This window comes from Bifidobacterium sp. UTBIF-68 (assembly GCF_006408855.1).
In the GTDB taxonomy this organism is placed as follows: Bacteria; Actinomycetota; Actinomycetes; order Actinomycetales; family Bifidobacteriaceae; genus Bifidobacterium; species Bifidobacterium reuteri.
In genome coordinates this window covers 57,672-115,342 of record NZ_JFAN01000009.1, presented here as the reverse complement: position 1 = coordinate 115,342, position 57,671 = coordinate 57,672, and the positions used below count along the sequence as shown (strand labels likewise).

Here is a 57,671-nt window from a genome sequence, read left to right as displayed (position 1 = left end):
CCGGGCGCTGTGGGCTGGATAAGCGCGTTGCCCACCCATGTGGAGTGCGCGCCCTTGCCATCCAAGGCACCCTTGTACACGACGCGTGACTTGCAGTCGGGATGGTTGTGAACCACCATCGTGCGGTGCTCGATATGCTCGCCGGGATCGACGAAGTAGATGCCGAGCATGTTGAGGTCGCCCTGCTCGCCACCGAAATCCTGGTCCATGCGGATGCGCACGATGTCGCCGCTCAATGTCACCACGGAATGGCGCAGGGACGCGCCCTCGCCTACGTGGATGCGATGGTTGCCCACATGCTTGGCGGTTTTCGCCCATTCCTGAATGAAGGTGGTGGAAACATGGGAATCTTTGCCCGTGGTGATTTCAACGCCTTCGGCCAGACGCGCATCGCCGTCATGCTCGATGACAACATCGGCATGCGCACGGTCGGCCGCGGCGATCACCAGATGGAACGCATCGAGGTCCTCCCCCGCGCCATGCACCTTGACCAGCACCGGCTGGGCGATCTCACCTTCCAATTCAAGAATGGTGGCGGTGGCACCGGATTCCCATTCCACGGCGGAGACTCGGTCATTCGGTTTGGACACCGTGCCGGACAGGCCTTCACCGAGCTTCGTCTGCGTAAGCTTGATGCCTTCGGCCAGCGGCGATCCATCAATCATCGAGACTTCGATCTGTGTTTCGCCTGACGGCTTGAACACGTTGAAGAACTCGCTGATGCGTTCGATGGGCGTGTATCGCCATTCATCCTGCTTGCGGTCGGGTTCAGGGTAGTCGTTCGCGTCGAACGAGCGGACGGCGTGGTCGACCGAGGACGGCATGGCCGCCGGAACCGCATACGGGTCATTGGGATCCGCCACCGGAATGTTGATTTCCTTGACGGGTGTTGTTGTATCGGCCATTGCTATCAGCCCACCGATCCTTCCATCTGAAGTTCCACAAGTCTGTTGAGTTCAAGCGCGTATTCCATCGGCAACTCGCGGCTGATCGGCTCCACGAAGCCGCGTACGATCATGCCCTGCGCCTCCTCTTCGGTGAGTCCTCGACTCATCAGGTAGAAGAGCTGGTCTTCGGAGATCTTCGAAACGGTGGCCTCATGCGCCATGGAGACGTCATCCTCACGCACATCCACATGCGGGTAGGTGTCCGAGCGGGAGAAATCGTCGACGAGCAGTGCGTCACACACCGTGGAGTTGGACGAGCCTTCCGCGCCCTTGACAATCTTGACGAGACCGCGATAGGCGGAGCGACCTCCACCGCGGGAGATGGACTTCGCCACGATGGTGGAACTGGTGTGCGGGGCGAGATGAATCATCTTCGCACCGGTGTCCTGATACTGGCCCTTGCCGGCGAAACCAAGCGACATGGTGGAGGCCTTCGCATACGGCTCGGCGAGGATGCAGGCCGGGTATTTCATGGTGGCCTTGGAGCCGATGTTGCCATCCACCCATTCCATCGTGCCGCCCTCGCGTACATAGGCACGCTGGGTGACGAGGTTGTACACGTTGTTGGACCAGTTCTGCACGGTGGTGTAGCGCACGCGTGCATGCTTCTCGACGATGATCTCGACGATGGCGGCGTGCAATGAATCCTCGGACCAGATCGGTGCGGTGCAGCCTTCCACGTAATGCACGTAGGAGCCTTCATCGGCGATGATCAACGTACGTTCGAACTGGCCCATGGCGGGGGTGTTGATACGGAAGTAGGCCTGCAGCGGGATGTCGACATGCACGCCCTTCGGCACATAGACGAACGAGCCTCCCGACCATGCGGCAGTGTTCAGGGCACCGAACTTGTTGTCCTCCGGAGGTACGACAGTGCCGAAATACTTGCGCACGAGGTCGGGGTATTCGCGCACCGCAGTATCGGTGTCGACGAAGATCACGCCCTTGTTCTTCAGATCCTCCTGGATGGAGTTGTAGATCACCTCGGACTCGTACTGCGCCGCCACGCCTGAGACCAGACGCTTCTTTTCAGCCTCGGGAATGCCGAGACGGTCATATGTGCTGCGGATGTCGTCGGGCAGTTCCTCCCAGGTCTTGGCCTGCTTGTCAATGGGCTTGACGTAGTACTTGAAATCGTCCGCGTTGAAGCCGGACAGATCCACGCCCCACTTGGGCATGGGCTTGTCCAGAAAAGCCTTGAAGCCGCGCAGTCGCATATCGAGCATCCACTGAGGCTCTCCCTTGTCGGCGCTGATGGCTCGGACCACATTCTCGTCGATGCCTCGTTTGGCTGCCTCACCGGCTGCATCGGAATCGTGCCAGCCATAGCTGTAATCGCCGAACTGGCTGATGATCTCGTCGTCCTTTTTGATCTTTTCCTCGTTGACGCGTGAACGGTCGGCCACGTACTGGCTCATCTCCACGTCAGCGGCGGCGTTTGGCGCTGTGTTTTCGCTCACCATCCTGCCTTCCTTGTTGCTCAATATCCTACGTAAACCTAACAGAACCCGTGTCTAAACACCACTGCCCACACTGCATATTGGCTGTGCGCTGACGTGATGTGCGGCACATGACGCGCGAGTATGACAAGGGGCTCGTCATGGACGGACATGACAAGCCCCGTATTCGATGTTCAGAATAGTCAGATCCTTCCAGCTTCCTCTGCGAGACAGCCTTTGCGGAAATGAATTCAGCCGATCACAGTTGCACGTGCACGCTGGTGCCCATCAGACACCAATCGTAGAACCAATCGGACACATCCCATCCGATGCCCACGCAACCGTGGGAGATGTTGTTCATGCCGGCGATGGTGGCGTCGCTGGTGAAGCTTGACTTGGCGATACGGTGGATGGCGCAGCCGTCCTTGGAGAAGTAGTTGACATCGCCCACGCCCTTGACGTTCCAAGTCGAGGTGCTGCCGTCGGAGAGCTTGACGCTGCCGCTCATGTCCTGGGTCGGATACTTGAGCCAGACCTTGAAATCACCGGTAGGGGTGCACAGATCGCCTTCGCACACGCCCGTGGTCGGATTGTTGTCCTCGCCCACAGATGCATGGAAGGTCTTGATCTCCTGATCGTTTTCGTATACATGGACGAGACGGTCGGACAGATCCACAACAACGTGACGTTTGGTCTTCTTGGTCTGCATTGGATCCACAGTGCCCTCGACGCTTACAGAGCCGCTTCCCTTGGCAAGAGCCTCGACCGCATCGTTGCCAACACTGCCATCGGCACCGGTGGTGATGGTGACACCGTCATGGCCTTCCTTGATGACCTTCAGTTCGTCGCCGTCATTGTTGACGATGACCTCACGGTCTTCCCGGCTGGTCTGGAAAGTGGGCTTGATTGACTGATCGTAATACTGCTGAATCTTGTTCGCATCGAACACCACGTATCCGTTGCGGGTCTCCCCGGAAGCGAGCTTGCCGTTCTTGTTGGCATCGACACGCATGGATGCAGCCAACGCCCGTGCATCGACGGAAGCAATCTGATGGTCGCCGATCTTGATAGCCACCGGGTTCTTGATGAGATTGTCAAGTGTGGACTTGGCGTCATTCGCGACGGTGTCGGTGATCTGTGGATCCGTGCTCTTCAATGAGACCTCTACGGTTGGGGAGGAATCATTGCCGAGCGATTTGATCGAAGCCACTGCGGCTTCAGCCACAGGCTTGGCGTCCAGGCCCTTGCCCGGCTGGCCAGGCACCACATCGAAGGCGTTCTTATCCGCGTTGAGATTCACCGAAGCATCGATGGGCTTGACCTCATCGACGCCGAGCTTGGAGTTCAAGGTGGTGCTATTCGCAGCCGAGACGCTAGCAGGAGCTACATCCACGTTCTTCTTGACCCAAAACGCATACTGCTGCCACCATGCACTATCGCGCTTGGCGTTGACCACATCGGAGGCTATCGCATCGGAATCAACACTCAGCCCGAGATCCTTGAGGGAGATTTTGGCGGTCTTGCCTTCATAGGAAGCGGTCACCGTGGTGTTGCTCACCGCATCATCGATCTGTGCGGCGATATGGCTCTTGCTCTGCCCCATGACCGGATTGCCCCACAGGGTGGCGCCGGGAAGAGCGTGCGATTGGAAGAACCAGAACCCACCACCGCATACTGCGCCCAGCACCGCCACGACACCCAGCACAATCCACGGCCAGACGTGGCGCTTCCGCGGCTTGACGCGGATGGCATGCTCCGCAACGCCGTTCACCGGTGGCTGCACGACGTCAAAAGGCGCGAAGACCGCCGTCGTCTCACCATCGCTCACAGACTTGGCGATACCGGGCTGCGATATGCCCACCGGCTGTCCAAAGTTATCGGTCATGTGACTATTACACACTCTCTCGTTGGTTGTTCCCCGTGCTTATGCACTTGACGCCATTATGCCCTATCCCCGTGAACATGCAGAGGCATCGGCCTCTTCTCCACCTTCAGCGCATATGACCTTGCTCACATATATGCAAAAACTCTCGCTGGTGGCACCCAGTGAGAGTTTTTGCAACATAGCGTTACGCCAATGGTGTTCAGCCGTTCAGCTGCGAGCTTCCTTGTGGTCGAGCGCGGCCTTCACCAGACCGGCGAACAACGGATGCGGCTTGGTCGGACGGGACTTGAACTCCGGGTGGGCCTGGGTGGCCACGTAGAACGGATGCACATCCTGCGGAAGCTCGACGAACTCGGTGAGCTCGCCGTCCGGGCTTTGGCCGGAGATGCGCAGGCCGCCTTCGCGCAGCCGGTCCTTGTAGGCCACGTTGACCTCGTAACGGTGACGATGGCGTTCGGTGACGTGCGTTGTACCGTACAACTCAGCGACCAGGGAGCCCTCCTCCAGCTCAGCCGGATAGGAGCCCAGACGCATGGTGTGGCCCATATCACCCTTACCGGCCACAATGTCCTTCTGCTCCTCCATGGTGGCGATTACCGGATTGGCGCAATCAGGCTCGAACTCGGTGGAGTTGGCGTCCTCGATGCCCAGCACGTGGCGGGCGTATTCGATGACCATGGACTGCAGGCCAAGGCACAGACCGAGTGCCGGAAGGCCGTTCTCACGGGCGAACTTCAGCGCTCCGATCTTGCCTTCGATGCCACGGATGCCGAAGCCACCGGGAATCACGATGCCATCGATGTTGTCGAGGGCTGCGGCCGCACCTTCGGTGGTCTCGCAACGGTCTGCGGCGACCCACTTGACGTTGACCTTGGCCCAGTTGGCGAAGCCGCCGGCCTTGATGGCCTCGGTGACCGACAGGTAGGCGTCCGGCAGGTCGATATACTTGCCGACAATGGCGATATTCACCTCATGCTTGGGGTGATGGACGCGCTCGAGCAGGTCGGCCCATTCGTCCCAGTCGACGTCGTGGAACGGCAGACCGAGCTCACGCACCACATACGCATCGAGCCCCTCGTTGAAGAGGATCTTCGGCACATCGTAGATGCTCGGCGCGTCCACGCAGTTGACCACACCTTCCTCGTCCACGTCGCACATCAGGGAGATCTTGTCCTTGATGGACTTGTTGAGCGGACGGTCGGAACGCAGCACCAGCGCGTCCGGGGAGATGCCCAATTGACGCAGCATCATCACGGAGTGCTGGGTCGGCTTGGTCTTGAGCTCATGCGCCGCGGAGATGTAGGGCACCAGGGAGACGTGCACGAACATGCAGTTCTCCGGGCCGAGGTCGCGGCGCACCTCACGGGCCGCCTCCAGGAAGGGCTGGGATTCGATGTCGCCCACAGTGCCGCCGATCTCGGTGATGATCACATCGACGTCATCGGATGCCTGGGCGCGCATGCGGGACTTGATTTCGTTGGTGATGTGCGGGATGACCTGCACGCACTGGCCGAGGTATTCGCCGGCGCGCTCCTTGCGCAGCACCTCCTGATAGATCTGGCCGGTGGTGACGTTCGCCTTCTGACTCAGGAACACATCGAGGAAGCGTTCGTAGTGGCCGATGTCGAGATCGGTCTCCGCACCATCCTCTGTCACGTACACCTCACCGTGCTGGAACGGGTTCATCGTGCCGGGGTCCACATTGATGTACGGATCAAGCTTCTGCTGCAGCACGTGAATGCCACGGCTGCGCAGCAGACGTCCGAGGGAAGATGCGGTCAGGCCCTTGCCGAGGGAGGAAACAACGCCACCGGTAACGAAAATATGCTTGGTAACGTGCTCTTGGGAATTGCCATGTGTTCTTCTAACCATGGAATTTCACTGTATCATCCGCACGTGACCCGGCGTGTTCGCCCCTGGCCGCCCACAAGCCACACACACATGCGCCATCCACAAACCATCGTCCAAGCTCACCAAGGAAGAACAATCGATGCACATGATTCAGCAGACACGCTCACTGACCGATGATGTGAGCGACAGCCTCGAGCGCCAGTTTGTAGCCGTAGAAGCCCATTCCCGTGATGGTGCCGGTGGCGACTGGGGAAATCACGGAACGCTTGCGGAATTCGTCGCGCGCCGAGGGGTTGGAAATGTGGACCTCCATCAATGGCAGACCCGCGTCGCCGACCATGTGGGCTGCGTCGGCGAGCGCGTACGAGTAGTGTGTGAAGGCCGCGGGATTCATCACCACCGGCGTCTTCTCGTCGGCGGCCTGATGCATCCAATGCACCATCTCGGCCTCATTGTCGGTCTGGCGCACCTCGACTTCAAGACCCAGTTCAGCGCCCCACTGCGTGCACAGGCGACGCAGTTCCTCGAGGTCCTGACGGCCATAGACATCGGGCTGACGCACTCCGAGACGTCCGAGATTCGGACCGTTGACGACGATGACCTTGGTGAATTCAGTGGACATGTTATTCTCTCCCTCCGCCCCTTCGGGGCACCTCCCTCGGCAGAGGGAGACAGTACCAATGACATCCCAATGACGCCGATGCCATCAATCAATGATACGAAACGATAATGCGAAACAATGAGGGCGAGGTGCTGATGCGACCATGATATCGACGCATCAGCACCACCACACCGTCAGTGTTGGATGCGACGGAAGGCTTCTTCTACGGCATCGGCGGGCGGATTGTCTAGATGCACTACATGGCCGATGGAATCAAGCACCACAAAGCGCAACTTGTTGCCGCGAGCCTTCTTGTCGCGATGCATCAATGCAAGCACGTCCTCGAACGAGCCGCCATTCCACGAGATCGGCAATCCCAACGCGGAGAGCAACGCACGATGGTAATCGACCAGATCCTGATCGATGTACCCCAGCAGATGAGCCAGCTCCGCGGCATACACCATGCCCACGGCCACGGCATTGCCATGACGCCAGCGGAAGTGCTCCAGCTTTTCGATGGCATGGCCCAGCGTATGCCCATAGTTGAGGAATTCGCGCAGTCCCTTTTCCTTCAAATCGGAGGAGACATGGTAGGCCTTCACCCGAACAGTACGTTCAATGAGCTCCGCCACGGTCTCTTCAAGCGGGGAGCCCAAAAAAGCCTGTCCATCGAAAAGCCGGAGTTCATCCGCATGCCGCTCCAAGATATGAAGAATCTCGGGATCGCGGATGAAACCGGATTTCGCTACCTCGCCGAGTCCTTCAATGAAGATGTCGTTGGGCAGAGAGGACAATGTGGTGGTGTCCGCCAGCACGCCGGCCGGCGTATAGAAGGAACCTACCAGATTCTTGCCCTGCTGCGTATTGATGCCGGTCTTGCCTCCCGTGGAGGCATCGACCATGGCCAGCAGCGAGGTCGGGCAATTGACGTATCGGATGCCGCGCATCCAAGTTGCTGCCACGAAGCCCGCCAAATCAGTGGCTGCACCTCCCCCGAGGCCCACCACGGCATCGGAGCGAGTGAACCCTTCGTCACCCAGCCGTTCCCATATGCCGTTCGCCACTGTGATGGTCTTGCCCGGTTCCGCATCGGGAATCACGATATCCGATACCTCATAGCCGCCTTGACGCAACAGCGTACGCGCCCGATCGGAATGCCGTTGCACAGGTTGCGTGTGGATGAGCGCGATCTTGGCCGGCTTTGGACCCAGCACATCCGCCAATCGGTTCATCGCACCTTCACCGATGACCACATCGTATGGATCGATAGCTGCACCTTCAACATGAACTGCTCGTTGGGAAACCATATCTATCACTTTCTTGGCGGCACCTTGCGGCGTCAGACCATGGGTATGCACATGGACGTTGGATACCTCGCGGAATACCGGGTCACGTTGTGCGTGGAGCTTCTTCCAACGGGCGTTGGCGTCGCCGTTGAGCATCGGCCTGCCGCCACCGCGATTGGCGCGTTCCATGGCCTCACGCGGATCGGCGTCCAAATAGACGACCTTGCCGCCATGTCTGATGTACGAGGCGAGTTCCCGTTGGGTGGATGGCGTCATAGGTGCTCCCCCTCCGAGGGAGAACACACCTTCGAAATCCGCAAGCACGTCGGCGATGACATCCGCTTCGACCTCGCGAAAGGCCGGTTCACCGTATCGGTCGAAATAATCGGGGATCTTCATGCCGACCTCGTGCTCGATCTCGATATCGGCATCGATGAACGGGAGCCGCAGCATATGGGCGACTTCCTTGCCGACACGGGTCTTGCCCGCACCCATCATGCCGATGATCACTGCGTAGGGGCGTGATGACATATTCAGCTCTCCCACGAATCAGCGCATATGCTCAGGCCACGAGGCAAGGTATGCCTCCATGTTGCGACGTGTCTCCTCGACGCTGTCGCCGCCGAACTTATCTAGTGCGTACTGGGCGATGGTCAGACGGACCATCGCCTCTGCGACAACGGCCGCCGCAGGAACCGCGGTGCTGTCGGAACGCTGGTTGATGGCCTTCGCGGCCTCGCCGGTAAGCACGTCCACAGTACGCAAGGCCTTCGGAATGGAGGGGATGGGCTTCATGGCACCGCGTACACGAATCACCTGTCCGTTGGACATGCCGCCTTCGATGCCGCCGGCACGGTTGGACAGACGGCCGATGCGCCCGTCTGCGTTGACGACGATCTCATCATGCGCCTGGGATCCGGGGCGTTCGGCTTCGAGGAAGCCATCGCCAATCTCCACGCCCTTGAACGCCTGAATGCCCATGATCGCACCGGCCAGTGCCGCGTCAAGCCTGCGATCGGATTCCACATAGGTGCCGATACCTGCCGGCACGCCGTAGGCAAGCACTTCCACCACACCGCCGAGCGTATCCGCAGCACGCTTCGCCTCGTCAATGCGTTCGATGATACGGCTTTCCGCGTCCTTGTCGAGGGTACGCACCGGAGACGCATCCAAAGCGGCGACATCATCGGGAGTGGGCAACGGTGCATCGGCATCGACGTGCACGCCACCGAGCGCCACGACATGCGACACCGTGCGGATGCCGAACGCCTGATCAAGGAACTGGCTGGCCACCTCACCCAATGCCACACGAGACGCGGTTTCGCGCGCGCTGGAGCGTTCCAGCACCGGACGCGCGTCATCGAATCCGTACTTGCGCATACCGGTGAGATCGGCATGGCCAGGGCGCGGGCGGCTCAAAGGCGCGTTGCGTCCCTCCCGAGGCAATTCATGATCGAGTGCGTCGGCGCTCATCACTTCGGTCCACTTCGGCCATTCGGTGTTGGCGATCTCGATGGCCACCGGGGAGCCAAGTGTCAATCCATGGCGCACACCCGTCAGGAGACGCACCTTGTCCTGCTCGAATTTCATGCGTGCGCCGCGCCCGTATCCCAGACGCCGACGCGCCAAGGCTGAGACGATATCATCGGTGCTGATACGGATGCCAGCGGGCAGTCCTTCGATCATGGCCACCAGAGCCTCTCCATGAGACTCCCCCGCCGTCTGCCAGCGCAACATAGCAATCCCTCTCGTTCATTGGTCAATAACTAGGGGATAATGGTAAGCCATGCCGTACCTGTTCACTCTTCCCGGTCTGCTATGTGAGCTTGCGTTGTCCATTGTGGACATACGCACGAGACGGGTGCCGTTGCCTTGGGTGGGTGCCGGCTCGCTGCTTCAGATGATTGCCGTATTCGTGTATGGCGTGATGTCCAACGACCTGTTCGTCCTGTTGCAGGCGGTCCTGTTCACCGCCCTGTGCTGCGTGATCCAGCTCGCCCTGGCATTGCTCGTGCCTAAATCACTGGGATTCGGTGACGTGACTGCATTGGTGCCCGCGGGCTTGGCCGTAGGCATGCTCGGACTGCTCCCAGTGGTGGTCTGGTGGCTCGCCATGGGAGTGTTGGGAATCGGCTGGATCATGCTGTGGCTGCGTTTCGACTCTCGACGCTCCGCATCGGATCATGCCGGCAAGGTGCCGTATGTGCCGGTGATCGCGCTCGGGGCCGTTCTGGCGATTGTCGCTCATATGGTCATCGGATAGAAGTCGTCGGGATAGAAAAGAGCATAAGGATTCTCCTCTAACCCACATGCAACGTTATTGGCCGTTTTCGGCTTGCCACTGACGCAGTTCGGCGACGTTCTTGTCATGTTCCTCGGCGGTGACGGCGAACTTGGTCTCGCCGGTGTCAAGGTTCACCGTGCAGAAGTACAGCCAGTCACCTGATTCCGGCTTCAATGCTGCCTGGATGGCGTTGTCGCCGGGATTGCTGATGGGAGTAGGCGGCAAGCCGGCGATTTTGTAGGTGTTATACGGATTCGACCCGTCTTCGAGCATTGTCGTGGTCACATCCGCGGGTTGGACATTGTTGCCGTATGCCACTGTGGAATCCATGCCCAATGACATTCCCTGCGCCAGACGGTTCTCGATGACCCGCGTCACCTTGGCGTAATAGTCGGCCTTGTTCACCTCGGCCTCGGCAATGGATGCGATGATCATCACACGTTCGCGGTCGGTTCCGGAAGGAACACCCAATTCATCGAGTTTGGCGATGCGCTTATCGACCATGGCCTTGAGGATGTCCGATGCGCTGCCCATCGACTTGACGTTGTATGTGCCGGGCTCAAGCCACCCTTCAAAACTGCCGTTCGCCTCCGCCGGCAGAATACCCTCTCCCTTGGCGTTGACAATGGCATCGAAATCGCTCTGCGCGAAGCCGGACAACGTGACGGCATCGGCGATGACCGCGCTGAGCCGCTCGCCCGGCCTGACTTCCAGGAAGCCCGCCGCCTTTGAGGCATCGGTGAGGATGGAAAGCGCCTGCGAGGCGGCCATGTGCTTCTTCAGCGTGAAGGTTCCGGGATACAGTTTGGAATCATTCGCGCTGACCAAACTGGTGAAGGCTTCGGCGGATTTGATGACTTCCGCCTTCAACAGGCCATCGGCAATCTCCACCGCTCCTTGACCTTCTTCAACGGTAAAGGACACTTCCCCATATCCAGGACCAGGATAATCCTCAATGGCGGTATTGGCTTGACTGTTGCTGTCACGGATCTCATGCAGCTTCTCGATGCCGAAATAGAGGCCACATGCCACAAGCGCTATGACGACAACGACCGCGATGATTGTTCCAATGGCCCGATTATGACGCCGACGCCGACGCTTGCGCATCTCACGGCGAGATTTCGGCGGCTGAGGCGGTTCCCCCGCGGGCGCCGCTCCGGTTCCATGTTCAACCCACTGCGTGTTTTCATCAAAGAAATCATGAATGCTGTCTGACATGAAACCGTACCTCATTGTTTCCCGGCACGGTCGAGTGCCGTCTGCAAAATCACCACTGCCGACTGCTGATCGACCAAGGGTCTGTGCTTCTTCGAGGATTTGTTCGCCTCGAATAACTGGCGATGCGCACTGACCGTAGTCAATCGTTCATCAACGAATAGTACTTGAGGAACCTGATACCGCGCCGACGCATCAGGATGCAAGGTCTGCAAGCGCTTTTCCAGATTCGCAGCCCAGCGACGGGCCTTTTTCGCGCTTTTCCCTTCGGTACCGTCCATCTGCAACGGCAATCCCACGACCACATGGGTGACGTGCTCGTCCTCAATCACATCGATCACGTCGTCGATGGCATAGAAATAATCACCGGCAACGTAAATATCGCCGGCCGGGTGTGCAAAGGTCAGCTCCGGGTCGGACAGTGCCAGTCCGACCCGGGCATTACCCAAATCAACGCCTAGCCAAACCACAGGCGTCAGGCTTTCTGCGCCTCGTGCTTCAACGCCTCGAGCGCTTCATCGATCTTGGACGGGTCCGCACCGCCACCCTGGGCGAAGTCCGGCTTGCCGCCGCCGCCACCGCCGAGGATCTTGGATGCGCCGCGCACCAGATCGCCGGCCTTGATGCCGGCCTTACGGGCGGCATCGTTGGTGGCCACAGCGACCATCGGCTTGTCATCCTCATTCACACCGGCGAGGGCCACAATCGCAGGAGCGTCATCACCGAGCTGGGCGCGGATATCCAGCACCGTCTTGCGCAATGCGTCGAACGTGCCGAAATGACCGACGTTCTTGACAGCGGCCTTCACCGGAGCGTTCGAGGCCTTGGCCTCGGCCACCAGAGCCGGTACGGCTGCTGCAAGCTGCCCTTCATACATGGCGGCCAGACGGCGGTCGGATTCCTTGAGCTTGGCGAGCAGCGTGTTGATACGCTCGGCAAGCTCGTCGGGACGCGCATTCAGCTTGTCGGACAGCTGGGAGACCAACGCATGCTCGCGGGCGTTGAAGTCGTAAGCCCCCTGGCCCACGACCGCGTCGACACGACGCACGCCCTGACCGATGGATGCCTCGGAGAGGATGTTGACCATGCCGATCTTGCCGACATGGTCGACGTGGGTGCCGCCGCACAGCTCGCGGCTCCATCCATCCTCGCCGATGGAGACCACGCGCACGATGTCGCCGTACTTCTCACCGAACAGGTGCATCGCGCCGAGCGCGATGGCGTCATCGAACTTCATCTCCTTGGTGGTCACGGCGAGGTTGTCGCGCAGCTTGTCGTTGACACGCTCCTCGACTGCGGAGATCACGGACTTGGCCGGGGCCTTCGACCACTGGAAGTCGAAGCGCAAACGGTTCGGAGCGTCTTCGGAACCGCGCTGGGTGGCCTGCGGGCCAAGTTCCTCGCGCAGCGCCTTGTGCACCATGTGAGTGGCGGTGTGGGAGCGGGCGATGGCGCCACGACGGTTCAGATCGATGTTGGCGTTGACTTCAGCGCCCACGACCAAAGTGCCTTCGGTCAGACGGCACTGGTGGACGATGAGGTCCTTGATCGGCTTCTGCACGTCATCGACCTCGAGCACGGCACCATCGTCGGACAGGATCTCACCCTGATCGGCGAGCTGGCCACCAGCCTCCGCATAGAACGGGGTGCGGTCGAGGATGACCTCGATGTTGGCCGGGCCCGTGACTGCCGGCACGGATCCCTTGCCCTCCTGCATGATGCCGATGACCTTGGCCCGTGCGGACATGTCGGTGTAGCCGAGGAAGTCGATGGGCTTGGCCAGGGTCTTCTTGAAGTCGTCGTAGACCGACAGGTCCACGTTGTGGCGCTTCTTCAGAGCATCGGCGCGGGCGCGGGACTTCTGCTCGGCCATGAGCTCGCGGAACTTGCCCTCATCCACCTTGACGCCCTGTTCGGCGGCCATTTCGAGGGTCAGCTCAATCGGGAAACCGTACGTGTCGTGCAGCTTGAAGGCGTCCTCACCGCTCACTTCAGGCTCGGAGGAACCGCTCTTGGCCTTGTTCACGGCCACGTCGAGGATGGTGGTACCGGTTTCCAGCGTGCGGCGGAACGCGTCTTCCTCACCGTATGCGGATTCGGACACCTCATGGAAGGTGTCGTTGAGCTCGGGGTAGCTGGCCTCCATTGCGGTCTTGGAGGTCGGGAAGAGGGTGGGGAGCACCGGCTGCGTGACGCCGAGCATGCGCATCGAACGCACAGTACGACGCAGCAGGCGGCGCAGCACGTATCCACGGCCCACATTGGACGGGCGTACGCCGTCGGACATGATCATCAGAGCGGAACGCACATGGTCGGCCACGACGCGGAAGCGCACGTCGGCGTCCGCATCCTCACCGTACTTCAGTCCGGAGAGCTGCTCGGCGGCCTCGATGACCGGGAAGACCTCATCGGTCTCATAGATGTTGTTCTTGCCCTGCATCAGGTAGGCCAGACGTTCCAGGCCTGCGCCGGTATCGATGTTCTTGTTCTCAAGCTCGCCGACGATATGCAGGTCGGTCTTGGACTTGACGTTGTCGACCTCGTAGTTCTCGAACACCAAGTCCCAGATCTCGATGTAGCGGTTCTCGTCGGCGATCGGGCCGCCTTCCTTGCCGAACTCGGGGCCACGGTCGACGTAGATCTCGGAGCAGGGGCCGCCGGGGCCGGGACCGCCGGTGGTCCAGAAGTTGTCTTCCATGCCCATCTTCTGGATGTGCTCGGGGTCGACGCCCTCGTTGATCCACAGGGAACGGGCCTCGTCATCGTCGGTGAACGTGGTCATCCACAGCTTTTCCGGGTCGAAACCGTAGCCGCCCTCGCTCTGCGGCGTGGTCAGCAGCTCCCATGCATAGTGGATGGCCTCCTCCTTGAAGTAGTCACCGAAGGAGAAGTTGCCCAGCATCTGGAAGAAGGTGCCGTGACGGGTGGTCTTGCCCACCTCGTCGATGTCGAGGGTGCGCACGCACTTCTGATTGGATGCCATACGATGCTTCGGCGGAGTCTGCTCACCCATCAGATAGGGGATGAACGGCACCATGCCGGCGATGGTGAACAGCGTGGTCGGATTCGGGGAGATCAGCGACGCCGAAGGTACGACGAGATGGTCGTGCTTGGCGAAGTAATCGAGATATCGCTTTGCGATTTCCGCAGTGCGCATGACGGGATGTACTCCTTGTTGGTTGCTGACGCAGGTGCGCCTTGGGTTAAATGGAAAGACCTTGCTTGATAGGTGAAGGATTCGGACCTGTGCGGAACGGCACCGTCGGAAGGATTCACGATGCGATGCCGTTTGAGACCGGTCAGTCGGCCTGCACGTTGTATCGGCTGTTCAACTCAGCCTCACGGGCCCGGCGTGCAGTGTTGAATTCATTGACCAGCCCTTCGAGCGTCCGCATGGGAACATTGCTCTGATCGGGGCCAAGCAGGAACTGCCGGGCCGCATCAGGAGTGTTGGCCTTGACATATGCCTGGGCTTTGGTGACTGCCACGATGCCGATGGCCACACCGACGCCGACCCAGAAGATGCGTTTGAACATCACTCCCCCTTCTGAGTGTTTCCGGTATCACCGGCTTGGGCACCGGCGTGTCCGGCCAGGAAAGACTGGGCGGTGGACTTGAGCGCATACACGGCAGATGCGATCTTGATGACAGGCTTGCCGAGGAACGAACCATACAGATCGGTCAGCGCACCGACGTTGTTGGCCGTGGTGGAGGCGGCCGCGGAAATGCGATTCACGTCCTCCAACGATTTGTTGACCTGCTTGACGGTGGTCACACCTTCATCCAGTGCGGGGATGGCGTGTTCACCGGACTCCTTGACGGTCTGCGCAATCTGATCAAACATCTTGCCAAGTCTGATCAGCGGATAGATCATGAAACCGGCCAGTACTGCGAACGCGATGGCCGCGATCAGGCCAGCGATCTCTCCGACTCCCATTGTTTCCTCCTTGAGGTCACATATACTCGCACAAGGGTAGCACTCATTGCCTATTTCTTCACGCCGCCGCACTCGAGCCCCACATCGGCACCGGGTTTACACCGGTTGTTTCACCGGCTATTTGCCATACGACATTATGGTCACGGCGTCGGCGAATGGCTTGTCGGTGTCATATTCGATCACGGTCACCGAACCGTTGGCCGGCCGTTCGCTCAGATCCAGATCGGGACCGCCGAATCGATGCGCCAGACTGAGCAGGGTGTTGCCATGAGAGATCTGCAGAACGTCGTCGCCGTCGCGAAGATGCGGATTCGTTGCGATCAGGCGGAAGGCGCCTTCCACTCGCTCCCAGTATTCCTGATCCGACTCGGCATCATGGAAGGGGTCCGCCTCTTTGAGGAAATCACGGGACGCGGCAAGGCCGAAACGCTTCACGATCTCGTTGTAGGTCTTGGCGCCATGAGGCGCGCCTGCGGCGTACCATGCCATGGACATGTCGAGGCCTTCGTAATAGCCATAGAATTGTTCACGGAAATGCATGTCCGCAATCAGTTCGGGGCGCGCGTTGCCAGCCTGCTCGTTGATGTCCAGAATCGTCTCGGCGGTCTGCTGCGCGCGTGTGGTATCCGAGCAGTATGCGGCGGCAAAGGTCAGACCCTTGAGCCGTTCTCCGGCCCTTGCGGCATCGGCGATGCCGGATTCGGTCAGCGGCGAGTTGGACCAGCCCTGAAGCCGATTGTATCGGTTGAAATAGGTCTGCCCATGGCGGACCAGATGCAGATGAAGAATCATGATGACCATGCTACGCGCCGGTGCCGCTTGGCTGCAACGATTCAGCCATGTCGTCACCTCCGATGGCGCGGTTGCGCCCTTTGCACCCGCGTTATGGCAGAATCGTTGCGGATAGGTGCCCGAAAACGCAGGAACCCCGCGCTGTTCGGCGCGGGGTTCGAGCGGTATGTCCTGGATTGTTGTTGACCAGAGGGGCCCGGATCAGCGGGCGTAGTATTCGACCACGTACTGGATGTTGACCTGGACCGGGATCTCTTCGACGGCCGGCTTGCGGGTCAGGGTGGCCTTCAGGGATGCCAGGTTCACGTCGAGGTAACCGGGGACCGCAGGCAGCACATCGCGGTGCACGCCTTCGGCAGCGATCTGGAACGGAACCATGGTCTGGCTCTTGGCCTTGACCTGAATGGTCTGGCCGGGCTTGACACGGTAGGACGGGCGATCCACGATGTTGCCGTCAACGAGGATGTGACGGTGGACCACGAACTGACGGGCCTGGGCGGTGGTGCGGGCGAAGCCGGCACGCAGCACCAGGTTGTCAAGACGGGACTCGAGGTCGATCAGCATGGCGTTACCGGTCTGGCCGGCGACGCGGGTGCCCTCTTCGTAAGCGCGGCGAAGCTGCTTCTCGGACACGCCGTACTGGGCGCGCAGACGCTGCTTCTCACGCATACGCACCGCGTAATCGGATTCGGTGCGGCGGCGGTCACGGCCGTGCTCGCCAGGAGCGTACGGACGCTTTTCGAAAATGCGCTGAGCCTTCGGGGTCAGTGCGATGCCGAGGGCGCGGGACAGGCGCACCTGACGGCGAGAACGCTGAACGTTCGTCATTTGGATTGTTCCTTCTGTCGTTATTTGAACGGAACGTCTGGCTTCAGCATGATGCCGGACGCTGAGTCGGGCCTCTCCAACGCTTCGTCGTGATCGCTCACGAGCGACCTTCATTCTCACGAACGCCGGCCGCCGACCCGTTGATGGGCTATGACTCCAGACGGCATCCGCCTTTCGGCAGACACCAAGAAAAAGATTTTACGCGCAGCCCATGGACAATGCGGCCTGCCGCGAAGGGCGCCTATTGAGAAGGTCGCTAGTAGATTGTCTCACTGATAATTGAGTACTGCATCTAGATCTCTCCCCCAGTCAGCTTCGCTGCCAGCCCCCCTCATCAGAGGGGGCCAACAACACTCAGACACATGCAAGACGGAGCGCTAGAGCTTCTCACTGGCTGAGCCGTCAAACGGGCAGCCCAGCGGGCTGACCGTAGGCGAAGTGAGCGGCCTGCCGCGAAGGGCGCCTATTGAGAAGGTCGCTAGAGCTTCTCAATAGGCGCCACACGAAGCATCAGACGTTTGACGCCGGCGGAGCCGAAATCGACGGTGATCACGGATTTGATGCCCTTGTCCTCGAGCGCGGTGACCTTCCCCAGTCCGAACTTGTCATGGCTGATCATGTCCCCCACGGCAAAATCAGCGATAGACAGGCCATTGTCCTTGCCGAGCTTGGATCCGGCACTGCCGCCAGCAGCCGCCGAGGACTTGGGGGCGACACGACGTATGGTGACCTTCCCGCCACGAGATCGTCCAAAGGAATCCGATGAGCCTGACCGGGAGCCGTATGACGATGAGCCAGACCGGGAACGAGAGCCATACGTGGAACCGCCATCACGGGAGCCATGCCACGACGAGCCGCCATAGGAGGACCCATACCGCGACCCGTAGGAGGAAACCGAACCTCGACCGCCGAATGTGGCGGAGCCACCGAATGTCGTGCCACCGAAATCGTCGTCATCCCATCCGCCGAAATCGTCTGCGAAACCGTCGGATTCCCAGCTCGAACGCATCCGTTCCACACCGGCTTCCTTACGCTTCCAGTCAATGAGCTCCTGGGGTATTTCGTCGAGGAACTGACTTGGCATCATGTCCGCGGCCTGTCCCCACTGCGAGCGCACGGCGGCGCGCGTCACATAGAGGCGGCGCTTGGCCCGGGTGATGCCCACATACGCCAGTCGCCGTTCCTCCTGCAGTTCCGTGGTGTCTTCCATCGAGCGCGAATGCGGGAAGGTGCCTTGTTCCATGCCGGTCAGGAACACCACCGGGTATTCGAGACCCTTGGCGGTGTGCAACGTCATCAGCGTCACCTTGCCTGAATCCTCCTGCTCACCGGGCAGCTGGTCGGAGTCGGCTACGAGCGCGGTGGTCTCGAGGAATTGGGAGAGCGTGGCGTCCGGCGTGTTCTGCTCGAATTCCGCGGCGGTGGACTGCAACTGGGACAGGTTTTCCAGTCGCGAGGCATCCTGCGGGTCGACGGATTTCTCCAGTTCGGCGCGAAGCCCCGAGCGTTCAAGGACCTCAGCCACGATTTCACTCGGCTTGGAATCGTGGGCACGGGTGAATTGCGAGAGTGATCCCATCAATTCGCGGAACGATTTGAGCAGGGTGGCGGTCCGGGTGGGTACGTCGTCGATCTGCTCCACATGCATCAACGCGTAGAAGAAACTGGTGCCGTGTTCGCGCGCATAGGAGAGCAGCACGCCTTCCGCACGGTCTCCGAGGCCGCGCTTGGGCACGTTGAGGATACGCCTCAGGTTCACATCGTCGTCCGGGTTCACCAACGCTTGCAGATAGGCCAGGGCATCCTTGATCTCACGACGTTCGTAGAACTTGGTGCCGCCCACCAGCTGGTACGGCAGTCCCGCGTTGATCAGCGCCTCCTCCAACGACCGGGACTGCGCGTTGGCGCGGTACATGATGGCCATGTCCGAGTATGCGATGGATTCCTCGGCATGCAGACGCGCGATTTCCCCGGCCACCCATTGGGCCTCCTGTTGAGCGTTATCCGCCGCATACCCCACGATGGGCTCGCCTTTGCCGAGCGCCGTCCATAGCTTCTTCGGCTTGCGTCCCTCGTTGTTGCTGATCACCGCGTTCGCGGCATCCAGAATGGTTTGCGTGGAGCGATAGTTCTGCTCCAGCATGATGGTCTTGGCGTTGGGGAAATCCTGTTCGAAGTCCTGTATGTTGCGGATGTCGGCACCACGGAACGCGTAGATCGACTGATCGGAATCGCCTACGACCGTAATCCAGGCAGGACCGGTTTTGCCCGCATTCGGCGCTCCCGGCACCGGCCGATCCCCCGAGTCCACGCCCGCAAGCTCGCGTACGAGCACATACTGGGCATGATTGGTGTCCTGATACTCATCCACAAGAATGTAGCGGAACCGATGATGGTAGTACTCGGCGACGGTCGGGTCGGCGCGCAGCAGCTCCACGGTCCGGCCGATCAGATCATCGAAATCAACGGCGTTGGCGAGCGCCAGACGGTGCTCGTATTCCGCATAGATCACCGCATAGATGGCTTCGAGATCGCCCACTGTGCCGAATTGGTAACCGCGCTGTCCGGGGGTGAAGTCCGGGGCGTGCAGCGCCAGATACTCCTTCCATCCAGTCAGATTGTTCTTGAGGTCGGATATATGCCCGAGGATGGAACGCGGGGTGTATCGCTTGATATCCAGATTGAATTCGGTGGCGATGATCTTAATCAGCCGCTCGGAGTCGGCGGAATCATAGATGGAGAAACCGGACTTGAGCCCTATGGATTTGCCGTCGCGTCTCAGAATCCGCACGCATGCGGAGTGGAAGGTGGACACCCACATGCGTTGGGCCACCGGTCCGATGAGCGTGGCGAGACGCTCGCGCATCTCGGCGGCTGCCTTGTTGGTGAAGGTGATGGCGAGCACCTGGCTGGGCCATGCGCCGAACTGACTGAGAATCCATGCGATACGGCGAGTGAGCACACGGGTCTTGCCGGAACCTGCACCGGCGCCGATGAGCAGCGCCTGACCGCGATATTGCACCGCCTCCGACTGCTGAGGATTGAGGTCCCCTACGAGTTCCTGGGCGCTTCGCGCTATGACTTCCGGTTCCTCGAACACCATGTACTCCCCTTTCGTGCGACATTCATATCTACCATATGCGCCGGTCAGCGTAAGCTGGTTTGCCATATCCTTCAGTTATCTGAAAACAGCTATTTCCATCTGACGCCAAGGAGGTAAACCCATTGCAGGAACTCGAGGAGCGAATCCAGGCCGAGGGCACCGTCAAACCCGGCAATGTGCTGAAAGTGGACGCGTTTCTGAACCATCAGTGCGATGTGCGTCTGTTCGACCACATGGGCGCTGAATGGGCCAGGCACTTCGCCGGCAAAACCATCACCAAGATCCTCACCATCGAGGCTTCGGGCATCGGCATCGCCTGTTGCGCGGCACGCCATTTCGGCGATGTGCCCGTGGTGTTCGCCAAGAAAGCCCAGTCCATCAATCTGGATGGCGACCAGTACACCACCACCGTGTACTCCTTCACCAAGCAGAAGGAGTTCCCGGTCATCGTCTCCAAGAAATACCTGAACCCTGGAGACCATGTTCTCCTTATCGATGATTTCCTGGCCAACGGCAAGGCGCTGCGCGGCCTGATCGAGCTGTGCGAGGAGGCCGGCGCGGTCGTCGAAGGCATCGGCATCGCAGTGGAGAAAGGCTTCCAGGGCGGCGGCGACCAGCTGCGCGCCGACGGTTATGACGTGGACTCGCTGGCCATCGTGGAGTCCATGGACCCCGAGACCGGCAAGATTGAGTTCCGCCACTGAGGGCACACGCCGGTTCGCCGGACAGCGGACCGGCGTTCGTTGACATACGAGAGAATCAAGAGAGGATATATGGAAGAGAAGAAGGATGCCGCCAAGTCGGCAGGCATTTCGATGGAGGCGCTGACTTCGCTGGATGCGCCGGTTTCGTTCTGGAAAGGTATTCCATTCGGCCTGCAGCACGTCATGGCCATGTTCGTGGCGAATCTCGCCCCGATTTTCATCGTGGCCTCGGCAGCGAAGATGACGCCGGCTCAGTCGGCCACCGTCATTCAGGCGGGCCTGCTGGTGGCGGGTCTCGGCACATGCCTGCAGCTGTATGGCGCGTGGCGCATCGGCTCCCGCCTGCCGATGGTCACCGGCATCTCCTTCACCTATGTGGCGGCTGCGGTGGCCATTTGCGCCGACAAGGGCTATGGTGCGGTCGTTGGCGCGGTGCTGGTCGGCGGTCTGCTTGAGCTGGTGCTGGGCCTGACCGCACAGTACTGGCGTCGTTTTGTGCCGCCGATCGTCTCGGCGATCGTGGTGACGTCCATCGGCTTCTCCCTGCTCAACGTGGGTGCTACCAGCTTCGGCGGCGGCTCCGGCGCGAAGGACTTCGGTTCGTGGGAGAACCTCACGCTCGGTCTGGTCTCACTGGTGGCGTGCCTGGCGTTCCAGCTGCTGATGAAGGGTACGCTGAAGCAGCTGTCCGTGCTGTTCGGTCTCGTGGTCGGCTACGTGGTGGCCGTATGCATGGGCAAGGTCGATTTCTCGGGCTTCCAGAATCTCGCCATCGTCTCCGTGCCGCAGTTCATGCCGTTCAAGCCGGTGTTCGACCCAGGCGCGATCATCTCCCTTGCATTGCTCTATGTCGTCTCCTCGGTAGAGGTGCTCGGCGACACCGCCGCCCTGACCAAGGTGGGTCTCAACCGTCTGCCCACCGAGAAGGAGACCGCCGGCGCCATCGCTGGCGATGGTCTGATTTCCTCCGTTTCAGGCCTTTTCGGATGTCTGCCGCTCACCTCGTTCGCCCAGAACATCGGTCTGGTGGCCATGACCAAGGTGGTCAACCGCAAGGTCATTCTTTCCGGTGGCCTGATTCTGATTCTGGCGAGCTTCGTGCCGGCCATCGCGGAGATGTTCAACTCGCTGCCGCAGGCGGTGCTCGGCGGTTGCACGATCATGATGTTCGGCAACATCATCCTCTCCGGCTTCCAGATGATCGCCGAGGCGGGCTTCACCCAGCGCAATATCACCATTGCTGCGCTTTCGCTGACCATCGGCATCGGCTTCACGCAGGTGAGCGACATCTTCGCCCACTTCCCGGCCCTGTTCCAGCAGATCTTCGCCTCGAACTGCATCGCCGTGGCCTTCGTGGTCGCCGTGATCCTCAACGCCGTCCTTCCTAGCGAGGAGCATTTCCTCGCTGCTCGCAGCGAGGAACAGTAGGCACAGCCTCGCTGCCCGCAGCGAGGAACAGTAGGCACAGCCTCGCTGCCCGAAGCAAGAAAGCATAAGCACCGACTCCCCGCAAGTCGCAGGACCGTTCCGCGGTTATCACCCGTGATGGCCGCAGAACACACCGTTCTCGACAGCGGGCACAGGCAGCAGTAGACAGATGAGTGATCCCCATTCCCGTCCGAGGGAATGGGGATCACTCATAACACCTCATCATCCTGTTGCGTGGCGCTTCAGGATTCAAGGTCGACATATGGATCTCAGCGCAGGCGGGTCTCCTTCAGCGCGGATTTGACGGCCGCCTTGGTGAGTACGAACTGAATGTAGTAGGTCGCCACTGTCAGGATGGCCACACCCGCCAACGTGATGACCCCGGCGATGGCGTCATCCTTGGAGATGTTCCTGACCGGGCACTTGCCTCCCTTGCCGCATAGGCCTGGGTGGCGCTTCAGTGGGCAATGGGCCGCCTTGGCACAGCCATCCTCCGTTACACCGGGCTGCCCGTCCGCCGTAACATCGTTGACGTCGTTCTCATTGAACGTGAACGTATCGGTTTCATTGGTGTCGCTCATGATCACTCCCCTATCAATGGCATTTGACTGTTCCTGACGGCCACCGCGCCGCCGTATCCTCCATTATATCGACACGCCATAGGGGACGTCTCGTATGAATTCTCGATGAATTGCATGGCGCATGGCAATACTCCGCTCGCATCCACCTCGCCAGCTGCGGCACAATAGTGCCAATACGGGTTCTTCCATGCCAAGGAGGCGCGCCATGACCGACGACATGCATCGTATTGACGGCCCCACCGCGGCCGGAGAGCCGACCGACTATCCGACGGGCATGCCGAATGGCCCGATTCCCCGCACACAGATCCCCGACGCAGTCAGCCAGTCGGCTATTCCTCCAATCGCCTCATCTCTCGCCATATCCGGTGACGACGCCGGCACCGAGCGTCACTCCATCGATGACTACACCGCGAAGATGACCGAGCTCATCGAGCTGATGCGCATGATTGGCAACGACACGCAGCAATGCGAGGTCAAGGAATGCAAGCGTCGCATCTCCTCGACCATCACGGATACGCTGTCCGCATTCTCGAACGGCTCAGGCGGCTGGATCATCCTCGGGCTTTCCGAAAAGTCGGGTTTCGCGCCGGTCGATCATTTCGATGCGCGCGCCATGCAGGAGGCGCTGAGCCAGGCATGCGAGAAGATGACCCCGGTGGTGCGCCCGGTGATTGTCACCTGTCCTTTCGAGGGAGCGAATCTGGTGTTCGCACGCATCGATGAGATGCTGCCACGTGACAAGCCATGCTTCACCACGGCGCTCGGCCCCCATGGCGGTTCGTTCATCCGCACAGGTGACGGCGACCGGCGTATGACCTCCTATGAGGTGGATCGGCTTATCGAAGAGCATCTGCAACCCACCTACGATCTGGATATCGTGCCGGGCGCCACCATCGACGACCTTGACCATGCATTGGTATCGGGCCTGTTGGCGCGTGTCCGCGAGCAGCATCCTCATGTGTTCTCCGGCAGCGACGACGCCCGTATGCTGCTGGATCTGCAAGTGCTCCGGCATGATGATTCCGACGATGCCACGGTCGGAGGCGTGCTGAGGCCCACATTGGCCGGACTATTGGCTCTTGGCCGGTATCCTCAGAAGTATTATCCGCGTCTGTCCATCTCCATCGCCGTGTTTCCGGGCATCGACCGTGATGAGGTGTTCCGCGGCGACGAACGACTGGTCGCCGCGAAGACCATTGTCGGCCCTATTCCGGTGATGATCAATGATGCGGTGGAATCGTTGATGCGCTGGATCGGCGCCAAGAAACCGGATTATCCGCCCGTGGTGCTGCGTGAGGCAATCGCCAACGCGCTGACCCACCGCGACTACTCCCCGGATGCCCGCGGCACACAGGTGCGCATCAATGTGTTCACGAACCGTATAGAAATCACGAATCCGGGTGGCCTGTACGGCACGGTAACGCATGACGTGCTCGCCAACCCGCATCCGGTGACGGGCGTGCCGTTCGTCTCCACACGAAACCAGTTCCTTTTCACGCTTCTGGAGTCCACTCCGTATCCTGACGGCGGGTTCGTCAATCCTGAGGGAGGCGATGGCTATCAGCGCATCGCGGCGAGCCTGCGCGAGGCCGGCGTCGAACCGGCGACCACACGCAATGACATCAACACGTTCACCATGACCATCACCAAGCATCGGACGGCCGCGAACAGCACGCCCAGCGACATCTCGAAGGCGATCATGACCGTGCTGGAGCGTCATTCGGCGATGAGCATCAAGGAGATCATACGCGAACTGCAATTGACTCCGCTGGCCGCCACGTCAGGGATGCGCGAGCTGATCCGGGAAAGGCGCGTCGCCAAGGTGAGGTTGCAGGACGATCCGACCCAGCGCTATCGGCTGAAGAGCAATTGAATCCTGGTTCCTCTTGCCTACATGAAGAGGAACCAGGATGCGGTATCCCACCAGTTCGCCACAGGCATGTTCATCCCCGATGCGAACTGTTTGAAGAAGAGGAATACCAGCGCCGCCACAAGCCCCGCGCACAGCCATCCGAACGTGAGCCTCTGGGTTACGAGTCGCCAATGGGCCGCTTCCATCCGGACGCTATCCCCGCGAGAATCCGTCACGCTTCCGGCCATCGCGGCATCCTGTCGATTCACGACACCATCGACGGCATACAGCAGCACAAGGAACGAAGTCATCAGCATGAACGCAAAATCGATTTCATACCGGATATCCGGACCGGTGATCCGGGCATCGACAATGAAGGCGAGCAGCCAGGACACGAATACGCCAGCCAAAAGTCCACTGGCGCGGATGCCATGCAGCGCGAACCTCCATACGACGATGGTGAACAGAAGCAACGCGAACGGCGCAGCAGTGAGGAACCATCCGCCGAACATGGCATGTTCGGAGCGCCACGTGGTCAACGGCACCCCCGCCGGTTGGATGAAGGGGAAATGCGCGGTGATGTTGGGAGGCTGTATCAGATAGGTGAAGACAAACGAGAAATACTGGGTAAGCGGCGCACGCATATGCGTCATATCGTAGCCGGTCAGATTGTAGGTCGCGCCGAAATCGGTGAATTTGCCGAAGCGGGCCTGATTGTAGGCGAACTGGAGCAGGAAGACCAGCAAATACGGTGCTATCGCGCACGACCAAGTCTTGAGCTCGCGGATGAGCGCCGCCCCTCCGCGCAAACTCTGCCTCCATAATCCGATGATCTCATCGCCGAACAACGGGACGGCAATAAGCGTGGCAAGGATGACCTGAGGCCTGCATGCGATGGTCAATGCCATGCACAACGACCCCGACGCCAACAGGGGCAGATTCAATCCGCGCAGTTTGGCCTCGATCCATAGCGACAATCCCAAAGCGGCGAACAGGATCGCCATCTCCTGAGGTATCTGGTAGAACAACCCCAATTGGATGACGAAAGCGATGCCGTCACCGAACATGAAGGCGACCATGCCGAACAAGGCGGCGCCAAGGGAGACTGCACGGCGACGACCGATCAGACGAGCCAGCTGTATGGCGAGCAGCGCGACGGCGGCGGAAGCCAGAGTCGCCGTGATGATGAGGGCTGTGTTCGTGGCCATGTCCATGCCGGTAATCGCCTTGAATGGCGCGAACAGCAGCAGCGCCGGCAGGACGCCGAAGTATGAATAGTATCGCCCATCATGGAACGCCACATCAAAGAAGATGGGAATGTCGGGATGCGCGAGCGCCGTGGCTATACGCGCTTTCGTATCGTAGGGGTTGCTCATGCCGGCGAGCGCATCGTTCACCGGGTAGTCCAGCCACGTTCGGCCGTGAAGGATGGCGTCGGCGAGCATCTGGTATTGGTTGACTGCGGAGTAGGACTCGAAATAGTTCCAATACGTGGGTTCCGGGCTGTCCTGCGGCGATGCCATAACCAGCAGCGCGATTGGCGTCAGGCTCGTAGCCACCGCACAGATGCCGACCGGTATCAGACTGGAGCTGCGGCGCAACGCGAGCCGGATGCGATAGAGCGGCGAATTCGGACGGAACAGGATGATGAGCAATGCTGCCGCCAGTTCGAGAGCGAGGCGAAGGGCGCTGAAGCGCATAGGCACACGCGGATTGGCCGTAATGGGGCCGTATGGGATCACCGCGCCTTTCTCCATCTGCTGATAGCGGAGTCTGACATGGGTGGAGCCGTCTCCGACCCGCGAATACCGTGACGATTCGGAGGATGGCGAATAGCCGACGTCGGCGTTCGCGTCATACCATCCGCTGTCGGTGGATTTCATGGTGGAGACCCGCCACTTCACCGAGTCGTTCTGGGAGGGCCGCTCAGACGGCACGTGGTCGATGTACAGGTATTCGATGGGCTGGTTGGCGGAGACGTCACGCCAGGCGTGCTCCGGATCGGTGACGACGGCGATCCCGCCTGCCTCGACGCTCAGGCCCGACCCTACCCCGTCATCATGGGTCTGCTGCGGCGTGGAGCCGATGGTCTGCCAGAACGGCAGATTGAAGACGAACAGTTCCAGCACCGTGATGACGACGAATGAGACAAGGATCGGCTTGAGCCATACGCGCGAAGCCGGTCTCCGTGCTCCGGCCGCCGCGGCATCCATGTGCGCTTCTTTCTGGCATGAGGGCCGGCATGACATGCCGCTGCCGAGCACGCTCATCGGGTTGCCTTCCACTCGGCGCATGATTGTTGGGGATCGGCGGCATCCTGATGCTGTGTTCCGCCCCATAACGCACGTGCCGCAGGCGAATACTCGATCTCTTTGACCCGTTCGAGCTGGTCCTCCTGGAGTTTGCGTTGCGTGCGCATCACTTCGGAGATGATGAGCAGCAGCAGCGATATCACCATCCAGATGAACAGCATGACACCGAGCAGCAGCGACTGCATATGCCCCTGCCCTGCCCTGCAAAGAAGAACGTGAGATATCGGATGAAGATGATGGCCGCGAGCAGACCGGGGACGATAGCCGACCAGGTGAACACCGTATGTGCCCGGAACATAAGGAAGCTGCGGATGATGGCGCCCGCCGACTTGCCCATATGCTCGAAAATATTGTGGAAGAGGCGTGAGTTGCGGGTTTTCGGATTCGTGACGATCGGTATGGAGGTGATGGCGATCCGCTTGTAACCGGCCTGGATGATCGTCTCCATGCAGTAGCTGAATTCGGTCAGGATATTGAGCTGTATGAGCGCCCGCTTGGAGTAGGCTCGGAATCCGCTGGCCGCGTCAGGGATATGCGTTCCTCCGGCCGCGGTGTTCACCACCCAGGAACCGAATCGTTGCATGAGCTTCTTGAACGGTCCGAACTCCTTGATGGTGTCGGTCTGTCTGTCGCCGACCACGATATCCGCTTTGCCCTCGATGATAGGACGCACCAGATCGCCGATGCGCTCGCTGGGATACTGGTTGTCGCCGTCCGTATTGACCACGATGTCCGCGCCATGCTTCAACGCGTAATCGACGCCGTCGCGGAAGGCGCGCGCCAGTCCCATCGTGCCGCTGTGATGCACGATATGCCGTATGCCTAGGGCGCGTGCCACCGCTACGGTGTCATCCGTGCAGCCGTCGTCTACGATCATCACATCGAGCCGGTCGACACCGGGAATCGACTTCGGCATCCGCTCCATGACCATCGGCAGTGTCTTCGCCTCGTTGAGGCAGGGGATCTGTACGAACACGTGCATCGTCATCACTCTTTTCTGTTTGTCACAAGCGTTCGAATCATGCGTATATCGATGACGCCGGCCCGCGCGATGACCGCGAGATAGGCCGCATACATCAATGCATAAAGGCACATGAGCACCAGGAAGTTGCTTGTCGGCATCAAGCGCCCTACACCGTATGCAACCGCCCACAACGCCGCGTTGCAGCCGATCGCCGTCCATGTCCTGCAGCACATCACATCCCCCAGCCTGAGTCTGACCTCAGCAAAGGAAATCGTCATGAGGAGGAATGTGCACGTCATGCTGGTGGCCGCGATGGCTGTGATGCCGCCCCATCGTGCGCTGAGGATGAACGCCGTGACGACGACGATCAGCGAGATCAACGACAGCCAATCGGAAAAGCGCGCGTCGCGTTCGGCATTGAGCAGCATGTTGAGCATCACCGTGACGCCCATGAAGAAACTCGACAATGCGAGGAAGGAGAGAGCCGACGCCGCAATCGTGTACTGCGGCGAGTAGAAGGCGGACAGCAGCGTCGTGCTGGTGGCGGAAATCGTCACCGCCATCGGAAGAATCAGCGCGAATGCGAGCAGCAGGAGTTCGCGGGCCTTGCCGATAGCCGCATCGCGCTCCCCCTGTGCGATCAACCGCGAGACGACTGGCAGGATGATGACGGCGAACGCCTGGAGCAGGTAATACGTGGTCTTCCCGAAGTTCATCGCGCCGGTGTAGTAGCCGGCCATCTGCGAAGGCAGTTCGGCTTTGACGACGAGCGTATCGGCGCTCAGTACCAATGAGGCCATGATGAAGAACAAGGAGAAGGAGAGCGTACCGTGAGCGGCGGCGCGCCAGGTGAAGTCGTGGCCCTCCCCTGCGGGCAGCACCCGCCAGATGGGAACGAGCATGGCGAGTCCGATGACGATGGTCACGATCATCGCCGAACAGTAGCCGACTTCAAGGCCGATGACCGGATCATCGGGGAACGCGAGGATGATCAACGGAATGGTGCCAAGCTTGATCATCGGATAGAAGGTGGCAAGGAACGCGCTGCGTCCGAACCGCTGCAATCCGTCGTTGATGCCGAGCATCACGACATACAGGCCGTTGGCTGGCACGAGGAACGCGGCATAACGGAAATAGCGCGCCAAAGCATCGTCGCCGAGCATCACGCCGAACAGCGGCGCGCCCGCGAAGTCGATGAGGAAGAACAGTGCGACGACGGCGAACTGGACCACCAGCGTGCGCACGATCACCTGGCGCCCGTCGTAATGCCGTGAAGCGATGCTGCGGGCCAGGGATTGGCGTGCGCCATTGCTGACGAACAGGTACTCGAAGTCCAGCACGGTGATGATGGTGCCCACCACGCCATAATCGGCTGGCGAGGCGAAACCGCCGAGGAAGTAGTGGATGGCGTATCCGGCGACGAAGAAGGCGACATTGCTGATGAGATTGAATACCAAACCGCGGTTCATGACGTCAGACCCCTTTCTGCCGCCATAACCGTTCAGGGCGTACCGCATCTGCACGCAGCAGGCCGATCAGCAGGGGAACCATGATGAGCGACCACAGCATGTACCGGGTGGCGGTGGGTTTGAGAGGTATCGAAATTGCATTGGGCAGCAGGGAAAGCAGTGACCAGACAAGAGGCACTGCGAACGGGAACCACGAATGCCGTCTGACAGCGCGACCATCGCGCATGCCGGACGCAGCGGACGCGGCGGCACGGCCGAGACGGCAATAGACAAGGAACAGGGGCAGGACGAATGTCCAAACGGAGGTGAACGTCAGTATGCGGATGATTGGGAGGGAGCGCCATGCGTTCCACCACGCGTGGGCGGCGGACTGACCGGCCCGGTTTTCCGCATACGCGGGCATCTGCCGGAACGGCTTGCTGTAGGTGTTGAAGATCTGCAAGTCCATCTGGTTGCCGATGGCCTGGTCGGCGACCCGGTCGAGCGAGGCGAGGCTCACCGCCGGTGCTGTGGAATTCTGTGGCGTGCGCAGGAAAGAGAACCAGCCGGATTCGAGTGAGGCGAACGCGATGAGATAGGAATCCGGATGCCTGAGGCCCATCTGCGCCCAAGCCGTGGCATAGTCGGGCACGCCGTTGGCGTCGCGCAGCGAGTATTGGATGATCGGGTCGGCCAGATAAGGGTTGTACCTCGAGGCCATGTGATCGAACGGCACATGGTTGACCGTGTCGACGGCTTTGCGTTCGTCTGGCGTGATGTCATGGGGATGGTCAAGCGCATACCGTGCAGTCATCTGCATCGGCACGACGAGAATCTGGTTGGAATCCTCCTTGGCCACCTTGAGCGGCCCGGCCACGGCTGCGGGGAATATGACGACGGCGAGCAACGTCACGCCCAGCGCAGCGGCAAGCGCCGTCAGACGCCGACGGCGAGTCGCTGCGACCACTGGCAGTGCCAGCAGGGAGAGCACGGTGATGTACAGCCCGGTCATCGTGGTGAGCGCGCAGCCGAGGGACAGCACGAACAATCCGGCGAGGAAACGTCTCGACGCCAGCGCCTCGAGCCCGGTCCGCACGGTTTCAGCCATCATGATGAGCCATGGGATGAGGAACACCATGTGCAGGCTGTCCTTGACGATGGACATCGTGAAGATCGGGAAGGCCGGGAAGACGGAGAAGAACACCAGCATCATCAGGCCATAGGCGCGGCCGCAGCCGATATGCCGTACATACAGGCATGCGGCTGCAAGTCCGAGGATGGTGGCGGCCACTTGGACGGCGAGATAGGCAATCAGACCGTTCTGGTAGTTTCCGGTCAGCGTATCGCCCAGCCATGCCGCGCCGCCGAAGACAAGCGTGTCGAGCACCGGATGATGCGAGGATATCGCGCCTGCCGGTTGTCCATAGGCGCTGATGCCGAAGAACTGCGCAATCTGGTCCCCCGTGTCGAACCATATGGTGCCGGGAGCCATCATGATGATGACCGGCATCCAGCAGATACCTATGACCGCCCCGTATATCAGCAGTCGTGGGATCAGACCGAGCCGGTCGAATCGTTCGAACAACTCACGGAGCCAACTGGCAGCGGACGCATGCGAGATGCATTGCATGGCCCGTATCACGGCCGGCCTGCATCCGTTGCCCGATGCTACGGAATCCGACTTGGCTGTTCGGACCGGCGACAGGGCAATGAGCCGCTCGCCCGCCATGAACACGATGAGCAGCAGGCCAGCCAAGACGAGCGACTTCGCCCAGAACCGGCCATCATAAGGTCCGAAGACGGCCCGGGTCGCGGCTTGATCGGCGCATGCGATGGTCAAGCCGCCGAGCATACACAGAGCAACCTGCGCCATCCTCGACGGCCTGACCTTTCCGAACATCATGATTTAGACGATAAGTGACCGGATACGTAGTCTGCACGGAATTGGCGTATTGTTCACCGAGCGGTGTCGCTCCGGTAAGACTGACGAGGCGAAGGCTTCATCTAGGCGAGTTGCGTGGTGCTCGTCCCCACCGGGACGGGCCGTGTGCGCCGCCAACGGCCGATGGCAAGCCCGATGCAGACGAATGTCACTGCAAACAGCGCCACAATGCCAATCGAAGAAGCCCATCCCGTCACGCTCACGCCACTGTCCGCAGCGGTGCCGATGCCGAGCGCGTCGTCAATCGCCGCGCAATACCACCATCCGGGCAGCATACGGCCGATGGCGAGCATCGGTGCGGGCATCATGTCGAGCGGGAAGGCAACGCCGGAGGTGAACAGGATGAGCAGGCCGAATACGTTGGCGAACCCGTTGGCCATGGTCTCGCCGGTCCCTCCGCATTCGCCGAGCAGGAAGCCGCAGGCCACGGTCATCAGTGCATAGATGCAGGCCGCCAGGAGCGTCATCGCCGCCCCGGCGGGATCGATCCGGGTCGGGTCGAGACCAGCTCCGGCCATCAGCCCCACTGTGGCCAGAAGGTAGATGACGACCACGATCAGCGCGAACATGCACATGGTGGCCATGCGTTCGACGCCCATCAGCGAGGAGCGTTGCGGGGATGCGAAGAGCCGGCGTCTGGTCTCACCCGCATTGAACACGCCCAATACCAGCGCCGTGCATACGGTCATGGCGACGAACAGCGGGTACAGCATGGTTTTCATCGTGACGCCGAGACCTTTGGCGGCCTCTGTCGCAGCGTCGGGCTGCATGGCGGGGGCGTCGCTGTGATCGACTGCAATCGCATGGTTTGCGGCCTTGTCACGGGAGACGGCTTCGACCCGTTCCGCAGCTTCGGATACATCATTCAGGCCGAGGTCAGCAATCCGTCCTTCAGGCAGCATGTCCAGCGACCCGTTTGACGTCGTCGCCTGTCCGTTGCCGGAATCGGACGATCCTGCATATGCGCCATACAGCGTGGCCCAGTCGGCGGCATCCACCGTCACATTCCCTCCGATCAGCGTCGTGCGCAGCATGGAGAGGAACCCACTGACGCTCATGGAGGCCATTGAACCGGCGCCGGACCTGTAGCTAGTCACCGTTTCGACGGCAGGCGTGTCTTCACCGGATTTCACCGAGGCAAGCATGTCGTCCGCGTAGCCTTGCGGGATGATGACGATGAGATCGACCCAGTTCGACGCGACGGCACGCTGCAATGTCTCCGGCTGGTCTTCGACATCGACCAGTTCATGGTCAGGTGTCAGATAGGCGCGCAACGAGCCTGCGATATACCCTCGGTCGGCGTCGCGGTCCACGACGGCGACCGAAGGCTTGTCCGGGACGAAGGTGTCGCCGGCCTCCGTGCCGGATTTCAGTTGAAAGGCGCTGATGGTGAACATCATGATGCCGATAAGCACCAGATAGATGATGATGTAGAGTCGGTGCGCGATCAGTACGCGAATCGTGGCCTTACAGGTGTTCATAGCGTTGCTCCTTGAGCATGATGACGCCCGCGATGAGGAAGACGGCGCTCATGGCGAGCAGGATGCCGCAGGTGGTGAGGAACGGGCGGTAGCTGTCGAAATAGAGGATGTCGTAGAACAGGTTGGTCACCTGCTGGGCGGGGTTGATGAGTGCAAGCACTGGCGCGTCGCGAGTAATCAATTCGCTCAGGCTCATCGCGAATGCGCCATACAGTCCGGAGAACAGGGACAGGGCGCATGGGATCGCACTGGTAAGTCCCATTTTCACGCTGTGCGTGAGCCCGGGGATCGCTCCTATCATCGTGCCGAACGCACAGGCCATGAACGAGGCCGTGATGACCGCGATGACGGCTGCGGGCTCACGCCCGCCGAGGGCGATGCCGCAGACATACCGGATGTAGGACAGGGCGATGAGCAGGCTCGTCGCGGCGCACAGCCAACTGGCCAGGAATCCGGCCATGAGCTGCCGGCCACGGCCCAATGGCGCGACCGTGCGTCGCAGCCCCAATGCGGACAGGTTCGCCTGGGCCGTGGTCACCGCGGTGATCGAATACCCCATGGCCATCAGGCAGGCCATGCCGAGCAAGGCGTAGAAGTATCGGGCCATTGCGTCCGGCTTGAAGTTCGTCAACTGGATCTCGCGGGTCATGCCTGCGGTGTCGCCCAAGGACGTCCAGAACGAGCGGCTCACAGCCGCCTGCGGATTGTCGGCGATGAGATCACGGGTGACGGCGTCGGTCCGATTGTACAGTCCGATGGCGTTGCCGAGTGCGGCGATGGCGACGGCTTTCGATGAACCGGACGACATGGCGTCCTTCGCGCTGCCGGCCACCGTGGAAGCCAGCGTCAACCGCAGTCCGCCTTCTGAGTCCACGGTCAGGTATCCGTCTGCCGTGCCGTCTGCGAGCGCGGCGCGCGCCTGGGTCAGGGAGTCAACGGCGGTGGCGTCTATGAGATGGATGCCCGGATCGGCGTGAGCACCTGGCGTCTCGGATTCATCGGACGTGCGGGTCTTGCCGGAGAGCGCATCGACGAACGAGGACGCTACGGATGCGTCTTTCCAGTTCGCATCCTCCACCACGGCCATCGCGATCGGCTTGATCTCATAGCTATCCGCGAGATTGCCGAACATGCCGGCGAACAGGGTGGAAAGCACAAGCGGGAAGACGATGAGCCAGAACAGCGCAGACCTGTCGCGCAGGTTCGTCTTCAATGTCATGACGAATGTGGACCACATGGCATCCTCCTAGTCCCTCAGTGCCTTGCCTGTCAGTTCGAGGAACACGTCGTTCAGGGTGGGCGGCTGGCTGGTCAGGTGGCCGACGTTCGTGCCGGCGGCGCGAAGCACGCCGAGCAGGTCGATGAGGTTATGCTCGCCACGACGGCATCGCACGTCCAGTTCATGCCCGTTGTAGGCCGCTTCGATGACGAAGCCAAGCGCGCGTACTGCCGCCAGCGTCTCCTCGGTGAGGTCAAGCGTTCCGATGGTGATGCGTTCGCCGGTGTCGATCATGTCCTTCAGTTCGTCCGCGGTGCCGAGCGCCAGATGCCTGCCGTGGTCCATGATGAGGATGCGGTCGCAGATCCGCTCGACCTCCTCCATGTAGTGGCTGGTGTACACTACGGTGGCACCGTCACTGTTGAGTCGCTGGATGCCTTCGAGGATCGCGTTGCGGCTCTGCGGGTCCACGGCCACGGTCGGCTCGTCGAAGAAGATGAGGTCGGGCTTGTGCGCGATGCCGCAGGCGATGTTGAGACGCCGCAGCAGACCTCCCGAGAGCTTGCCTGGACGGAACCTGCGGAAGTCCTGCAGCCCGGCGAACGCGACCGCCTCCTCGACCAGCGGCGCTCGTTCGGCTTTCCTCGGCACATACAGGGAGCAGAAGTAGTCGATGTTCTCCTCCACCGTCAGCTCGTTGAACACGGCCACATTCTGCGGCACAATGCCGATGCGTCGTTTGAGGTCGTATGAGGTCGGCGTCATCGGCTGGCCAAAGACGCGTATGGTGCCCGAATCGTAAGTGAGCAGCGCAAGGATGCAGTTGATCGCCGTGGTCTTGCCGGAACCGTTCGGGCCGAGCAGACCGAAGATCTCGCCTTGGTGCACGTCGAGGTCGAAATAGTCGAGCGCCACCATGTCGCCATAGTGTTTGACGAGTTTCGAGACGCTGACGGCCGGGGTATCGTTCACGTTCGCAGCTGGCGTGCCTTCGTCCGGTATGGCCGCGATCCGCACGGCCTGAGATGCGGTCTCCTCGCCGCAGTGCGCCGATGCCGCCGGGACAGAGTCCGTGAGGTTTGCGCTGTCGTCCGCCATGTCCGCTCCTTTCCTGGAATCATCCCCTTCTCGGGTTGTCTTCATCATCCCAAGCGCGGACCGTCGACGCCATCCACAAACGTCACGATTCATGCCCCGCGCAATGACATTTGTCATGTCTTGCCGCAAGTGCCTTGCAACGCATGCAGCATGCACGACGCACGACGATCCTGTCCATCAACGAACGCGGCCGTTGCGGGTAGGCTTGAGTGCAGTTACGGCATCTACTGCGGAGGTCTCATGCGGATATTGGCGGAGAAAGGATTGATGGCGGCATTGGGCATGCTGCTCGCTCTGAACTTTCATCCGCATGCCGACGCCATGCTGGTCGTCGCTATGCTTGCCGCAATCTGCATCACCAGCATCACCGAATGGCTTGCCGCAAGCCGATGGAAATGGCTGCCGATGGGGTTGTTCACGCTGGCCTGCATCTTCCTTCCTCTATGGCGCTCATTCCTGCCGCTTGCCGCCTATGATGCCGGACGGACCGTGATGCCGACGGTTTTGTTCAATTCAGGCGATTCCGGACGAAACCGATCAGACGGCATCAGACAGGATTTGGCGCATCGTCTGATGCCGTTTGTCCGATGGACGTGGGTCGTTCCGCTGGTTTGTGTAGCGGCGGACGCCAGCACGGGTTCAGCGAGTACAATCGCAGCTTCGGCGTTCCTCGCACTGGTGACATGCGCCGGTTTCGCCCTAGGCTCCGACTCCCGACGCGCCGAGGATGCGTCACGCCGAATCAGGCATTTGCGGGATCATGCGCGCGAATCCTTGCGCGCGAACCGTCGGCGTCTTGCGGAGATCGAAGAGGAACGCGCCCAGTCGGTGCGTATGGCCACGCTTGGGGAACGCACGCGCATCGCACGCGAGATACACGACAACGTAGGACATCTGCTCACCCGTGCGATCATGCAGACACAGGCAAGCCGCACGGTGGCCGAGGCGATGGGCGAGAAAGCATCGGCCCAAGGGTTCACGGCATTGTCCGAAACCTTGGACGAGGCCATGACGATGGTTCGCAGATCAGTGCACGACCTGGAGGACGACGGCACCGATTTCGCTGCGCAGATCAGTGCAGCGGTCCGGTCGTTCGACGGCATCAGCCCCGGATTCACGGTCGGCTTGGTCAATGGCATCGAGTCTGCCCCCGCTCCGGTGACACGCTGCTTCGCCACGGTGATCCGCGAGGCGCTGGCCAACGTGGTACATCACAGCGAGGCGTGCGAGGCGACCGTGACGCTGCGCGACATGCCGGCGTTATGGCAGCTGGTCGTGCAGGATCCCGGGCCCGCGAAGCCGGGCGAGGCCCCAGCTCCTTTCTCCGACCCTGTCATGGCGACACGGCATGATGCCGAAACGTATCGCGGCATGGGGCTGGCGGATATCGACTCACGGGTCCGGTCCTTGGGAGGGACCTCCCTATGCGGCCCGTATGGCACCGGCTGGCGGGTGTTCGTATCCATACCGAAAGGCCCATGGCAATCAGGGACACATGTGGAATCGGGGCAATCATGACAACCATCGCAATCGTGGACGACGACCCGATCGTCTGCCAATCATTGCAGACGATCCTCACCGCCACCGGCACCGCCGAGGTGCTGTGGACCGCCAACGACGGGGATGCCGCGCTGGCCGGATACTTCAAGGCTCCCTCCAGCAGGCCGGACGTGCTGCTCATCGACATCCAGATGCCAGTGACGGATGGCATCACCGCCGCGCGGCGGATCCTGGCGAGGGACCCCGCCGCCCGTATCCTGTTCCTCACCACATTCGCGGATCGGGACTATATCGCCCAGGCCATGGGACTCGGCGCCAAAGGCTACCTCATCAAACAGGATGTGTCCGCGGTGAAACCGGCGATCGAAGCCGTCATGGCCGGGCAGGTGGTGATGGGATCGGATGTGCTCGGAAAGCTCACCGGCGGCGTCCACGCGCCATACGCAGCGGATTCACCATCCGGGGACGAAGGCGCACTTGACGATGCGCTGAACGAGCGCGAACGAGATATCGCGGCGCTGGTCGCCAAGGGACTGGACAACCGGGACATCGCCGCCACGCTGTATCTGAGCGAGGGGACGGTACGCAACCGCATCAGCGCCATACTGGACAAACTGGGACTGACGAACCGCACACAGCTGGCGATCCGATGGATCAACGAGCATCGATGACCGACTACGTAACAGGAACCGTGGCGTCATAAGGGATTCGGCATCCCGCCCGACCGACTTACGGCCGATATGCGAGAATGGACACAGCGTCGATGGGAGGCGATGATGACGATCAGTACTGATGAGGGACGCACGCTGCCGGATTGGGTGCGCTATGGCGTGTTCTGGCAGGTGTATCCGCTGGGATTCTGCGGTGCGGACATCCGGCCGTCAGGGCCGCGCGAATTCCATGGCCGAGGACTTGATGCACTGCTCCCCTGGCTGGGCTACGTCCGAGATCTGGGGGTTTCCGGACTGCTGCTCGGACCGATATTCGAATCGGCTTCGCATGGCTATGACACGCTTGACCATATGAATGTGGATGTGCGATTGGGCGGCAACGCATCCTTCGACCGGTTGGCCGAAGCATGCCGCGATATGGGATTGCAGCTGATTCTGGACGGTGTATTCAATCACGTGGCGCGCACACATCCGGCGGTGCAAGCCGCTCTGGATGAGGCCCGTGGACGTCTCCGAGCACAGGATGATGCATGGCATGGCGTGGTTCGCACCCATACGGGCGCAGACGGAGAACCCGTCTTGGATGTGTTCGAGGGACACGGGAATCTGGTTGAGCTGGATCACGATGCGCCGGAAACGGTGGCGTATGTGGCGCAGGTGATGAACCATTGGCTTGACCGCGGCGCTGCCGGATGGCGTCTTGATGCGGCATACGCGGTGCCGCCCGCCTTCTGGGCGGGGACACTGCCGCAGGTCAGGGCCGCGCATCCGTATGCATGGATCTTCGGTGAAGTGATTCATGGCGATTATCCACGAATCGTCAAGGACTCCTCAATGGATTCCGTGACGCAGTATGAGCTTTGGAAGTCCATCCAGCACGCGCTCGAAACGGACAATTTCTTCGAGCTCGACTGGAATCTCAAGCGCCACAACGCGTTCCTGGACTCATTCGTGCCGCAGACGTTCATCGGCAATCATGATGTGACACGCATCGCCTCACAGATCGGCCCGCACAAGGCGGCACTGGCCTTGGCCGTGCTGATGACGGTCGGCGGTGTGCCGAGCATCTACTACGGAGACGAACAAGGATATGTGGGTGTCAAGGAACAACGTCTTGGCGGTGATGACGACATCCGTCCGAAATTCCCCGACTCCCCCGACCAACTGTCACGGCTCGGCGAGCCGATCTACCGGCTGCATCAGTCACTCATCGCACTGCGCAGGCGAAACCCGTGGCTGCTGGATGCGCGCACCGAAGCATTGGCTTTGGAGAACAAGCGCTTCACTTACCGGTCGGCCAGCGCCGACGGTACACGGTCATTGACCGTCTCCCTCGACGTGGAAGGTGCTCCGGCGTTCACCATCGTCGATGCCGACGGGACGACGCTGTACCGTTATCGGAGCGAATAACGCTGACCGATAGCATGGCATGAACGGCTGTGGGCACCCCCTTGAGGAGACGCCCACAGCCGTTCATGCCATGCGTTCCGCTCGTCAACGACGGCCGGAACGGGTGCCGCCCAATCGGAAGGGTGCGCGTTTCGACCTGTTCTGCTTGGAATGACGACGACGCGGACCGTCTGCGTTACCGTATTTGGCCATCATGCGACGATCATGACGCTTCGCCGCCTCACCGCGCTCGTCGGTGATGATGCGGTTCTCATCCTTGCGATGAATGCGCTTGCCGCCTACACCGCCATGTCGTGAATCGAACCGGTCCGCCTCACGACGGTTCCTGCTCTGACGGCGTTCATCCCCGTATTGACGGTGCTCGCCCCGACCCGTCCTGCTCTTTGTCGCTGCGCGACGATTCGAGGATTCGTTCCGGCCAGTGGGACGCTCCTGCGGATGTTCGAACAGATAATCGCGACGCTCGGCTTCCGGATTGCTCATGCCGGCCCGCCGTTCGGCCCGGTTCATCCGACGAGGATTCACATCATGGCCGCCGGCATGGTTGCCGGAGCGGAACGATCTGCTGTCTTGCTTCACGTTGAAGCCCTGTGACTCCTTGGAATCCCGCGATTCGTAGTCATCACGCTGCGAGCGGTGATACTCCTGAGACAAGGACCGGCCATTCGTCTGCGCGAACTCACCGGGAGCGACATTGGCCATCCGTTCGGCGGCGCGACGGCGTCTACGCTCCTTCTTGGCGGCATTGCGCGCCTGCTCGAGCTCGCGTGCCCGAGCCTCACGCTCCTCTTTGCTGATGCGAGGCGATTCCTTACGGCCTTGATTGCGGCGACGCCCGCCTGCCGGCTGCGACTTGTCCAGATCCCAGCCCATGACCACCTCGGCGGGCTCCCCCACCAGCTCCATCACTTCCGGAGAATCGTGGGTGACCTCCTGCGGCTTCACGCCTATGCCGGCCTCGCGCAGCATACGACGGGTCTTGCGGCGCTGTTCCGGTAATACCAGAGTCACGACGTCACCGGCGCGACCGGCTCGTGCGGTACGCCCGGAGCGATGCAGGAAGGCCTTCGGATCCTCGGGCGGCTCGACCTGCACCACCAGCTCCACGCCGGACACATCGATGCCTCGGGCGGCAACATCCGTGGCCACCATGACATGCACATCGCCGGATTCGAATGCGGCAAGGTTGCGGTCGCGCTGGTTCTGGCTCAGGTTGCCGTGCAGCTGCGCTGCGGGTATGCCTTTCTGGGTAAGGCTCTTCGCCAGCTTCTGGGTCTGGAACTTGGTGCGGGTGAACAGGATGCGCTGGCCCGTACCGGATGCAAGCGTGCGCACGAGCTCGGGTTTGTCGGCACGGGTGGTCTCGAACACATGATGGGTCATGAGATCCGGTTCGGTTGTGGCGTCATCCACGCTATGCACCTTCGGATCCTTGAGGAACTCGTTGACCACCTCGTCCACGCCGTGATCAAGCGTGGCGGAGAACAGCATGTGCTGGGCGTCGGGACGCACCTGCTCCAGCAGTCGTTTGACCGGCGGAAGGAAGCCCATATCCGCCATTTCATCGGCCTCGTCGATGACCACGACTTCCACGCCGGACAACGTCAACGCCTTCTGCCGAAGCAGATCCTCAAGCCGTCCGGGGCATGCGACCACAATATCCGCACCCTGGCGCAGATCGCGAATCTGCCGGGCGTACTTCACACCGCCATAGACGGTGGTGGTGCCCATGCCATAAATCTGGGCAAGGGGCGCGATCACGTCGTTGATCTGATTGGCCAGTTCACGGGTGGGAGCCAGCACCAGACCACGCGGATGCGGAAGGAAGTCATCGGAACGCCGTTCCTCCAGGCGCTCCTGCTTGCGTCGTCTGATCTCACGGCGGAACTCCTCCATGGCGATTTCCCCAAGGGAGTCATAATCGCCCAGACGGGACACCAGAGGAATGGAGAATGCGAGAGTCTTGCCGGAACCGGTACGGCCACGGCCGAGGATATCCCGACCGTCAAGGGAATCGGGAAGCGTATCCGCCTGGATGGGGAACGCCGTCTTCTTGCCTTCCGAGGCGAGTTCACGGACGATCGGCCCAGGTACGCCGAGCTCTCCGAACGGAATCGGACGAGCATCATCATTGCCGTTCATGGCAGAATCGGCATCATCATCAAAATCGTTATAGGGCACAGTGGCCTTTCATGGATAGGTACGCATTGGTGTAGCGCGTAAAATATGCAAACCATGCGAGCCTAGCCCAAGGCCTCTACTTTACAGACAGCGGGGGTCTGCCTCCTGTGAGGCAAACCCCCGCTGCACAGTGGCCGACTGCGGCTATAGGATGTCCGGATCATCCTTGTCGATGGTTCCGGTGGCCTTGCCAATGGCCTTGAGGCCATGGTATGCCACCAGGATCACGATGGTGCCGATGGCGATGCCATTGAACGAGATGCCGGAGACGGTGAAGGCGAACTGTCCGATGGCGATGATCATCGTGATGGCGGCCACCATGATATTGACCGGCTTGTCGAAGTTGACCTTGTTCTCCACCCAGATGCGGATGCCGATCATGCCGATCATGCCGTAGAGCAACGTCGTCACGCCGCCAAGCACGCCGGCCGGGATCGTGTTGATCACGGCACCGAACTTCGGGCACAGGGACAGGATCAGTGCGAAGGCGGCCGCGCACCAATACGCCGCAGTGGAGTACACCTTGGTGGCCGCCATCACACCGATGTTTTCACCGTAGGTGGTGGTGCCGGAGCCGCCGCCGAAACCGGCGAGCGTGGTGCCGAGGCCGTCCGCCATCAAAGCGGTGCCGATCTGATTGTCGTAATCACGGCCGGTCATCTGCGCCACGGATTTGACGTGGCCCACGTTTTCAGCCACCAGCACGAGCACCACCGGGATGAACATCGGCAGGATGGAGAAATCAGCCTGCGGCAAGTGGAACTTGGGGAATCCGATCCATCCGGCGTCGGCAATGGCCGAGAAATCCACCTGACCGCGGAAGCAGGCGTACACGTAGCCGATGAGCACGCCGACGAGGATATTGAGTCGGCCCAGCAGCCCCTTGAACAACACCGCCACCAGCAATACGGCGAGCAAGGTCACAACAGCGGTATCCGGCGCCTTCTGGAAGTTCGACCAGACGGATGGTGCCAAGTTGAAGCCGATGATGGCCACGATCGCGCCGTTGACCACCGGAGGCATGATGATGTCGATCCACTTGGCGCCGGCGTAATGCACCAGCACACCCACCAACGCCAGCAGGATGCCGGTGACCATGATGCCGAAACTGGCCACGGCGATGCCCTTATTGGCGGTGGTGACAGCCGTGATCGGAGCGATGAATCCGAATGAGGAGCCAAGGTAGCTGGGCAGCACGTTCCTGTTGATCAGCAGGAACAACGCCGTGGACATGGCTGTGAAGAACAGCGTGGTGGACGGGTCGAAGCCTGTGAGGATAGGCACCAGGAAGGTGGCACCGAACATGGCAATGACGTGCTGGGCGCCGATGCCTGCAGTACGCACCCAAGTCAGGCGTTCGTCGGGTTCAACGACCTCGCCGGGCTGGAGCGTCTTGCCGTCGCCATGCAGCGACCAAGTGAACAGATTTTTCATACATGAACTCCTTTGGTTCTCCCTCGCGGCGACAACACAACCGTCATCCGCGCATCGTGAGCCATTGTAACCTGTTCACGACTCCCACACGTTTCGTCGCACTCTGGTCCGCCGGCCACGGGCCGCCTGCCCTCTCCCCAGTGGAAACAGACCGTATGTTCGCGTTCCGACGAACCTCGCGCGAACATACAGTCTTTTCGGCCATGCCAACAGGCTGTATGTGCGCGCCGTCCACGTTGAGACGCGAACATACAGCTTGTACGCACGTTTCCGGGCCTGACCGTCAACATCTACCGGCGGCCGAGGAGACCGGCGGCCGTGAAAAGATGTCACTTGCCGTAGTATTCGAGCAGATGCGGGTCCACGGAGCGCACCACGTCCACCAAATCGCCGTTCGAAAGATACGGACGCTTGAATTCGCGCCAGGGCTCCACCTTGACCTCCCAACGGCCGGATTCCTCATCCAGTACAGGGCGGGCGGTCTGCTCCCAGCGCACGCGCTTGGAGGTGCGGCCGGTCTCCGGGTCGCGTCGCGTGTAATGCAGGCATGTGCAGTTGGTGATCTTCCAATCATCCGAGTCGGCGCGACGCAGGAACTCCTCATCGGAGAGGTCCTCGATGGTGAGCATCAGCGCCAGCATGAAATCGCCGTGCGTGACCATGACCACCGACTCCGCATCGGATTTGCGGCTCAGGGAATTGAGCACATTGTGCACGCGGTCCTCGGCCACATCGGCGATGGACTCACCCGCCGGCGGACGCCAATACAGCGGATCGGTGTTCTTGAACATCCAATTGCGGGCGTAATTGGTTTTGAACTCGTCCTTGGTGATGGTGTTGATCTCACCCCAGGAGCGTTCGCGAATCACCCGGTTCTCCTCCCACTTGGCCTTCGGAAGGGCCATGGTGGCGGCGGTCTCACGCGTGCGCACATACGGCGAAACCATGTAACGGTCGAACAGCTGCTGCTGTGCAACGATCCAGCGCCCGATGCAATCGGCCTGCTTACGTCCTATGGCGGTCAGTCGCCAGGAGCGGTCAGGCACAGTGACGTTGTCCTGCGTATACAGCGAGTTGTCGCCACGATCACCTGCCTGGACGATGACATTGGCTTCGGACTCACCATGCCGAATCACATACAAATCGAGCGGCATGCTCATACGATTGTCCCTCGTTTCTCAACACACATTGACCATTACCGTAGCCGAAACGCGGGGCAAGCACAGTGTTCTTCTCCGAGCTGAACCCAAGAATTCACTTGGCGTTCAGCCTCATCTTGATTGCGCACCAACCATGATGACCGACGTCGAAACGGAAACGCACTACGATAGGAAACCATGGGGAATAACTCACATATCGACCGTTCGTGGCTCAGCTCCGCCAAGGAGAGCATCAGCCAGTGGTCATACATCATGTTGAAGGATGCAGATAACAAGGATATCGATTGGGATTGGGTGCGTTCGCTCGATCTGGAACATGGCATCGGCGTGGCCGAGCCTGAGGATTTGGAACCGGGAGCCGGTTCGAATGTGCACGATATGCTGAAGGCGGATCTCGAGATCCGCGACAGGCTTGAAGCGATTCTCGCGAAGATGAGCATGGTGTTCATGCGCGACTTCAGCCGTCATATCAAGACCTACGAGCTGCCGCGCGCGCTGGCGTACGCCAATCGGCGTCTGAACGACCAGATCGTACTGCTGCGCGACCGTGGCGTCGTCGAAGGTCTGTGGACCGTGGCTGACGAGGAACGCGAACGCGTGACCGTTCCGGTACTGACGGCGGCCAAGGATGGCGTGGTCGTGGACGACATCCAGGATCGCACCGCCGAGATCGTCAACGCACGCGCCGAGCAGCGCAAGGCGGATCGCGCGGCCCGTGACGCCGCTCGCCATCATCGCCAGATGGCCCTGTTCGACGCCGATGAGGTGAAATATGGATCGGTGGAAGCCGGTCCGGATGAGTCCGCGCCCGCCGACTCCAGTTCCGATGCCGGCAGCCCGGATTATCTCGTCGAGGCGCAGCCGGTCATCAACGACGACAATCCAGCGGTTCCCGACGTCGGTCAGATCGCAGCCGCCGAGACCGCCGTCTCGGAGCCCCGCTTCGCTCGTTTCCGCCACGCAGCCGCCGAGCATGTCGCCGCACGACAGTCGGCTGAGGAGAAGGAATATTGGCGTGCCGTATTCCTGCCGGGCCGCGACGTGGACAAGGTCATGGGCATCGATCTGGAGACGAACGGCACCGAACCGTACCGCACGTACATCATCGACGTGGGCTTTGAATACATGAATATGAAGTCCCCGCGCCCGGCCGACGCGCCTGTCGATTACACGTATGACAAGGATTACTATCAGGGCGGCGACGCCTATGACCAGCATCGCTTCTCGTTCGGCGTGACCCCCGAGGCCGCACGGCATGGCAACCCGTTCATCATCCAGCTCACCGGCATCGATGTCAGCACACGCGTGGGTGACGAATACCCGTTGTTCGACGAGGACCCCGAAGCCCAAGCAGACCTGTTGAAGCGCCTGACCTCGCAGCCATTCGTGGCGCACATGGCCACCTTCGAACACAGTTTCTTCATGCTGAACGTTGCAGGCTATGCCGAGGCCTACCGTAACGGCCATGTGACCATCATCGACACACTACCGATGAGCCGCCTGTGGGATGAGGGTTCGATTCCGTGCGAAGGACATCCGGACGGAGACAACACGCTCGACGCCTATGCCAAGCGGCAAGGCGCGTTGCGCGAAGATGACGCAGAACGCCATCTGGGCCTTGAGGACACGCACATCATGCTGCTGGCGATGAAGCACCATCTGACCCAGCTCAAGGCCGAAGCGCGTGGCCCGTGGGGGCCGGACGGCAAGCCGGGCGTGGGAGGCAAGCGCATCGTCAAGCATCGCCATATCACCCGGGAGCGCCGCACCCCGATCTACGACTGATTGAGGACCTAGCGAGAACCGAACGCTGAGGGAGACATTCGGCGATGTCCATCGATTGCTATTGGGACACCCAATTGATGCGGCATATGGCGCACTCCCGAAGACTGGATGACCGCTGAAGACAACGAGCCGGCCGATACTGCGATTACGCGGTATCGGCCGGCTCGTTGTTCGTCGGTGTTCTCGCCTTATCGCGCATTGTTGCGCTCTACCGGCTTTCGCGTTTGTGCGGCATGTCAGTATCGGTATCGACCACGATGGTCACCGGACCATCGTTGACCAGCCCCACGCGCATATGCGCGCCGAAACGGCCTTCCCTGACCGACACTCCCCCGGAACGCAACGCCTCGTTGAATTTGATCCATACAAGGTCCGCATGTTCCGGCTTGCCGGCCTTGACGAAACTCGGCCGATTGCCCTTATGCACGTCACCATACAAGGTGAATTGTGAGATCGACAGGATTTCTCCGCCGATGTCCTGGAGGGAACGGTTCATTTTGCCTTGTTCGTCCTCGAAGACACGCAGGTTGAGCACCTTGTGGGCGAGCCAGGCGATTTCGGCGTCTCCGTCGGCATCGGAGACGCCAACCAGGATCATGTATCCCGGGCCGATCTGCTGCGGCTCGAATGTGGGGTCGATTGTACCCAGTTCGTTGACGACGTCCACGCTGGCGTGGCTGACCCGTTGAATCACAATACGCATACGCCCGATTATGCCACTGCCGGCGTCATATCAGGCACATGCCCCGTTCAATGATCATCGCAAGTCATCGGCGTCACCACAGGTTCAGTCACTGATTGAGGCTCGTGGAGATCTGCTGCTCGACACGGTCATAGGCCTGGTTGAGCAGCATATTGCCCGGCACCGTCGTCAGCAGGAACGCCAGCACGGCGACGACGATGGAGACCAATACGCCTTTGATGATGCTGACTACGATCCTGAACACCACCGCGGCCACAATCACCCCGACCACCACTGTCAGCAGGGTCTGCACTGCGCCTGGAAGCTGCCCGTACCAGAGCGCCAACCGATCCAACGCAGACAAGTCCAGATTGCTGAGGTCGATGTTCGTCCAGTCGATACTATCCATATTCATACTCGATTCGTCCGTTGCTTTGACTTTGGCCGTATTCATTATCCGACCTATGCGGTCAGGACCGATTATGTCAGTTCGAACTGGGATATGGATCCGGAAACAGTGTCACCTGACAATTGCTTCAAAACCGCCATCCCCAGCATATTCACGGTGTCTTATGCAACGGCCGCTCGTAACACCACACGGTATCCGAGTGTGGTTCCCGACCGAGCCGGCCTGATTCCGCACCTACTGGCGAGTCATGCATCGACTCGAAGCGTCTCCTTGCTCTCGAAACGCACAGCGAACGCGATCAGCAGCAGCACCGCGGCCACAGTGAATGGCAGGCCGGCAAGTCCAGTAATGTGATAATCCATGCCCGATGCGTTCAACGCCATGCCTCCTACCAACGAGCCGACGGCATTGCCTCCGTTGAATCCGATCTGCACCGCGGCACCGCCGATGAGCTCGCCGCCTCCCTTTCCGGCATCGGCCATGAGCAGCATCTGCGGACCGTTGATGAAGAACAAGCCAAACGCAATCCAGAAGGTAAGCAAGGCGCATGTCGCAAGATTGCCTGGAACAAGGAACACCATCAGCAAGCCCGCGGCGGAAATCGACTGTCCCACTGCGGCAGTCACCGAATGAAGCCATCGATCAGCCAAATGTCCGCCGGCGAGCCCGCCGACCACCATGCCAAAACCGGCAAGCATCATGAGCAGCGGTACAAACCGCGATTCGTATCCGCCGGTTTTCTGAAGCCACGGAGAGACGTAGCTCCACCAGCAGAACACACCGGAATTACCGACGAATACGGCGCCAAGCACCAGCCAGGGACCGGGTTTGGCGAGAAAACGGAATTGTCCGGCAAGCCCGGCATCGGGCACGGCGGCGATAAGGGGCATCCATGCCAGCGTAAGCACTATGGTCAATCCGGCACCGATGGCCAGAATGGAGAAGGCCAGACGCCAATCAAGATATTCGGCAAGCAACGTACCGGCGGGAACGCCGAACATATTCGCGATGGTCTGGCCGGTGACCATTACGGACACCGCTTTGCCTTCCTTCCCCTTGTCGGCAAGCGCCTTGGCGATGACGGTGCCGGTGCCGAAGAAAGCGCCGTGAGGCAGGCCGGCGATGAATCGCGCGATGACAAGGACGGTGGCGTTCGGAGCCAAAGCACTCATCGCATTGCCGATCAGGGCGAGGACCATGAATAGGATCACCAGATGCTTCGGACTGCTCTTGCGGCCGAAAACAAGCATGGTGACGCCGATGCACACGCCGATAGCGTAAGCGGAGATGAAATGCCCTGCGGTCGGAATGGAGACATGCATGGCCGCAGCTGTTTCAGGCAGAATGCCCATCATGACGAATTCCGCGGCACCAAGCACGAAGGCTCCCGCCGCAATGGACAGTAGGCTCTTTTTCACAATCCCATTCCCTGATAACACGTGACGTATCCTGACGATTCGGGACTACGGTATCAGACAGGTCGGGCTGGAACCACGCCTCCGGGGTTTCCGAAATGAAGGAAGTGAGGTACACGCCATCGGCACTCTATTGGCACTCTATCCTGGCCACAAACGGCCAGATACGGGCCATAATCGGCCATTTTCCAATAATCGAAAAACGGCGGAATTCCAAGCCCCGAGACCTCGGAAAACGTTGGAATTCCGCCGTTTTGCAGGGGCGTCACCCCCTATTTCGACACGTTGAACTTGAACTCGACGATGTCGCCGTCCTGCATCACGTAGTCGCGGCCCTCCTGACGGAGCTTGCCCTCCTCCTTGATCTTGACCATGGAGCCTTCGGCGGCCACGAAATCGTCATAGGAGACGATGTCGGCCTTGATGAAGCCCTTCTCGAAGTCGGTGTGGATCACGCCGGCTGCCTGCGGGGCAGTCCAACCCTTGTGGATCTGCCAGGCGCGCACCTCCTTGACTCCCGCGGTCAGGAAGGTCTGCAGTCCGAGGATGTCGAAGCCCACGCGAGCCAGCTGGTCGAGGCCGGACTCGCTCAAACCGGCATCCGCCAGCATCTCGCGGGCGTCCGCCTCATCGAGCTCGGTGAGGTCGGCCTCGAACTGCGCGTTGAGGAACACGGCCGGTGCGGGCGCCACGGACGCGGCGAGCTTGGCCTGCAGCTCCTTGTTCTGCAGCTCGTCATCATCCACGTTGAACACGTAGATGAATGGCTTGGCGGTCATCAGATGCAGGTCGTAGACGGAGTCCTTGTCGAAGCGGCCCTCGCGCACGGCCTTGTCCAGCGTCTCGCCGGCCTCGAGGATCTCCTTGGCCTTCTTGACAGCGTCCATGTATGCCGGCTCGATCTTCTTGCCGCGCAGATCCTTCTCGAGCTTCGGCAGCGCGTTCTCGATGGTCTGCAGGTCGGCGAGAATCAGCTCGGTGTTGATGGTGTCGATGTCGTCGGCCGGGTCGACCTTGCCATTGACGTGCACGATGTCATCGTCCACGAAGGCGCGCACGACCTCGCAGATCGCGTCGGCCTCACGGATGTTGGCCAGGAACTTGTTGCCCAGGCCCTCGCCCTCGGATGCGCCCTTGACGATGCCGGCGATATCCACGAAGGTCACCGTGGCGGGCACGATCTTCTCGGTGTTGACCAGCTTGGCGAGCACGGGCAGACGCTTGTCCGGCAACGGCACGATGCCGGTGTTCGGCTCGATGGTGGCGAACGGGTAGTTCTCAGCGAGCACATTGTTGCGGGTCAGGGCATTGAACATGGTGGACTTGCCGACGTTCGGCAGTCCGACGATTCCGATAGTAAGAGACATGGTTCCCTAGCTTAGCTGTGATGGTACCCGTTCAGCCGACGATGGCGTCGACCGCGTCGATGACGGAACCGCGGAAGCCGTCCTTCTCCAATTGGGCGACACCGCGGATGGTGGTACCCCCAGGCGAGCAGACGGCGTCCTTCATGGCACCTGGATGCGTCCCCGTGGCCATATACAGTGCACCCACGCCCTCGACCATCTTGGCGGCCAGGCGGTAGGCGGTGGCACGCTGCAGTCCGTACTGCACACCGGCATCTGCCAGGGCCTCGATGTACATGTCGGTGAAGGCGGGCGCGCAGCCGGCGACCACCATGGCGATGTTCATATGTGCGGAGTCGACTCGCTCGATGAGGCTGATCGGGCCGAACAGCTGCTCGAAGGTCTCGGTTTCGGCATCGGTCAGCGTATTCGCCGATTCGGTGACCAGCACGCCCTTGCCCACTGCCATCGGCGTATTCGGAATAGTGCACTGGAGGTGGATGTCCGGAGAGTCCGCGGAGTCGCCGTCTTCGGCGGCGAACAGATCCTGATATTTCCTCAGGTCCCAGCCGGCGGCGATGGATACGACGAGCTTGCCTGGCTTGCCAAGTTCACGGGACAACGGTTTGACGACCGATTCGATCTGGTAGGGCTTGATGGCGATGACCACCACATCGGCGGCCACGGCCACTTCGACGGCGCTGTGCAGCGGACGGACGCCGAGCTTCGCCGCATTCTTCTCGAGCTTGTCGTAATGGGCGGCGCAGGCCACGATCTGATGGCCGCGCACCACACCGGCGTCCACCATGCCTTGGGCGATGGCCTGTGCCATGTTGCCGTATCCGATGAAACCGATGGTGAGATTATTCGTCATGAAGATTCCTTTCGTTCCGCTCCCGACTCCCCTCGCATGAACGGGAGTCATCACATTGAAGCCAACTGAAAACCTTGCTGAGAGGTCAGAACAGTTCCTCGAGATCGCCCCTGTTCAGGGCCTCGTCCCATAGATGCTTGAATACCACGGAGCCGTGCAGACCATCGTGTTCGAACTCGTTGGTGGTCCAGTAATGGCTGTTGCCCACACGGCTCAAGGTGTCGAGCTGCATGCCGGAATCGACGTACATGTCGTCGAAGTAGACGGCAGCCTGCAACGGCACCTCGTTGCGCGCCAGCTGATCCTCGTCGTAGATGACGCCGAACCGCGTGTCCTCCATCAGTACGTCCATGGCCGGTTTGAATGGGCGCAATGTGGACTCCTGTTCGAACATCCATGGGAACATCGCTTCGCCGGTGAAGTTCAGCGGCCGGGTCTCGGTGCCGAACTCAGGGTGACGGTCGCGCACGCGCTGCGCGGCCCAGCGGATGGGCTCGTCCATCTCACCGTTGGCGTAGATGAACTCCTGCAACGGCCAGTACAGCGGACGTGATGCGGTGGCGTTCATCACCTTGGCGAGGAATTCGTCGGAAAGGTCGGCGTCGGCGCATGAGGAGCCATCGCTGGTCAGGAAGACATCGTCAAGAATCCAATGCACCCGTTCGAAGCTGGGCTTCATGCCGAAATCGGAGCCCAGGCACTGCAGCCGTTCCACGGTCAGCGGGTCGCCGTTGGGTAGCAGTGGGAAGCCGTGGGCGGCCATGCCTGCGATCAGTCCAAGCCGGTGATCGATATCGGTTTCGGCCATCGAGCCGAGTACCGAATCATGCAATGTGTTGGTGAATTCGGTGACGTCCGCCACAGTCGGCAGTTTGTCCGCCAACGTCTCCACACGCTCCCTGTCCTGAGGATAGCGCTCGTAGAACTGTGCCGTCTTGCGGGCCATGCGCGGGAACGTGTGCTCGTAGACCTCAGTGGCGTCTGCCGGAACATGAGGGATGCCCCCGGTCGTGAAGCTGGCGATCACTCCAGCCGGGAACAGGGAGAGATAGGTCAAGGTCAGGAATCCGCCATAGCTTTGCCCCATGGTGACCCATTTGCGTCCGTCGAATTCGGTCAGGCGAAGGTGTTCGAAGTCACGCACGATCGAGTCGGCGAGGAACTTCTTGAGGAAATCGGCCTGGGCGCGGGCCGTACCGGCCGCATCACCCTCATATGCGGCGGCGATGCGCGCCATGGCATGGGTATCGACGCGCGAGGAACGCCCGGTGCCGCGCTGGTCGGGCAGGATTACGCGGAAATGCTTGGTGGCCTCCTCGATCCAGCCGTCAGAGGCCGGGCTGTTCAGACGAGGACCGGCACCTCCCGGGCCGCCCTGCAGGAAGATCAGCAGCGGCAGATCGTCATGCACATGCTCGGGTGTGGTGACCACACGGTAGAACAGTTTGATCGTCTCGCCGTCGAAGGATTCGCCGGGAGTCTTCCCCGCCCAATCCAACGGCACATCAATGGAATGGTCCTCCATGGCGAGACCTGGCACATAGTATTTGCAAAGCAATGTCATAGCTCACGACTCTAGCCCACAAATCAGTCCGATGGCTGATATCGGCAGGCTTTCGGACGCGTTACGCTTGCGGATTATGGAATGGTTCACACGCTTGCGCAGATGGTGGGACGCCTTGCCGGGATTGGGCCGGGCGACCGGCCACACACTCGTATACGACGTCATGCTGGCTGTGGGCCTGATGTCTTTGATCACGCTGATGGCAACCAGCATAGATTCCGGCCCCGGCCTGCTGTTCAATTCCACGACGGCGATCACCGTGCTGTGGAGCCTTCCTGCGGCGGTGCCGCTTATTCTACGCCGTGTCTGGCCGGAATATGCCGCCTGGATGTATGTGGCGTTGACCTTCGCGCACCTGGTTTTCGGTCCGGCAATAGTCTTCAGCGACTTCTTCGCCCCCATCATGCTGTATTCGGTGCTGCTGTACGGCAAGGCAGCACATACGATACGGTTCGTGACGGCCGCTTGCGCGACGACCGTATTCGCCGGCCTGGTGTGGGGTGTGGCGTTCATGCTGGGGCCTATGTTCCCCGCCGCTCCATGGTCGCTTAAGGTCGATTGGGAGAGCTGGCTGCCTCACGCACTGTTTCTTCCGGCGTGTCCAGGCTACGATTCCACAGCGCAGTCCATGAGATATGGCTGCGGTGCCGCTGTCGCCATCGAAGGCGGCACCGGAGCCGCGGCGATCGGCGTATGCATGGTCAGCGTGATCATCATGGCGTTCTGGCAGCGGGCTCGCCGGACCACGCTTGACGCCATGAGGCAGCGGAACGAGGCCCTTGAGGCCCGAAAGGCCGAGGAGGCCCGTATCGCCGCGCTGGCCGAGCGGGCGCGCATCGCACGCGACATGCATGACGTGGTGGCGCACACCCTGTCCACGATCATCGTTCAGGCTGACGGCGGTCGATATGCCGGTGCGAACGACATCACCGTCGCCAGGACCACCATGGCGACCATCCGGAGCGAGGCGACACGTGCCCAGCATGATATGCGACGGCTGTTCGACGTATTCGGCACCGCCGAAACGCCGCAAGGATACGCGGATATCCCGATACTGCTCAATAAGTCATTCAATGCTTCAATGCACGTGTCACGAACCGTCTCCGGCACGGTGCAGGAGGAACGGCTCCCCGATCACGCAGGCGAAGCGTTGTTCCGCGTGGTGCAGGAAGGACTGACCAATGCCCGCAAATACGCCGGCGCAGGCGCCCATGTCCGCATCGATGAGTCATGGACCCCGACCGATGTCACCATCGCCATCACCGATGATGGACGCGGCGCTCAAGCGACCGAGGACGGACATGCACCGGGCTACGGGCTCATGGGGATGCGCGAACGCATCGAGGCGTTGGGCGGCAATGTCACCGCAGGACCACGGCCGAACGGCGGCTTCGCGCTGAACGCCGTTGTCCCATTGCAGACCGGAATCATCGGCACGGACTCCTCCAACGGAGAGGATTCCCCCATCGGCTCAGGCTCTCCTGCCCGTGCGGATGGATCGGATCGTCTTGCCGGCACCGATACCCGGCACACGGCATCAGATTCCCTTGATCGAGACATCGACAGCCGTCTGCCTCGATGGTCACGGCGCTTCATCCAATGGCTGAAGCGGACAGCCGCGTCATTGCGCTCCCGCTCGTTCGACCAGGGCGATGTCTCCGACCTCAATTGGATCGGCAGGTTGGCACGTTGGACGCAGCGGCATTATCTGCTGATGGACATCCTCGGCACCGTGATTCTGGTAGTGCTGTTCCATTCATCCACATATTACGATCTGCAGGTGCTGGCCAACGATGGCATATGGGACCCGGCCGAACACACTCTGGCGACACTGCTGACCATCGTGCTGCTGGCACCGCTGGCGTTCCGCCGGCGTTTCCCCGAGACCAGCGCTCTCGTGGTAGCTCTTCTGTCAGGCATGCAGCTGCTGTTGCCGCCATCCATCATGTCGAATGCCGCTTTGGCGGTGAACGTGTTCGCCTTGGTATCCGTGTATTCCGCTGTACTGTACGGGCGGGAGCAGGCATGGCGTTGGGTGAGCGTTGCACTCGTGGCCGATTCCTGGCTGTACGGCATCAAACTGATGGCAGGGCGCAGCGGCACCAGTACGGTGCGCGTGTTGGCGCAAATGGTCATGCCCGACCGGTATTCGTCCGAAATCTGGACCATTGTGTTCGGCGGATTGGCTCCTGGCGGGATGGTGATGCTCGCTGGGTTCGCCTGCATCGCATCCGCCCGCTGGGTGCGGTCGAGGGGTGCGAACGCGCTGGTGCTGCAGCAGCGCGAGGAAGCGTTGCGCGCGGAGCAGGAACGTCAGAAGGTGTTGGCCGCGAATCTGGAACGGGAGCGCATAGGCGCCGCCATGCAGGCCGAGGTATTGGCCACATTGGAGTCGGTGATCGCGCAGACTGCTGAAGGAATCGCCGCGCTCAACAGTTCGCCGGCACCTGATGGCATGCAGATCGCCGCACTGTTCACCGCGATAGGTGCACGAGGACGCGCCGCGCTGGCGCACATGCGCGAACTGTTGACGGTGCTGCGGGAGACCGGGTTCAGCGACGAACAGCATGCAGGCTCGCCGGCGCCGTTGCAATTGCGGCCGCTCGGATCGGTGGATGACCAATTGCTGCAGCGCCAACAGGCCCAGACGAAGCATGCGGATATGAATGATATCCGATAAGACTTCAGCATCCGAGGGAAACCGTCATGATTGCCGCCCTGCAATCCCACTGACAATGAATCATCCCTGCGTCATCCTTGTGTCATTGAATCATCCTTGAATGCAACGTTTCCTCCGGTGCTTTCAGGGATGATTCAGGGTTGATGTGCAGCAGAAGATGACGCGAACCGGATACAGTGGGAATCATGAATGAGAGCGGAAGCATTCGCGTGATCATCGCGGACGATCAGGAATTGGTGCGCGCCGGATTCGCCATGGTCATCGGCTCGCAGCCGGATATGGAAGTGGTCGGGCAGGCGTCCGACGGCACGGACGCCGTGCAGTTGACGCAATCCCTCCAACCGGATGTGGTGCTGATGGATGTGCGCATGCCCGGCATGGACGGCATCGAAGCAACACGTCGCATCGCTTCGGCAAGCGACTCAGGCGATGGCAAACGGCCCATCAGGGTGATCATCCTGACCACGTTCGATTTGGACGAGTATGTGATGGCGGCCATCAACGCCGGCGCTTCGGGGTTCCTGCTAAAGGATACCGAGCCGGAGACACTGCTCAATTCGATTCGTACAGTATTCCAAGGCAATGCGATTATCGCGCCGTCCGCCACGAAGCGGCTCATCGAGAAGATGGTTCAGGACGGGTATGCACAGCATGAATCGTCAGACGATATACCTTCCAGTGCCGTCGTCGGCGCCGGTTATGCGAAGACCGGAGGCACCGCGAATCAGCCGTTCTACACCGACCCGGAGCTGGGCCTGCTCACCGATCGCGAACGCGAGGTGCTCGTCGAGGTCGCCCACGGACTGAGCAATCAGGAGATCGCGGACAGACTGTTCATCTCCTTGCCCACGGTGAAAACACACGTGGCGCACATCCTGTCCAAGATCCACGCCCGAGACCGCGTCCAGGCCGTGGTCTTCGCCTACGACAACGGTTTGGTGTAGCGGACCCACTCGTTACTTTTCCTGGAAACGGCTGCCAACGAAGCTGATTGAGGGGAGCGCCCGCCTTACGGGTACTCCCCTCAATTGCATGTATTGGCCCCTCTCAGAAAAGGGAACCAATCGTGCAGCTATGAACCGCTGTACAAATCACCTGTCAGCGCTGCGGCCAAGCCACTAGGCTTCGGCCAATGCGACCACCGGCGGCACACTGACCGCGCGACGGGCCGGCGCGATACTCGCGAGCAACGCGGCAAGCGCCGCAACACCAAGCACCAGTCCGTTGGTGGCCCAGTCGAACGGCAACGCCACGGTGGCGTACAGGCTGAACACCATGTAGGAGCCGAGCCAGCCGAACAGTGTGCCCAGCGCCACGCCCGCCACGCCGGAGACGAGCGAGAGCAGCAGCGCCTCGGCCGCGAGTGAGCGCCGCAGCTGTCCGCGAGTCATGCCGATGGCGCGCAGCGTGGCGGATTCGCGGGTGCGCTCGATCACGGAGAGTGACAGCGTGTTCGCCACGCCCACGAGCGCGATAAGCACAGCCACGGCAATCAATCCCACCAGCAGGGCCATCATGCTGTCGATCGTGGTCTCCCACATCGAACGTTCGGCCACCGGTCCGGACACGCTCACACCCGGGGCTGCCGAGAACGCCTGCTGCACGTTGGTGAGCACGTCGTTCATCGTGATGCCGGCAGCGTCCGCATCCACGCGCATGAGCAGCATGTGGCCGGCGGTTTCGAGGTCGCCATCGGTGAAATGCTCGGCGTTGACGAACGCCACCGCGCCGTAGTCGGAGGAGACGCGGCGGTAGTCGGCCTGCTGGGGCTTGAGGGTGATCGGCTTGCGGCCGGCGGCACCGGTCTCGGTATCGGTCTCGACGCCGGCCGGATTCTCCCGGAAGACGACGGAACTGTCGAAACCGACCTTCTTGCCATCCATGGCGTTGATCGTCGGCAGCAGCACGTCGCCCGACCCGATCGAGACACCGCTCAGATCGGCCTTCATCACCTTCGCGAGCGCGGCAGTGTCCTTGACTCCGACGAGCATCACGGACAGCTCCTTGCCGTCCTTCGTAGTGACGTACCGCACGGTGGTGGGCGCGTAGAGGGAGGCGGCCACGCCCTTGGCCTCGGCGGCGTCCGTGGCCTGCTTGTCGGTCATGTCGTTGCCGGCGGCGATCATGTCCACGCTGTAGCGCTGGTCCAAGGCCACTTCCATGGTCTGCTTGCCGCTGGCGGCACCGGTGGCGATGGTGGACACAAGCGTGACGCCGATGAGCAGCGCGGCACCGGTGGCCGCCACACGACGCGGGTTCTTCTGGATGTTCGCGTTGGCGATTCTCGCGCTGGGGCCTGCCAACGAGACGACCGATCCCACGCCGCGCATGAGCAGCGGCAGCCAAAACGCGGCGGACAGCACCAGTCCCAAGAAGACCAGCGCGCATCCGGCGATGGCCATGAGCAGGACGACCGCATACCGCTCGATAAGCGCGTCATGCCCGACAAGCGACTCGTGCATCTGCCATGCGGCGAACACGGCGAGTGCCACGCCGGCAACCACAAGGATGCCCGAGAAGACGGCCCGTACCACGCCTGCCCGGCGTGTGTCCGTCAGTTCGATGGGGCGCAGCGCCTCGAGCGGCGTCACGGCGGTGGCGGCACGCGCGGAGCCGAGCGAGGCGAGCACGGTCATCACCACGCCAAACGCGATGGGCACCACGAACGCCTGCCAGCTGAGGATCAGCCTGGCCCTCAACTCGTCGCCGCCCATGAGTCCCGAAGCGCACAGGCCGGCAATGATGCCGATACCCAGCGCCACGCCGAGCAGTGAGGCGACCAATCCGAGCACACCTGCCTCGAGCAGCACGGAAGCGTACAGCTGCCCCTTCTGGGCGCCGATTGTGCGCAGCAGCGCCAGAGTACGGCGGCGTTGCGCCACCAGCACCTGGAACGTGTTGGCGATCACCAGCGCGGCCACGACCATTGCCAGAATGCCGAAGCTCAGGAGGAACACGGTGGTGATGCTGAGCCCGCCGTCCGCGTCGAGATTTTGCAACGCATCCTTGTCGATGTCCGCGCGGCTCATGACGACGTAGTATTCCGGCATCAGCTTGGCGACGCGTTCGGCGGCGGCCTGCGCCTTGGCATCACCTTCCCGGCCTTCTCCGGCACCGGCGAGGTCGAGGTAGAGCGTATTGGCGGCGACGTCGTTGAATTCCGCCGCGCCGGACATGGTGGCCAGCACGTTGTTCGACAGGACGGACGCGCCGCCGTAATAGGAGTACGCGCCGTTCGGATCGTCGGTCAGGCCGGTTACGCGCACCGTCATTGCGGAGCTGTTGGCGCCGCCAGCCGTCGAGGCCCCGCCGGCAGAGGCGTCAGCATCATCGGCGGCGCCAGCAACAGCGGCATCCCCCTCG

The 57,671-nt window shown here is 61.0% G+C and carries 44 protein-coding genes (2 of these 44 cut by a window edge); 10 read left to right on the top strand and 34 right to left on the bottom strand.

Going from position 1 to position 57,671, the window contains the following annotated elements:
• The 7 genes from sufD to aroC form a co-directional block, all read right to left on the bottom strand.
• Window positions 1-905 carry the 5' portion of a Fe-S cluster assembly protein SufD gene (sufD, locus tag BW14_RS03310; RefSeq protein WP_140462915.1) on the bottom strand. It extends 331 nt beyond the left edge of the window, so only the first 905 of its 1,236 coding nucleotides appear in the window; it begins with the start codon at window positions 903-905; its stop codon lies off the left edge, out of view.
• A 5-nt stretch (window positions 906-910) separates the two neighbouring features.
• Window positions 911-2,410, bottom strand: a complete 1,500-nt coding sequence (gene sufB / locus BW14_RS03305) for a Fe-S cluster assembly protein SufB (protein WP_140462913.1) — start codon at window positions 2,408-2,410, stop codon at window positions 911-913.
• A gap of 235 nt (window positions 2,411-2,645) precedes the next feature.
• Window positions 2,646-4,271, bottom strand: coding sequence for a L,D-transpeptidase family protein (locus tag BW14_RS03300; RefSeq protein WP_140462910.1), 1,626 nt, complete (start codon window positions 4,269-4,271; stop codon window positions 2,646-2,648).
• A gap of 207 nt (window positions 4,272-4,478) precedes the next feature.
• Window positions 4,479-6,143 carry a CTP synthase gene (locus tag BW14_RS03295; protein WP_044088362.1) on the bottom strand — a complete coding sequence of 555 codons (1,665 nt, stop codon included), beginning with the start codon at window positions 6,141-6,143 and terminating at the stop codon, window positions 4,479-4,481.
• Window positions 6,144-6,285: 142 nt separating this feature from the next.
• Window positions 6,286-6,744, bottom strand: a complete 459-nt coding sequence (gene aroQ, locus BW14_RS03285) for a type II 3-dehydroquinate dehydratase (protein WP_044088364.1) — start codon at window positions 6,742-6,744, stop codon at window positions 6,286-6,288.
• Between the two features lie 173 nt (window positions 6,745-6,917).
• Entirely contained in the window at window positions 6,918-8,540 is a 1,623-nt protein-coding gene (locus tag BW14_RS03280) for a bifunctional shikimate kinase/3-dehydroquinate synthase (RefSeq protein ID WP_044088365.1), read from the bottom strand.
• 18 nt (window positions 8,541-8,558) lie between these two features.
• Window positions 8,559-9,746, bottom strand: a complete 1,188-nt coding sequence (gene aroC, locus BW14_RS03275; RefSeq protein ID WP_044088366.1) for a chorismate synthase — start codon at window positions 9,744-9,746, stop codon at window positions 8,559-8,561.
• A 49-nt stretch (window positions 9,747-9,795) separates the two neighbouring features.
• Between aroC and BW14_RS03270 the strand changes: the two genes are divergently transcribed.
• Complete coding sequence (locus tag BW14_RS03270) at window positions 9,796-10,272, top strand: prepilin peptidase (protein WP_044088367.1); 477 nt, start codon at window positions 9,796-9,798, stop codon at window positions 10,270-10,272.
• Window positions 10,273-10,326: 54 nt separating this feature from the next.
• Here the strand turns inward: BW14_RS03270 and mltG are convergent, their stop codons facing one another.
• The 8 genes from mltG to BW14_RS03230 all read right to left on the bottom strand — a co-directional run bounded on the left by mltG (window position 10,327) and on the right by BW14_RS03230 (window position 20,165).
• A complete protein-coding gene (mltG, locus tag BW14_RS03265; protein ID WP_044088368.1) occupies window positions 10,327-11,511 on the bottom strand; it encodes an endolytic transglycosylase MltG in 1,185 nt (394 codons plus the stop codon).
• 11 nt (window positions 11,512-11,522) lie between these two features.
• Window positions 11,523-11,978, bottom strand: a complete 456-nt coding sequence (gene ruvX / locus BW14_RS03260) for a Holliday junction resolvase RuvX (protein WP_044088369.1) — start codon at window positions 11,976-11,978, stop codon at window positions 11,523-11,525.
• A 5-nt stretch (window positions 11,979-11,983) separates the two neighbouring features.
• On the bottom strand, window positions 11,984-14,665 hold the full coding sequence (gene alaS / locus BW14_RS03255) for an alanine--tRNA ligase (protein ID WP_044088371.1): 2,682 nt from the start codon (window positions 14,663-14,665) through the stop codon (window positions 11,984-11,986).
• A 142-nt stretch (window positions 14,666-14,807) separates the two neighbouring features.
• Entirely contained in the window at window positions 14,808-15,044 is a 237-nt protein-coding gene (locus BW14_RS03250; protein WP_044088373.1) for a hypothetical protein, read from the bottom strand.
• Window positions 15,044-15,445: a DUF948 domain-containing protein gene (locus BW14_RS03245; RefSeq protein WP_044088374.1), complete on the bottom strand. Its 402-nt coding sequence runs from the start codon at window positions 15,443-15,445 to the stop codon at window positions 15,044-15,046. Before BW14_RS03245 ends, BW14_RS03250 begins: the two co-directional genes overlap by 1 nt.
• A 117-nt stretch (window positions 15,446-15,562) precedes the next feature.
• A complete protein-coding gene (locus BW14_RS03240) occupies window positions 15,563-16,237 on the bottom strand; it encodes a histidine phosphatase family protein (RefSeq protein ID WP_044088477.1) in 675 nt (224 codons plus the stop codon).
• Between the two features lie 201 nt (window positions 16,238-16,438).
• Window positions 16,439-17,065, bottom strand: a complete 627-nt coding sequence (rpsD, locus tag BW14_RS03235; RefSeq protein WP_044088375.1) for a 30S ribosomal protein S4 — start codon at window positions 17,063-17,065, stop codon at window positions 16,439-16,441.
• Between the two features lie 478 nt (window positions 17,066-17,543).
• Complete coding sequence (locus tag BW14_RS03230) at window positions 17,544-20,165, bottom strand: ATP-dependent helicase (RefSeq protein WP_044088478.1); 2,622 nt, start codon at window positions 20,163-20,165, stop codon at window positions 17,544-17,546.
• A 125-nt stretch (window positions 20,166-20,290) separates the two neighbouring features.
• On the opposite strand from BW14_RS03230, the gene BW14_RS03225 reads away from it, so the two are divergent.
• Both BW14_RS03225 and BW14_RS03220 read left to right on the top strand, forming a co-directional pair.
• Window positions 20,291-20,872, top strand: a complete 582-nt coding sequence (locus BW14_RS03225; RefSeq protein WP_044088377.1) for a xanthine phosphoribosyltransferase — start codon at window positions 20,291-20,293, stop codon at window positions 20,870-20,872.
• Between the two features lie 69 nt (window positions 20,873-20,941).
• On the top strand, window positions 20,942-22,300 hold the full coding sequence (locus tag BW14_RS03220; RefSeq protein ID WP_140462908.1) for a nucleobase:cation symporter-2 family protein: 1,359 nt from the start codon (window positions 20,942-20,944) through the stop codon (window positions 22,298-22,300).
• Window positions 22,301-22,569: 269 nt separating this feature from the next.
• On the opposite strand, the gene BW14_RS03215 is transcribed toward BW14_RS03220, so the two are convergent.
• Window positions 22,570-22,881 (bottom strand): hypothetical protein, encoded by a 312-nt coding sequence (locus BW14_RS03215; protein ID WP_044088379.1) that lies wholly within the window; start codon window positions 22,879-22,881, stop codon window positions 22,570-22,572.
• Window positions 22,882-23,296: 415 nt separating this feature from the next.
• Between BW14_RS03215 and BW14_RS03210 the strand changes: the two genes are divergently transcribed.
• Window positions 23,297-24,754 (top strand): ATP-binding protein, encoded by a 1,458-nt coding sequence (locus BW14_RS03210; protein ID WP_044088479.1) that lies wholly within the window; start codon window positions 23,297-23,299, stop codon window positions 24,752-24,754.
• A gap of 17 nt (window positions 24,755-24,771) precedes the next feature.
• On the opposite strand, the gene BW14_RS03205 is transcribed toward BW14_RS03210, so the two are convergent.
• From BW14_RS03205 to BW14_RS03175, 8 genes are all read right to left on the bottom strand, one after another.
• Complete coding sequence (locus tag BW14_RS03205) at window positions 24,772-26,946, bottom strand: hypothetical protein (protein ID WP_140489259.1); 2,175 nt, start codon at window positions 26,944-26,946, stop codon at window positions 24,772-24,774.
• Between the two features lie 53 nt (window positions 26,947-26,999).
• Window positions 27,000-27,191: a hypothetical protein gene (locus BW14_RS12085; RefSeq protein ID WP_219847183.1), complete on the bottom strand. Its 192-nt coding sequence runs from the start codon at window positions 27,189-27,191 to the stop codon at window positions 27,000-27,002.
• Window positions 27,185-28,033 carry a glycosyltransferase family 2 protein gene (locus BW14_RS03200; protein WP_219846518.1) on the bottom strand — a complete coding sequence of 283 codons (849 nt, stop codon included), beginning with the start codon at window positions 28,031-28,033 and terminating at the stop codon, window positions 27,185-27,187. The genes BW14_RS12085 and BW14_RS03200 overlap by 7 nt, the downstream gene beginning before the upstream one ends.
• Window positions 28,033-29,478, bottom strand: coding sequence for a lipopolysaccharide biosynthesis protein (locus BW14_RS03195; RefSeq protein WP_181161799.1), 1,446 nt, complete (start codon window positions 29,476-29,478; stop codon window positions 28,033-28,035). Before BW14_RS03195 ends, BW14_RS03200 begins: the two co-directional genes overlap by 1 nt.
• Window positions 29,479-29,482: 4 nt before the next feature.
• Entirely contained in the window at window positions 29,483-31,360 is a 1,878-nt protein-coding gene (locus tag BW14_RS03190) for a DUF6020 family protein (protein WP_181162284.1), read from the bottom strand.
• 101 nt (window positions 31,361-31,461) lie between these two features.
• The gene (locus BW14_RS03185) at window positions 31,462-32,880 is read right to left on the bottom strand and encodes an ABC transporter permease (protein ID WP_044088386.1); all 1,419 of its coding nucleotides are present in this window, start codon (window positions 32,878-32,880) and stop codon (window positions 31,462-31,464) included.
• Window positions 32,867-34,117, bottom strand: coding sequence for an ABC transporter permease (locus tag BW14_RS03180; RefSeq protein ID WP_044088387.1), 1,251 nt, complete (start codon window positions 34,115-34,117; stop codon window positions 32,867-32,869). The genes BW14_RS03185 and BW14_RS03180 overlap by 14 nt, the downstream gene beginning before the upstream one ends.
• Before the next feature lie 9 nt (window positions 34,118-34,126).
• Window positions 34,127-35,197: an ABC transporter ATP-binding protein gene (locus BW14_RS03175; protein WP_081886527.1), complete on the bottom strand. Its 1,071-nt coding sequence runs from the start codon at window positions 35,195-35,197 to the stop codon at window positions 34,127-34,129.
• Between the two features lie 240 nt (window positions 35,198-35,437).
• Between BW14_RS03175 and BW14_RS03170 the strand changes: the two genes are divergently transcribed.
• From BW14_RS03170 to BW14_RS03160, 3 genes are all read left to right on the top strand, one after another.
• The gene (locus tag BW14_RS03170; RefSeq protein WP_044088389.1) at window positions 35,438-36,715 is read left to right on the top strand and encodes a sensor histidine kinase; all 1,278 of its coding nucleotides are present in this window, start codon (window positions 35,438-35,440) and stop codon (window positions 36,713-36,715) included.
• The gene (locus BW14_RS03165; protein ID WP_044088390.1) at window positions 36,712-37,368 is read left to right on the top strand and encodes a response regulator transcription factor; all 657 of its coding nucleotides are present in this window, start codon (window positions 36,712-36,714) and stop codon (window positions 37,366-37,368) included. Before BW14_RS03170 ends, BW14_RS03165 begins: the two co-directional genes overlap by 4 nt.
• Window positions 37,369-37,473: 105 nt before the next feature.
• The gene (locus BW14_RS03160; protein ID WP_044088483.1) at window positions 37,474-38,778 is read left to right on the top strand and encodes an alpha-amylase family protein; all 1,305 of its coding nucleotides are present in this window, start codon (window positions 37,474-37,476) and stop codon (window positions 38,776-38,778) included.
• An 84-nt stretch (window positions 38,779-38,862) separates the two neighbouring features.
• Here BW14_RS03160 and BW14_RS03155 read toward each other — a convergent pair whose 3' ends face one another.
• The 3 genes from BW14_RS03155 to BW14_RS03145 all read right to left on the bottom strand — a co-directional run bounded on the left by BW14_RS03155 (window position 38,863) and on the right by BW14_RS03145 (window position 43,553).
• Window positions 38,863-40,959: a DEAD/DEAH box helicase gene (locus BW14_RS03155; protein WP_044088391.1), complete on the bottom strand. Its 2,097-nt coding sequence runs from the start codon at window positions 40,957-40,959 to the stop codon at window positions 38,863-38,865.
• Between the two features lie 144 nt (window positions 40,960-41,103).
• On the bottom strand, window positions 41,104-42,393 hold the full coding sequence (locus BW14_RS03150) for a uracil-xanthine permease family protein (protein ID WP_044088392.1): 1,290 nt from the start codon (window positions 42,391-42,393) through the stop codon (window positions 41,104-41,106).
• Window positions 42,394-42,722: 329 nt separating this feature from the next.
• Window positions 42,723-43,553, bottom strand: coding sequence for a histidine phosphatase family protein (locus BW14_RS03145; RefSeq protein ID WP_044088393.1), 831 nt, complete (start codon window positions 43,551-43,553; stop codon window positions 42,723-42,725).
• Window positions 43,554-43,730: 177 nt separating this feature from the next.
• Here BW14_RS03145 and BW14_RS03140 point away from each other — a divergent pair, with 177 nt between their 5' ends.
• Window positions 43,731-45,338, top strand: coding sequence for a hypothetical protein (locus tag BW14_RS03140; protein ID WP_044088394.1), 1,608 nt, complete (start codon window positions 43,731-43,733; stop codon window positions 45,336-45,338).
• Between the two features lie 208 nt (window positions 45,339-45,546).
• Here BW14_RS03140 and dtd read toward each other — a convergent pair whose 3' ends face one another.
• The 6 genes from dtd to BW14_RS03110 all read right to left on the bottom strand — a co-directional run bounded on the left by dtd (window position 45,547) and on the right by BW14_RS03110 (window position 51,628).
• A complete protein-coding gene (gene dtd / locus BW14_RS03135) occupies window positions 45,547-46,041 on the bottom strand; it encodes a D-aminoacyl-tRNA deacylase (protein ID WP_044088395.1) in 495 nt (164 codons plus the stop codon).
• Window positions 46,042-46,129: 88 nt separating this feature from the next.
• Window positions 46,130-46,435 carry a hypothetical protein gene (locus BW14_RS03130; protein WP_052382011.1) on the bottom strand — a complete coding sequence of 102 codons (306 nt, stop codon included), beginning with the start codon at window positions 46,433-46,435 and terminating at the stop codon, window positions 46,130-46,132.
• Window positions 46,436-46,674: 239 nt separating this feature from the next.
• Window positions 46,675-47,847, bottom strand: coding sequence for an MFS transporter (locus tag BW14_RS03125; protein WP_044088396.1), 1,173 nt, complete (start codon window positions 47,845-47,847; stop codon window positions 46,675-46,677).
• A 269-nt stretch (window positions 47,848-48,116) separates the two neighbouring features.
• Window positions 48,117-49,211: a redox-regulated ATPase YchF gene (gene ychF / locus BW14_RS03120; RefSeq protein ID WP_140462897.1), complete on the bottom strand. Its 1,095-nt coding sequence runs from the start codon at window positions 49,209-49,211 to the stop codon at window positions 48,117-48,119.
• 31 nt (window positions 49,212-49,242) lie between these two features.
• The gene (gene proC, locus BW14_RS03115; protein WP_044088399.1) at window positions 49,243-50,064 is read right to left on the bottom strand and encodes a pyrroline-5-carboxylate reductase; all 822 of its coding nucleotides are present in this window, start codon (window positions 50,062-50,064) and stop codon (window positions 49,243-49,245) included.
• Window positions 50,065-50,149: 85 nt separating this feature from the next.
• Complete coding sequence (locus tag BW14_RS03110; RefSeq protein ID WP_044088402.1) at window positions 50,150-51,628, bottom strand: alpha/beta fold hydrolase; 1,479 nt, start codon at window positions 51,626-51,628, stop codon at window positions 50,150-50,152.
• 76 nt (window positions 51,629-51,704) lie between these two features.
• Here BW14_RS03110 and BW14_RS03105 point away from each other — a divergent pair, with 76 nt between their 5' ends.
• Together BW14_RS03105 and BW14_RS03100 are read left to right on the top strand one after the other, a co-directional pair.
• Window positions 51,705-54,308 (top strand): histidine kinase, encoded by a 2,604-nt coding sequence (locus BW14_RS03105; protein WP_044088403.1) that lies wholly within the window; start codon window positions 51,705-51,707, stop codon window positions 54,306-54,308.
• Window positions 54,309-54,493: 185 nt separating this feature from the next.
• Window positions 54,494-55,252 (top strand): response regulator transcription factor, encoded by a 759-nt coding sequence (locus BW14_RS03100; protein ID WP_044088404.1) that lies wholly within the window; start codon window positions 54,494-54,496, stop codon window positions 55,250-55,252.
• 174 nt (window positions 55,253-55,426) lie between these two features.
• On the opposite strand, the gene BW14_RS03095 is transcribed toward BW14_RS03100, so the two are convergent.
• Window positions 55,427-57,671, bottom strand: the 3' portion of a protein-coding gene (locus BW14_RS03095; protein WP_140462895.1) for an ABC transporter permease. Its footprint extends 527 nt past the window's final position; 2,245 of the gene's 2,772 nt are visible here — the last part of the coding sequence; its start codon lies off the right edge, out of view — the gene reads right to left on this strand; the stop codon is at window positions 55,427-55,429.

Coding starts and splice junctions, on each gene's coding strand:
- BW14_RS03200 (WP_219846518.1), bottom strand. CDS start 28,033: ATGACGATGCACGTGTTCGTACAGATCCCCTGCCTCAACGAGGCGAAG.
- alaS (WP_044088371.1), bottom strand. CDS start 14,665: ATGCGCACTGCGGAAATCGCAAAGCGATATCTCGATTACTTCGCCAAG.
- BW14_RS03180 (WP_044088387.1), bottom strand. CDS start 34,117: ATGTGGTCCACATTCGTCATGACATTGAAGACGAACCTGCGCGACAGG.
- BW14_RS03240 (WP_044088477.1), bottom strand. CDS start 16,237: ATGATTCTTCATCTGCATCTGGTCCGCCATGGGCAGACCTATTTCAAC.
- BW14_RS03210 (WP_044088479.1), top strand. CDS start 23,297: ATGACCGAGCTCATCGAGCTGATGCGCATGATTGGCAACGACACGCAG.
- BW14_RS12085 (WP_219847183.1), bottom strand. CDS start 27,191: ATGGTGATATCGCTGCTGCTGCTCATCATCTCCGAAGTGATGCGCACG.
- BW14_RS03160 (WP_044088483.1), top strand. CDS start 37,474: ATGACGATCAGTACTGATGAGGGACGCACGCTGCCGGATTGGGTGCGC.
- BW14_RS03220 (WP_140462908.1), top strand. CDS start 20,942: ATGGAAGAGAAGAAGGATGCCGCCAAGTCGGCAGGCATTTCGATGGAG.
- BW14_RS03145 (WP_044088393.1), bottom strand. CDS start 43,553: ATGAGCATGCCGCTCGATTTGTATGTGATTCGGCATGGTGAGTCCGAA.
- BW14_RS03175 (WP_081886527.1), bottom strand. CDS start 35,197: ATGGCGGACGACAGCGCAAACCTCACGGACTCTGTCCCGGCGGCATCG.
- BW14_RS03140 (WP_044088394.1), top strand. CDS start 43,731: ATGGGGAATAACTCACATATCGACCGTTCGTGGCTCAGCTCCGCCAAG.
- ychF (WP_140462897.1), bottom strand. CDS start 49,211: ATGTCTCTTACTATCGGAATCGTCGGACTGCCGAACGTCGGCAAGTCC.
- BW14_RS03130 (WP_052382011.1), bottom strand. CDS start 46,435: ATGAATATGGATAGTATCGACTGGACGAACATCGACCTCAGCAATCTG.
- mltG (WP_044088368.1), bottom strand. CDS start 11,511: ATGTCAGACAGCATTCATGATTTCTTTGATGAAAACACGCAGTGGGTT.
- BW14_RS03150 (WP_044088392.1), bottom strand. CDS start 42,393: ATGAAAAATCTGTTCACTTGGTCGCTGCATGGCGACGGCAAGACGCTC.
- aroQ (WP_044088364.1), bottom strand. CDS start 6,744: ATGTCCACTGAATTCACCAAGGTCATCGTCGTCAACGGTCCGAATCTC.
- BW14_RS03300 (WP_140462910.1), bottom strand. CDS start 4,271: ATGACCGATAACTTTGGACAGCCGGTGGGCATATCGCAGCCCGGTATC.
- BW14_RS03270 (WP_044088367.1), top strand. CDS start 9,796: ATGCCGTACCTGTTCACTCTTCCCGGTCTGCTATGTGAGCTTGCGTTG.
- BW14_RS03245 (WP_044088374.1), bottom strand. CDS start 15,445: ATGGGAGTCGGAGAGATCGCTGGCCTGATCGCGGCCATCGCGTTCGCA.
- BW14_RS03170 (WP_044088389.1), top strand. CDS start 35,438: ATGCGGATATTGGCGGAGAAAGGATTGATGGCGGCATTGGGCATGCTG.
- BW14_RS03280 (WP_044088365.1), bottom strand. CDS start 8,540: ATGTCATCACGCCCCTACGCAGTGATCATCGGCATGATGGGTGCGGGC.
- sufB (WP_140462913.1), bottom strand. CDS start 2,410: ATGGTGAGCGAAAACACAGCGCCAAACGCCGCCGCTGACGTGGAGATG.
- proC (WP_044088399.1), bottom strand. CDS start 50,064: ATGACGAATAATCTCACCATCGGTTTCATCGGATACGGCAACATGGCA.
- BW14_RS03195 (WP_181161799.1), bottom strand. CDS start 29,478: ATGAACCGCGGTTTGGTATTCAATCTCATCAGCAATGTCGCCTTCTTC.
- BW14_RS03100 (WP_044088404.1), top strand. CDS start 54,494: ATGAATGAGAGCGGAAGCATTCGCGTGATCATCGCGGACGATCAGGAA.
- BW14_RS03185 (WP_044088386.1), bottom strand. CDS start 32,880: ATGAACACCTGTAAGGCCACGATTCGCGTACTGATCGCGCACCGACTC.
- aroC (WP_044088366.1), bottom strand. CDS start 9,746: ATGTTGCGCTGGCAGACGGCGGGGGAGTCTCATGGAGAGGCTCTGGTG.
- BW14_RS03110 (WP_044088402.1), bottom strand. CDS start 51,628: ATGACATTGCTTTGCAAATACTATGTGCCAGGTCTCGCCATGGAGGAC.
- BW14_RS03205 (WP_140489259.1), bottom strand. CDS start 26,946: ATGGATGCCGCGGCGGCCGGAGCACGGAGACCGGCTTCGCGCGTATGG.
- BW14_RS03190 (WP_181162284.1), bottom strand. CDS start 31,360: ATGATGTTCGGAAAGGTCAGGCCGTCGAGGATGGCGCAGGTTGCTCTG.
- BW14_RS03250 (WP_044088373.1), bottom strand. CDS start 15,044: ATGTTCAAACGCATCTTCTGGGTCGGCGTCGGTGTGGCCATCGGCATC.
- BW14_RS03105 (WP_044088403.1), top strand. CDS start 51,705: ATGGAATGGTTCACACGCTTGCGCAGATGGTGGGACGCCTTGCCGGGA.
- BW14_RS03295 (WP_044088362.1), bottom strand. CDS start 6,143: ATGGTTAGAAGAACACATGGCAATTCCCAAGAGCACGTTACCAAGCAT.
- BW14_RS03165 (WP_044088390.1), top strand. CDS start 36,712: ATGACAACCATCGCAATCGTGGACGACGACCCGATCGTCTGCCAATCA.
- rpsD (WP_044088375.1), bottom strand. CDS start 17,065: ATGACGAACGTTCAGCGTTCTCGCCGTCAGGTGCGCCTGTCCCGCGCC.
- BW14_RS03215 (WP_044088379.1), bottom strand. CDS start 22,881: ATGAGCGACACCAATGAAACCGATACGTTCACGTTCAATGAGAACGAC.
- dtd (WP_044088395.1), bottom strand. CDS start 46,041: ATGCGTATTGTGATTCAACGGGTCAGCCACGCCAGCGTGGACGTCGTC.